At 71.4% G+C, this 45,189-nt stretch carries 43 protein-coding genes and 1 riboswitch; of the genes, 16 read left to right on the top strand and 27 right to left on the bottom strand.

Going from position 1 to position 45,189, the window contains the following annotated elements:
• Positions 1–314: 314 nt before the first annotated feature.
• The 16 genes from ACIRVH_RS20030 to rsmH all read right to left on the bottom strand — a co-directional run bounded on the left by ACIRVH_RS20030 (position 315) and on the right by rsmH (position 18,135).
• A complete protein-coding gene (locus tag ACIRVH_RS20030; RefSeq protein ID WP_403954899.1) occupies positions 315–1,469 on the bottom strand; it encodes a DivIVA domain-containing protein in 1,155 nt (384 codons plus the stop codon).
• Between the two features lie 55 nt (positions 1,470–1,524).
• Entirely contained in the window at positions 1,525–1,812 is a 288-nt protein-coding gene (locus tag ACIRVH_RS20025; RefSeq protein WP_094220204.1) for a YggT family protein, read from the bottom strand.
• Positions 1,813–1,863: 51 nt separating this feature from the next.
• Positions 1,864–2,505, bottom strand: coding sequence for a cell division protein SepF (locus ACIRVH_RS20020; protein WP_023551436.1), 642 nt, complete (start codon positions 2,503–2,505; stop codon positions 1,864–1,866).
• A gap of 128 nt (positions 2,506–2,633) precedes the next feature.
• On the bottom strand, positions 2,634–3,353 hold the full coding sequence (locus tag ACIRVH_RS20015) for a YggS family pyridoxal phosphate-dependent enzyme (protein ID WP_403954896.1): 720 nt from the start codon (positions 3,351–3,353) through the stop codon (positions 2,634–2,636).
• Positions 3,354–3,359: 6 nt separating this feature from the next.
• A complete protein-coding gene (gene pgeF, locus ACIRVH_RS20010; RefSeq protein ID WP_403954894.1) occupies positions 3,360–4,088 on the bottom strand; it encodes a peptidoglycan editing factor PgeF in 729 nt (242 codons plus the stop codon).
• Positions 4,085–5,287: a cell division protein FtsZ gene (gene ftsZ / locus ACIRVH_RS20005; protein ID WP_403954891.1), complete on the bottom strand. Its 1,203-nt coding sequence runs from the start codon at positions 5,285–5,287 to the stop codon at positions 4,085–4,087. Before ftsZ ends, pgeF begins: the two co-directional genes overlap by 4 nt.
• 278 nt (positions 5,288–5,565) lie before the next feature.
• Complete coding sequence (locus tag ACIRVH_RS20000) at positions 5,566–6,360, bottom strand: cell division protein FtsQ/DivIB (protein WP_403954888.1); 795 nt, start codon at positions 6,358–6,360, stop codon at positions 5,566–5,568.
• A 26-nt stretch (positions 6,361–6,386) separates the two neighbouring features.
• Complete coding sequence (murG, locus tag ACIRVH_RS19995) at positions 6,387–7,475, bottom strand: undecaprenyldiphospho-muramoylpentapeptide beta-N-acetylglucosaminyltransferase (RefSeq protein ID WP_403954885.1); 1,089 nt, start codon at positions 7,473–7,475, stop codon at positions 6,387–6,389.
• Between the two features lie 6 nt (positions 7,476–7,481).
• Complete coding sequence (ftsW, locus tag ACIRVH_RS19990; protein ID WP_403954882.1) at positions 7,482–8,843, bottom strand: putative lipid II flippase FtsW; 1,362 nt, start codon at positions 8,841–8,843, stop codon at positions 7,482–7,484.
• A 97-nt stretch (positions 8,844–8,940) separates the two neighbouring features.
• Positions 8,941–10,389, bottom strand: coding sequence for a UDP-N-acetylmuramoyl-L-alanine--D-glutamate ligase (gene murD, locus ACIRVH_RS19985; protein ID WP_403954879.1), 1,449 nt, complete (start codon positions 10,387–10,389; stop codon positions 8,941–8,943).
• Positions 10,371–11,444 (bottom strand): phospho-N-acetylmuramoyl-pentapeptide-transferase, encoded by a 1,074-nt coding sequence (gene mraY / locus ACIRVH_RS19980; RefSeq protein ID WP_403954877.1) that lies wholly within the window; start codon positions 11,442–11,444, stop codon positions 10,371–10,373. The genes murD and mraY overlap by 19 nt, the downstream gene beginning before the upstream one ends.
• Positions 11,441–12,847 carry a UDP-N-acetylmuramoyl-tripeptide--D-alanyl-D-alanine ligase gene (murF, locus tag ACIRVH_RS19975; protein WP_403954874.1) on the bottom strand — a complete coding sequence of 469 codons (1,407 nt, stop codon included), beginning with the start codon at positions 12,845–12,847 and terminating at the stop codon, positions 11,441–11,443. The genes mraY and murF overlap by 4 nt, the downstream gene beginning before the upstream one ends.
• Before the next feature lie 4 nt (positions 12,848–12,851).
• A complete protein-coding gene (locus ACIRVH_RS19970; protein WP_403954871.1) occupies positions 12,852–14,507 on the bottom strand; it encodes a UDP-N-acetylmuramoyl-L-alanyl-D-glutamate--2,6-diaminopimelate ligase in 1,656 nt (551 codons plus the stop codon).
• 44 nt (positions 14,508–14,551) lie between these two features.
• Entirely contained in the window at positions 14,552–16,516 is a 1,965-nt protein-coding gene (locus ACIRVH_RS19965; protein WP_403954868.1) for a penicillin-binding transpeptidase domain-containing protein, read from the bottom strand.
• Between the two features lie 5 nt (positions 16,517–16,521).
• A complete protein-coding gene (locus ACIRVH_RS19960; RefSeq protein ID WP_403954865.1) occupies positions 16,522–17,115 on the bottom strand; it encodes a septum formation initiator family protein in 594 nt (197 codons plus the stop codon).
• A 63-nt stretch (positions 17,116–17,178) separates the two neighbouring features.
• Entirely contained in the window at positions 17,179–18,135 is a 957-nt protein-coding gene (gene rsmH, locus ACIRVH_RS19955) for a 16S rRNA (cytosine(1402)-N(4))-methyltransferase RsmH (RefSeq protein ID WP_145875236.1), read from the bottom strand.
• A gap of 355 nt (positions 18,136–18,490) precedes the next feature.
• On the opposite strand from rsmH, the gene ACIRVH_RS19950 reads away from it, so the two are divergent.
• From ACIRVH_RS19950 to ACIRVH_RS19935, 4 genes are all read left to right on the top strand, one after another.
• A complete protein-coding gene (locus ACIRVH_RS19950; protein WP_403954861.1) occupies positions 18,491–19,099 on the top strand; it encodes a beta-class carbonic anhydrase in 609 nt (202 codons plus the stop codon).
• A gap of 266 nt (positions 19,100–19,365) precedes the next feature.
• Entirely contained in the window at positions 19,366–20,406 is a 1,041-nt protein-coding gene (locus ACIRVH_RS19945) for an AAA family ATPase (RefSeq protein WP_386574287.1), read from the top strand.
• Positions 20,406–21,764 (top strand): DUF58 domain-containing protein, encoded by a 1,359-nt coding sequence (locus tag ACIRVH_RS19940; protein WP_403954859.1) that lies wholly within the window; start codon positions 20,406–20,408, stop codon positions 21,762–21,764. The genes ACIRVH_RS19945 and ACIRVH_RS19940 overlap by 1 nt, the downstream gene beginning before the upstream one ends.
• On the top strand, positions 21,764–24,151 hold the full coding sequence (locus ACIRVH_RS19935; RefSeq protein ID WP_403954856.1) for a DUF3488 and DUF4129 domain-containing transglutaminase family protein: 2,388 nt from the start codon (positions 21,764–21,766) through the stop codon (positions 24,149–24,151). The genes ACIRVH_RS19940 and ACIRVH_RS19935 overlap by 1 nt, the downstream gene beginning before the upstream one ends.
• Positions 24,152–24,253: 102 nt before the next feature.
• On the opposite strand, the gene ACIRVH_RS19930 is transcribed toward ACIRVH_RS19935, so the two are convergent.
• From ACIRVH_RS19930 to ACIRVH_RS19920, 3 genes are all read right to left on the bottom strand, one after another.
• Positions 24,254–24,640 (bottom strand): DUF3040 domain-containing protein, encoded by a 387-nt coding sequence (locus ACIRVH_RS19930; protein ID WP_386574290.1) that lies wholly within the window; start codon positions 24,638–24,640, stop codon positions 24,254–24,256.
• A 277-nt stretch (positions 24,641–24,917) separates the two neighbouring features.
• Positions 24,918–25,748 (bottom strand): methyltransferase, encoded by an 831-nt coding sequence (locus ACIRVH_RS19925; RefSeq protein WP_403954853.1) that lies wholly within the window; start codon positions 25,746–25,748, stop codon positions 24,918–24,920.
• 124 nt (positions 25,749–25,872) lie between these two features.
• Complete coding sequence (locus ACIRVH_RS19920; RefSeq protein ID WP_403954850.1) at positions 25,873–26,436, bottom strand: SAV_6107 family HEPN domain-containing protein; 564 nt, start codon at positions 26,434–26,436, stop codon at positions 25,873–25,875.
• Between the two features lie 167 nt (positions 26,437–26,603).
• Here ACIRVH_RS19920 and ACIRVH_RS19915 point away from each other — a divergent pair, with 167 nt between their 5' ends.
• From ACIRVH_RS19915 to ACIRVH_RS19895, 5 genes are all read left to right on the top strand, one after another.
• The gene (locus tag ACIRVH_RS19915) at positions 26,604–27,425 is read left to right on the top strand and encodes an ATP-binding cassette domain-containing protein (RefSeq protein ID WP_403954847.1); all 822 of its coding nucleotides are present in this window, start codon (positions 26,604–26,606) and stop codon (positions 27,423–27,425) included.
• Positions 27,397–29,481, top strand: a complete 2,085-nt coding sequence (locus ACIRVH_RS19910) for a YhgE/Pip family protein (RefSeq protein WP_403954844.1) — start codon at positions 27,397–27,399, stop codon at positions 29,479–29,481. The genes ACIRVH_RS19915 and ACIRVH_RS19910 overlap by 29 nt, the downstream gene beginning before the upstream one ends.
• Before the next feature lie 47 nt (positions 29,482–29,528).
• The gene (locus ACIRVH_RS19905) at positions 29,529–30,158 is read left to right on the top strand and encodes a TetR/AcrR family transcriptional regulator (RefSeq protein WP_403954841.1); all 630 of its coding nucleotides are present in this window, start codon (positions 29,529–29,531) and stop codon (positions 30,156–30,158) included.
• 363 nt (positions 30,159–30,521) lie between these two features.
• The gene (locus ACIRVH_RS19900; RefSeq protein WP_403954838.1) at positions 30,522–31,136 is read left to right on the top strand and encodes a DUF4126 domain-containing protein; all 615 of its coding nucleotides are present in this window, start codon (positions 30,522–30,524) and stop codon (positions 31,134–31,136) included.
• A 46-nt stretch (positions 31,137–31,182) separates the two neighbouring features.
• Complete coding sequence (locus ACIRVH_RS19895; RefSeq protein ID WP_403954835.1) at positions 31,183–32,697, top strand: phytoene desaturase family protein; 1,515 nt, start codon at positions 31,183–31,185, stop codon at positions 32,695–32,697.
• 13 nt (positions 32,698–32,710) lie between these two features.
• Here the strand turns inward: ACIRVH_RS19895 and ACIRVH_RS19890 are convergent, their stop codons facing one another.
• The 6 genes from ACIRVH_RS19890 to ACIRVH_RS19865 all read right to left on the bottom strand — a co-directional run bounded on the left by ACIRVH_RS19890 (position 32,711) and on the right by ACIRVH_RS19865 (position 37,530).
• Positions 32,711–33,640, bottom strand: coding sequence for a hypothetical protein (locus tag ACIRVH_RS19890; protein ID WP_403954832.1), 930 nt, complete (start codon positions 33,638–33,640; stop codon positions 32,711–32,713).
• Between the two features lie 56 nt (positions 33,641–33,696).
• A complete protein-coding gene (metF, locus tag ACIRVH_RS19885) occupies positions 33,697–34,620 on the bottom strand; it encodes a methylenetetrahydrofolate reductase [NAD(P)H] (protein WP_403954829.1) in 924 nt (307 codons plus the stop codon).
• Between the two features lie 126 nt (positions 34,621–34,746).
• Entirely contained in the window at positions 34,747–35,394 is a 648-nt protein-coding gene (gene thiE / locus ACIRVH_RS19880) for a thiamine phosphate synthase (protein WP_403954825.1), read from the bottom strand.
• 89 nt (positions 35,395–35,483) lie between these two features.
• Complete coding sequence (locus ACIRVH_RS19875; RefSeq protein WP_094220178.1) at positions 35,484–35,849, bottom strand: Rv2175c family DNA-binding protein; 366 nt, start codon at positions 35,847–35,849, stop codon at positions 35,484–35,486.
• A 65-nt stretch (positions 35,850–35,914) separates the two neighbouring features.
• On the bottom strand, positions 35,915–37,147 hold the full coding sequence (locus tag ACIRVH_RS19870) for an NAD(P)/FAD-dependent oxidoreductase (RefSeq protein ID WP_403954822.1): 1,233 nt from the start codon (positions 37,145–37,147) through the stop codon (positions 35,915–35,917).
• Positions 37,148–37,179: 32 nt separating this feature from the next.
• A complete protein-coding gene (locus tag ACIRVH_RS19865) occupies positions 37,180–37,530 on the bottom strand; it encodes a hypothetical protein (protein ID WP_403954819.1) in 351 nt (116 codons plus the stop codon).
• A 53-nt stretch (positions 37,531–37,583) separates the two neighbouring features.
• Positions 37,584–37,695: riboswitch (TPP riboswitch) on the top strand.
• On the opposite strand from ACIRVH_RS19865, the gene thiO reads away from it, so the two are divergent.
• The 6 genes from thiO to ACIRVH_RS19835 all read left to right on the top strand — a co-directional run bounded on the left by thiO (position 37,693) and on the right by ACIRVH_RS19835 (position 43,436).
• Positions 37,693–38,853, top strand: coding sequence for a glycine oxidase ThiO (gene thiO / locus ACIRVH_RS19860; RefSeq protein ID WP_403954816.1), 1,161 nt, complete (start codon positions 37,693–37,695; stop codon positions 38,851–38,853). It overlaps the preceding riboswitch by 3 nt.
• A complete protein-coding gene (gene thiS, locus ACIRVH_RS19855; RefSeq protein WP_403954814.1) occupies positions 38,850–39,062 on the top strand; it encodes a sulfur carrier protein ThiS in 213 nt (70 codons plus the stop codon). The genes thiO and thiS overlap by 4 nt, the downstream gene beginning before the upstream one ends.
• A gap of 3 nt (positions 39,063–39,065) precedes the next feature.
• A complete protein-coding gene (locus tag ACIRVH_RS19850) occupies positions 39,066–39,860 on the top strand; it encodes a thiazole synthase (RefSeq protein ID WP_403954811.1) in 795 nt (264 codons plus the stop codon).
• 105 nt (positions 39,861–39,965) lie between these two features.
• Complete coding sequence (gene pknB, locus ACIRVH_RS19845) at positions 39,966–41,897, top strand: Stk1 family PASTA domain-containing Ser/Thr kinase (protein WP_403954809.1); 1,932 nt, start codon at positions 39,966–39,968, stop codon at positions 41,895–41,897.
• Between the two features lie 34 nt (positions 41,898–41,931).
• Positions 41,932–42,837, top strand: coding sequence for a deoxyribonuclease IV (locus tag ACIRVH_RS19840; RefSeq protein ID WP_403954806.1), 906 nt, complete (start codon positions 41,932–41,934; stop codon positions 42,835–42,837).
• Positions 42,838–42,911: 74 nt separating this feature from the next.
• Positions 42,912–43,436 (top strand): DUF4396 domain-containing protein, encoded by a 525-nt coding sequence (locus ACIRVH_RS19835; protein ID WP_403954955.1) that lies wholly within the window; start codon positions 42,912–42,914, stop codon positions 43,434–43,436.
• Between the two features lie 18 nt (positions 43,437–43,454).
• On the opposite strand, the gene ACIRVH_RS19830 is transcribed toward ACIRVH_RS19835, so the two are convergent.
• Complete coding sequence (locus ACIRVH_RS19830) at positions 43,455–44,087, bottom strand: sulfite oxidase-like oxidoreductase (protein WP_403954804.1); 633 nt, start codon at positions 44,085–44,087, stop codon at positions 43,455–43,457.
• A gap of 176 nt (positions 44,088–44,263) precedes the next feature.
• Here ACIRVH_RS19830 and bfr point away from each other — a divergent pair, with 176 nt between their 5' ends.
• Complete coding sequence (gene bfr / locus ACIRVH_RS19825) at positions 44,264–44,743, top strand: bacterioferritin (protein ID WP_403954802.1); 480 nt, start codon at positions 44,264–44,266, stop codon at positions 44,741–44,743.
• On the opposite strand, the gene ACIRVH_RS19820 is transcribed toward bfr, so the two are convergent.
• Positions 44,740–44,982 carry a bacterioferritin-associated ferredoxin gene (locus ACIRVH_RS19820; protein WP_403954800.1) on the bottom strand — a complete coding sequence of 81 codons (243 nt, stop codon included), beginning with the start codon at positions 44,980–44,982 and terminating at the stop codon, positions 44,740–44,742. The two genes, bfr and ACIRVH_RS19820, sit on opposite strands and share 4 nt — an antisense overlap.
• Between the last annotated feature and the right edge of the window lie 207 nt (positions 44,983–45,189).

Genomic DNA, 45,189 nt, shown 5'->3' with positions numbered 1-45,189 from the left:
GCTTCCTGGCTCCCTGCGGCTTCCGGTCTCCTCGGACCTCGAAGTCCATCGCACCCCTTGAACTGGGATGTTGCGACGACCGCTAGAACTCAAGGCGAGGAGGTCGGGCCCTTCTTCATGGGTTCCGGTGGGTGCGGTCACCGTGCGCTCACACAGTGCAGCCGCATCGCGCACACGGCGGAGCCGCATATCGATGCAGCCCGCTCCCCTGGGGTAGCAACACGCGTAAAAAGGGCGGGGCCCCGGACCGAAGTCCGGGGCCCCGCCCTGTTGAACGCTGCCGACGCCGTTGTCGTACTAGTGGCCGCGGGCCGTCAGTTGTCGTCCTCGTCGATCAGGAACCCGCGCATCGGCGACGGTGCCTGGCCCATCGGGCCGGGACCCTGCGGACGGACCGGAGCCATGGGCTGGGTCATCGCGGGGGTCATCTGCTGCTGGCCGCCGTAGGACGGGGCGGGCGGCGCCGGAGGGCCACCCATCGGCTGGTTGCCGCCGTAGGACGGGGCGCCCGCGCCGGCCGGTGCCATGGAGGGCGCCGGGGACGGCGGGAGGGACGCGGTGGCCGGGGTGCGCGGCGGAGCCAGGGAGTCGTCGGCCTGCGTCTCCAGCTGGCGCAGCTGCGACTCCAGGTACGACTTCAGACGCGTGCGGTACTCGCGCTCGAAGCCGCGCAGGTCCTCGACCTTGCGCTCCAGCGTGGCGCGCGCGGACTCCAGGGAGCCCATGGCGACGCGGTGCTTCTCCTGCGCGTCCCGCTCCAGCGCGTCCGCCTTGGCACGGGCGTCACGCTCCAGACCCTCGGCTCGGCTGCGGGCCTCGCCGACGATCTTGTTGGCCTCGGAGCGGGCCTCGGCGATCGCCTGGTCGGCGGTCTGCTGGGCCAGCGAGAGGACACGGGCGGCGCTGTCGCCACCGGGGCCCTGACCGGGGCCGCCCATCGGACCGCCCATGGGGCCGCCCATCGGGCCACCCATCTGCTGCGGCATGGGCGGCTGGCCACCCATGGGGCCCTGACCCATCGGACCCTGGCCCATCGGACCCTGGCCCATCGGACCCTGGCCCATCGGGCCGGGACCCTGCGGGCCGCCCTGACCGCCGGGACCGGCTGGCAGCTGCGGGGCGCCGCTGGGCAGCTGGGGCGGGCCACCCATGGGGCCACCCATCTGCTGCTGCGGCGGGCCCGATATGCCGGCGGGCACCGGAGCGCCGGGACCTCGCATACCCTGCTGAGGCATCCCGGGCTGCTGGTCCTGCGGCTCCGGAGGCTTGCGCATGTTCTGCTGGTTCTGGGCAGCAGCGCGCGTGGCCGCGGCCAGCTTGGCGCGCAGGTCCTCGTTCTCGCGGAGCAGACGGGTCAGCTCGGCTTCGACCTCGTCGAGGAAGGCATCGACCTCGTCCTCGTCATAGCCTTCTCGGAGGCGGACGGTCGTGAACTGCTTGTTCCGCACGTCCTCGGGGGTCAACGGCATCTCTTCACCTCAACGTAGTCATCGGCAGTCGGCAAGACCGTATCGTCCACCCTCATCACAGGAAGCTCTGCACAACGGAGATGAGGATATAGACGATGATCATCAGTACGAAGAAGGACAGGTCGAGCGCCACGCCCCCGAGACGCAGCGGCGGGATGAACCGCCGCAGAAGCTTCAACGGTGGATCGGTGACAGTGTAGGTGGCCTCAAGGACGACCACCATCGCCTTGCCGGGTTGCCACGAGCGGGCGAACTGGAAGACATAGTCCATGACCAGCCGGAAGATGAGCACAACGAGGAACACCATCAGCGCGATGTAGATCACCTGCGCGAACACGCTCATGGCCTGGACTTCCCTCTCCCCTGTTTCCGTGCTTCTTTCCGGTGGTGCGTCTCAGCTCTGGTTGAAGAACCCGCCCTCTGCGATGCGGGCCTTGTCCTCCGCCGTGACATCGACGTTAGCAGGAGACAACAGGAACACCTTCTGCGTCACCCGCTCGATGCTGCCGTGAAGACCAAACACCAAACCGGCCGCAAAGTCGACAAGTCGCTTCGCGTCTGTGTCGTCCATCTCAGTCAGATTCATGATCACCGGGGTGCCCTCACGGAAGTGTTCCCCGATGGTACGGGCCTCGTTGTACGTCCGCGGGTGAAGCGTGGTGATCCGGTAAGGCTCTCGTTCCGACACAACCTTGGGCATGATCACCGGTGCGTTCTTCTCCAGGGACTGACGTTCTTGTGTGATGGATGCCACGGGCGCGATGCGCGCCGGACGTCCGGATTCCGCGGCGAGCGAAGTCGAACGGGCCACCGGTTCACGCGGCGCGGGCGGTTGCACGATTCGCACCTCTTCGTCCCTTTGGGACTGATGTGCACTGTGCGACTGGTGTGACGATTCATGCCGTCGGTGGTCCCGCTCGGGCTCCGGGTCCAGCTCGGGCTCGAAGTCGTCGTCGGGGTCGAATCCGCGGCCGTCGTACCCATCGTCCTCCACGAGGCCGAGGTAGACCGCCATCTTGCGCATCGCGCCGGCCATGCTCTGAGTCCTCCGCTCTGTGGTGGATCGACTGACTACTGCCAAGTGCCCGCGATCCACGAGGTCGTTGTGCCCGCCTTCACAGGCATTGACCATATTTTCTGCTGTGGTCCGACTTCTTGGCGACGTTACCCGAGCCTGGGGCGGACTCCGAGTACCGCGGTGCCGACGCGCACATGTGTCGCCCCGGCGGCCACGGCCTGTTCGAGGTCCGCACTCATCCCTGCCGACACCATGGTTGCAGCAGGATGGGCTCGGCGCAGGTCAGTCGACAAATCCATGAGCCGCTCGAATGCCGCCTGTTCGCGTCCCGCGTACTCCCCGGTGAGCGGAGCGACGGTCATCAGTCCGTCGAGCCGCAGTCCGGGCGAACCAGTCACAAGGTCGGCCAACTCTTCGATTCCGCCGGGCGCCACGCCACCGCGCTCGCCCCGCAGACTCTCGCCGGCGTCGAGCGCGACCTGGATGAGACATCCCACCTCGCGCCCCACCCGCACGGCCTCGTTCGACAGCGCCGTGACGAGCCGGGCTCGGTCGACGGACTGCACGACATCGGCGTAACCGACCACGGAACGCACCTTGTTGGTCTGCAACTGGCCGACAAAATGCCAATTAAGGGGCAGATCCGCACAAGCTGCGGCCTTCGGCGCCGCGTCCTGGTCCCGGTTCTCGGCGACATGACGCACACCGAGTTCCGACAGAATCCGCACATCGCTCGCCGGGTAGGTCTTGGTGACCACGATCAGGGTCACCTCTTCCCGCTCACGCCCGGCCGCCGCGCACGCGGCGGCGATGCGCTGCTCCACTTTCGCCAGATTTGCGGCGAGTTCGGTCTTACGGTCCGTCATGCCCCATCAGTCCAGCCAGACATAGCCCGCGAGCCGCCCGGTCGTGCGGTCACGGCGGTACGAGAAGTGATCGCCCGACTCCAACGTGCACACCGGCGACTGCGCCCGGTCGCACACCCCGAGCCGGTCGAGCTGTGCGTGCACTCCGGCGCCCACGTCGACCGCGGGTGTGCCCCAGCTCGTCTCGGCGTGCGCCCTCGGCTCGACGGCGGTCACTTCGGCGCGCATCTGCTCCGGCACCTCGTAGCACCGGCCGCAGACGGCCGGTCCGGTGCGGGCGACGATCCGGCCCGGCTCGGCGCCGAGTTCGGCCATGGCCCGTACGGCAGCGGAAACGATCCCCTTGATCATGCCGGGCCGCCCGGCGTGGGCCGCGGCCACGACCCCGGCGACGGGGTCGGCCAGCAGCACCGGCACGCAGTCGGCGGTGAGGACGGCCAGGGCGAGTCCCCGGCGGACGGTGACGATCGCGTCGACCTCCGGCACGGGCCGTTCACCCCAGGGCGCGTCCACGACGGCCACGTCGGCGCCGTGCACCTGGTTCATCCAGACGACCTGCCCGGCGTCCAGCCCGAGCGCCTTCGCGGCCAGCTCCCGGTTCTCCCGTACCGCCGCGGGGTCGTCCCCGACCGCGCCGCCGAGGTTGAGCTCCTCATACGGAGCGGCGCTCACCCCGCCCCACCGGTCGGTGAAGGCGAAGTGCGCGCCGCTCACGCTCTCGCGCTGTCCTATCACTTCAGGAAGTCCGGGACGTCCAGTTCCTCGGCCGCGCTGTCCGCGTAGCTCCGCGACGACGGGACCGGCGGGGCGGCCGGGACGTCGGCCACCGGCTCCGGCGCCGGCTCCGGCTCCTCCTTCGGGGTCACGCTGCCCAGCGAGCCGAAGGACGGGCGGCTCTCAGGCTGCCGTACCGGAGTGGGCTCCTCGCGGCGGGCCGGGGCCGAGGAGGAGGCCGAGCCGAGAACGTTGTCCCGGCGGGCCGGCGGCTGGCCGCCGTCGAAGCCGGCAGCGATCACGGTGACCCGCACCTCGTCGCCGAGGGCGTCGTCGATGACCGCGCCGAAGATGATGTTGGCCTCGGGGTGGGCGGCCTCGCTGACCAGCTGGGCGGCCTCGTTGATCTCGAACAGGCCGAGGTCGGAGCCGCCGGAGATGGAGAGCAGGACGCCCCGGGCGCCGTCGATGGAGGCCTCGAGGAGCGGCGAGGAGATCGCCATCTCGGCGGCGGCCACCGCGCGGTCGTCGCCGCGGGCCGAGCCGATGCCCATCAGGGCCGAACCGGCCTCGGACATGACCGACTTGACGTCGGCGAAGTCGAGGTTGATCAGACCGGGGGTGGTGATGAGGTCGGTGATGCCCTGAACACCGGAGAGCAGGACCTGGTCGGCGGACTTGAAGGCGTCCAGGACCGAGACCTGGCGGTCCGAGATGGACAGCAGCCGGTCGTTCGGGATGACGATGAGGGTGTCGACCTCTTCGCGCAGCTCGGCGATGCCGTCCTCGGCCTGGTTCGCGCGGCGCCGTCCCTCGAAGGTGAACGGGCGCGTGACCACGCCGATGGTGAGGGCGCCCAGCGAGCGCGCGATGTTGGCCACGACGGGCGCGCCGCCGGTGCCGGTGCCGCCGCCTTCACCGGCCGTCACGAAGACCATGTCGGCCCCCTTGAGGACCTCCTCGATCTCCTCGCGGTGGTCCTCGGCGGCCTTGCGGCCGACGGCCGGGTTGGCTCCGGCGCCGAGTCCGCGGGTGAGTTCGCGGCCGACGTCGAGCTTGACATCGGCGTCGCTCATCAACAGCGCCTGTGCGTCGGTGTTGATGGCGATGAACTCGACACCCTTGAGACCGACCTCGATCATCCGGTTGATGGCATTGACACCACCGCCGCCGACACCGATGACCTTGATGACTGCGAGGTAGTTCTGCGGTGCTGCCACGTCGAAGGCCTCTCGCCTCGAATTACGTTGTCGCCACCGGGCGGTTCCCCGCACCGGGACGACGGATGCCGAATGGGACGGTCCGAACGCCGACCCGAACCCTAACCCTGAAGTTTAGGGTTACCAGTGTGTCTGTTCCCTGGAGTCTTCTGAACAGGACACTAAGTCGACAAGTGGCGCCCGTTCAACGAACACGCCGAACCTCCCGTTTTTCTTTTCACCCTATGTGATCAGCCATAGCAGTGCCCAACCAGGGTGCTGGCCTGCGCTGATGTGCGTCAACTCCCCGATGACGCAGGGGCGGTGGGGACGCTGACGTCGAAGTGCCGCGCACCGGGAGCTGCTTTCATGAGAGCTGTGAGGGCCCGTGCCTTGGCGCGGCCGCTCTCGCCGCTACCCCATGCCACGGTGCGGCCGTCGCCCAACTCCAGCGAGATGTCGTCGTAGGAGCGGACTTGGACGGTCCGCGCGTCCCGGGCGACCGCGGCCGGCAGGTCACCGGCGACCCGGACCGCCTCGCGCACCAGCCGGTCGGTGCCGAAACGCCGGAAACTGGCGGAACCGGAACCCTTGCGGGATGCGGTCAATTCCAGCGCCGGAACGCCTTTCGGCGCCTGCGAAACCGTGGCGAAACGGACACCTTCATCGTCGACCTCGATGAAGTTCCCGGCTTTCCGGACAAGTAGCACCGGGGTGCGCTCGACCACTTTCAGACCGATTCCATGGGGCCAGGAACGGACGACATCAACGGTGTCAATTCGGGGCAATTTCCGGCGAAGTCGGGCCGCGATGGCGTCCGTGTCGACGGAAATCAGTGGGTCCCCGACCGGCACCGAGGCGGCCTCGCGCACGTCGGCGGGGGTCAGGACGCGGGTGCCCGAGACCGAGACGCGCTGCACGCGCAGCCACGAGGAGCCGTACAACACCCAAGTGGAACCCGCCCCGAGGAGCACCAGGGCGACCGCCAGAATGACGATCGTACGAAGGCGGGGTTTCCTCAACCGCCGCGCGAGCGGCGGGCCGGACGACTCCTGCTGGCGTTCACCGCGCTCGGCGGTCGTCGGTCCGGCCACGCTCACTGCCCCTTCGTCATACAGTCCTATCGGCGCGAGGCGATCGCCTCGTACACCATGCCGACGAGCAGCTCGTCGGCGTCCCGGCGACCGAACTCGCCTGCCGCGCGTGACATCTCGTACAGCCGGTGCGGGTCGGCGAGCACGGGCAGGACGTTCTGCTGCACCCACTCGGGGGTCAGCTCCGCGTCGTCGACGAGGAGTCCGCCGCCGGCCTTCACCACCGGCTGGGCGTTCAGTCGCTGTTCGCCGTTACCGATGGGCAGCGGGACGTAGGCGGCCGGGAGCCCGACGGCAGAGAGTTCGGCGACGGTCATCGCGCCCGCGCGGCAGAGCATCAGGTCGGCCGCGGCGTACGCGAGGTCCATCCGGTCCAGGTAACTTACCGGGATGTAGGGGGGCATTCCCGGCATCTGCTGCACCTGCGGCAGTTCGTTCTTCGGACCGACCGCGTGCAGGATCTGGATGCCGGCCTGCTGCAGCCAGGGAGCGACCTGCTGGACGACCTCGTTGAGGCGCCGGGCGCCCTGGGAACCGCCCGAGACGAGCAGCGTGGGGAGGTTCGGGTCGAGGCCGAACCGGGCGCGCGCCTCAGGGCGGGCGGCGGCGCGGTCCAGGGTCGCGATCGAGCGGCGCAGCGGGATGCCGATGTACCGGGCGTCGCGCAGCTTGCTGTCCGGGGTGGAAACGGCGACCCGGGCCGCGTACCGCGAGCCGATCTTGTTGGCCAGGCCGGGCCGCGCGTTGGCCTCGTGGATCACGATGGGCACACCGAGGCGCTTGGCGGCCAGGTAGGCGGGCAGGGCGACATAGCCGCCGAAGCCGACCACGCAGTCGGCCTTGGTGCGCTCCAGGATCTGCTCGGCGGCCTTGATCGTGCCGCGCAGCCGGCCCGGGACGGTGATCAGCTCGGGCGTGGGCTTGCGGGGCAGCGGCACGGCAGGGATCAGCGCCAGCTCGTAGCCGCGCTCCGGGACGAGTCGGGTCTCAAGTCCGCGTTCCGTGCCCAGGGCCGTGATCCCCACAGTCGGATCCTGCCTGCGCAGGGCATCCGCGAGGGCGAGCGCGGGCTCGATGTGGCCGGCGGTCCCCCCACCAGCGAGTACGACATGCACCGAAATTCACCGCTCTCCGGACGAACGCGCCACCGAGGCACGCCGTCGCATCGTGTTCCATCTCCGAGGCCCCCGATCCATCCTGGCGCCTCCAGTCCGCTTTCTACCAAAGCGAGGTTGCCGCATTGCAAGCGCCGCCCGCGCAGCGGGCTCGTCGCGTGCGAAGGCGATCAGCAGCCCGATGGCGAACATGGTCGGCAGCAGGGCGGACCCTCCGTAGGAGAACAGCGGGAGGGGGACGCCGGCGATCGGCAGCAGACCGAGCACCGCACCGATGTTGATCACCGCCTGGGCGGTGATCCAGGTGGTCACGCCTCCCGCGGCGTACCTCACGAAGGGGTCCTCCGTGCATCCGGCCACGCGGATACCCGCATAGCCTAGAGCCGCGAACAGGGCGAGCACCGACAGCGTTCCCGCCAGGCCCAGTTCCTCACCGGTGACGGCGAAGATGAAGTCGGTGTGTGCTTCAGGTAGTTGGCCCCATTTTTCCACACTCGCGCCGAGACCGGATCCGAAGAGTCCGCCGGAGGCGAGGGCGTAGATCCCGTGCACTGCCTGCCAGCAGTCGGCGACCCCGGACTTCGGCTCGGTGGCGCCGATGCAGGCGAGCCGGGCCATCCGGTTGGGGCTGGTCTTGATCAGGACCACACCGATCAGACCGGCGATCGAGAGGACGCCGGCGAACAGCCGGGTCGGCGCCCCCGCGAGCCACAGCAGGCCGAACAGGATCGCTGTGAGAATGATCGCGGTGCCCATGTCGCCGCCGAGCATGATCAGCCCCAGCAGCAGGAAGGCGACCGGCACCAGGGGCACCAGCATGTGCTTCCACTGGGTCAGTAGCTTCCTCTCCTGCTTGCGGGCGATCAGGTCCGCGCCCCACAGCACCAGGGCGAGCTTGCCGAACTCGCTGGGCTGGATCTGGAAGGAGCCGCCGAGGGAGATCCAGTTCTGGTTGCCGTTGACCGCCATCCCTATCCCCGGCACCTGCACCAGGACCATCAGGAAGACGGCACCGGCGAGGATCGGGTAGGCGAGTGCGCGGTGCAGCTTCACCGGCATACGGGAGGCGGCGAACAGCAGCGCACTGCCGATGAGCGCGGCGAGGAACTGCTTGCGGAAGAAGTACGACCCCGGCAGCGACAGCTGCAGCGCGGTGATCTGGGACGCCGAGTAGACCATCACCAGGCCCAGCACGGTGATCAGCAGGCTGCCGCCGAGGATCAGGTAGTAGGCGGTCAGCGGGCGGTCCCAGGCCTTGCGCGCGCGCATGTAGAGCCGCAGGAGGGGGTTCTCGCCCGACGGCCGGGGTGCCGCGGGCCTTCTGGCGGCGCGCTGAACCGGAGGACGGCCTGTACGGCTACTGGACATCACCAGCTCCTCGCACCCGCCGACCAAACCCGAGCCACATCCGCCTCACGCGTCCCTCCAAGGGTCCCGAAGCACCCCAGGTGGCCGAGACCCGCCGTCAGGCGCCTGCGCCGAGTTCGCGGACCGCCTCCGCGAACCGGTCACCGCGCTGGTTGTAGTTGGTGAACATGTCCATGGAGGCACAGGCCGGCGCCAGCAGCACCGTGTCGCCGGGCTGCGCGAGCCGCTTCGCCTCCGTCACCGCCTGGAGCATCGCCCCAGTGTCGGTCCGTTCGAGGTCGACGACGGGTACTTCCGGGGCGTGTCGCGCGAGGGCCTCGCGGATCAGGGCACGATCGGCACCGATCAGGACGGCACCGCGAAGTCGCTTTGCCGACTTGGCGACCAGCTCGTCGAAGGTCGCACCCTTCGCCAGACCGCCCGCAATCCATACGATCGACTCATATGCCGCCAACGAGGCTTCCGCGGCATGGGTGTTGGTCGCCTTGGAGTCGTCCACGTACGCCACCTGGTCGATGTCGGCGACGTGCGCGATGCGGTGGGCGTCCGGCCGGAAGGCCCTCAGGCCGTCGCGTACGGCCTTGGCGGGCACCCCGAAGGCGCGCGCGAGGCCCGCGGCGGCAAGGGCGTTGGCGATGTTGTGCGGGGCCGGCGGGTTGACGTCGGAGACCTCGGCCAGCTCCTGCGCGTTCTTGTGGCGGTTCTCCACGAAGGCGCGGTCGATCAGGATGCCGTCCACGACACCGAGTTGGGAGGGGCCCGGGGTGCCGAGCGTGAAACCGATGGCGCGGCAGCCCTCCTCCACGTCCGCCTCGCGCACCAGGTCCTCGGTGAGCTTGTCGGCCACGTTGTAGACGCAGGCGACCCGATTGCCTTCGTAGATGCGGCCCTTGTCGGCGGCGTAGGCCTCCATGGAGCCGTGCCAGTCGAGGTGGTCCGGGGCGAGGTTCAGGACGACCGCGGAGTGGGCGCGCAGCGAGGGCGCCCAGTGGAGCTGGTAGCTGGACAGCTCGACGGCCAGGACGTCGTACCGCTCCTCGCCGAGGACCGCGTCCAGCAGGGAGACGCCGATGTTGCCGACGGCGGCCGTGCGCAGGCCCGCGGCCTCCAGGATCGACGCCAGCATCTGGACGGTGGTGGTCTTGCCGTTCGTGCCGGTCACGGCCAGCCAGGGGGCCGCTTCGGGGCCCCGCAGGCGCCAGGCCAGCTCCACGTCGCCCCAGACGGGCACGCCCGCCTGCTCGGCCGCGAGGAACAGCGGCTTGTCCGGCTTCCAGCCGGGCGCGGTGACGATCAGCTCGGTGCCCTCCGGCAGGGTGGCCCCGTCGCCGAGGCGCACGGTGATGCCGAGCGCCTCCAGCTCCGCGGCCTGCTCACGCGCGCGTGCGTCGTCGCCGTCGTTGACGACGGTGACGATCGCCCCGCGCGCGTGCAGCACTTTCGCCGCCGGGACGCCGGAGACGCCGAGCCCGGCGACGGTGACGTGCTTGCCCTGGAAGTCAGAAGGCTCAGAAGGCACCGAGGAGGTCACTTTTCCGCTGCCCATCCCGCGTAGAAGAGGCCAAGTCCGACAATCACACAGATTCCCTGGATGATCCAGAAGCGGACCACGACCAGGACTTCGGACCAGCCCTTGAGTTCGAAGTGGTGCTGGAGTGGCGCCATCCGGAAGACGCGCTTGCCGGTGAGCCGGAAGGAGCCGACCTGGATGACGACCGACATGGTGATGAGGACGAACAGGCCACCCATGATGGCCACCAGCAGCTCCGTGCGGGAGAGGATGGCCAGGCCCGTCAGGACACCACCGAGGGCGAGCGAACCGGTGTCGCCCATGAAGATCTTCGCCGGCGAGGTGTTCCACCACAGGAAGCCCAGGCAGGCTCCCATCAGGGCGGAGGCGACCACGGCGAGGTCCAGCGGGTCGCGCACCTCGTAGCAGGCGGCCGGGTTGGTCAGGGTGCCCGCGTTGGCGCAGGACTCCTGGAACTGCCAGACACCGATGAACGTGTACGCGCCGAAGACGAGGACGGAGGCGCCGGTGGCGAGGCCGTCCAGACCGTCGGTGAGGTTCACGCCGTTCGACATCGCCAGGATCATGAACAGCGCCCAGACGACGAACAGCACCGGGCCGATGGACCAGCCGAAGTCCGTGATGAACGACAGCTTGGTGGAGGCCGGGGTGTTGCCCCGGGCATCGGCGAACATCAGCGACAGCACCGCGAAGCCGATGCCGACGATCAGCTGGCCGGCCATCTTGGCCTTGGCCCGCAGACCCAGCGAGCGCCGCTTGACGATCTTGATGTAGTCGTCCAGGAAGCCGACCAGACCCATGCCGAACATCAGGCCGAGCACCAGCAGGCCGGAGTAGGTGGGCGGGTAGCCGGTGATGAGCTTGCTCAGGAAGTACGCGGCGATCGTCGCCAGGATGAAGGCGATACCACCCATGGTGGGCGTACCGCGCTTGCTGGCGTGCTCGCGCGGGCCGTCGTCACGGATGTACTGGCCGTACCCCTTGCGGGCCAGCAGCTTGATCAGCAGCGGTGTCCCGATCAGGGTCAGGAAGAGGCCGATGACTCCCGAGAACAGGATCTGCTTCATCATCGGGCGGCAACCTCACCCTCGGCACCGGTCTCGACGAGCGCCTGGGCGACGCTTTCGAGCCCCACCGAACGGGACGCCTTCACGAGTACGACGTCCCCTGGGCGCAACTCGCTGCGCAACAGGTCGACCGCCGCCTGTGCGTCGGACACGTGCACCGACTCCTCACCCCACGAACCCTCGTTATATGCGCCCAGTTGCAGCCAGGAGGCCTCAATCCCCCCGACCGCGACGAGCTTGCTGACGTTGAGCCGGACGGCGAGCCGTCCGACGGCGTCGTGCTCGGCGAGCGCCTCGTCCCCCAGCTCGGCCATCTTGCCGAGCACCGCCCACGTGCGGCGCCCCTTGCCCATGGCCGCGAGCGCCCTGAGGGCGGCCCGCATGGACTCGGGGTTGGCGTTGTAGGCGTCGTTGACGATGGTCACGCCGTCCGGGCGCTCGGTGACCTCCATCCGCCAGCGGGAGAGGGAGCCCGCCTCGGAGAGCGCGGTGGCGATCTCTTCCGCGGACAGGCCCAGCTCATGGGCGACGGCGGCCGCGGCGAGCGCGTTCGACACGTGGTGCTCACCGTACAGGCGCATGGTCACATCGCTTGCACCGGAGGGTGTGTGAAGCCTGAAGGCGGGCTGTCCGCTGTCCGTGAGTCGCACGTTCTCGGCACGTACGTCCGCTTCGGCCGACTCTCCGAAAAGGACCACCTTCGCCTTGGTACGGGAGGCCATGGCACGTACCAACGGGTCGTCGGCGTTGAGGATCGCGGCTCCGTCCTCGGGCAGCGCCTCCACCAACTCGCCCTTGGCCTGCGCGATCTGCTCACGGCCGCCGAACTCGCCGATGTGGGCGGTGCCGACGTTGAGCACCAGGCCGATCCTCGGCGGGGTGAGGTCGGTGAGGTAGCGGATGTGGCCGATGCCGCGTGCGCCCATCTCCAGGACGAGGAACCTGGTGTCCTCGGTGGCGGACAGGGCGGTCAGCGGCAGCCCGATCTCGTTGTTGAGCGAGCCGGGCGTGAACACGGTCGGCGCCTTGCTCTGGAGCACCTGGGCGATGAGGTCCTTGGTGCTGGTCTTGCCGGCCGAGCCGGTCAGGGCGACGAGGGTCGCGCCGAGCCGTTGTACGACGTGGCGGGCGAGGGCGCCGAGGGCGGTCTGGACGTCGTCCACGACGATCGCGGGCACGCCGACGGGACGCGACGCCAGGACGGCGACCGCGCCCGCCTCCACGACGGCCTGCGCGAAGTCGTGGCCGTCCACGCGCTCGCCGACGAACGCGGCGAACAGGGTGCCGGGCACCACTTCACGGGAGTCCCGGACGACCGGTCCGGTGACCTGGACGGACGGATCCGGTATGTCGTGCGTCTGCCCGCCGACGACTGCTGCGATCTCGGCGAGGGAGAGGGCGATCACAAGTTCATCCCTGGGTCTTCTGGATAGCTTCGCGAAGCACCTGGCGGTCGTCGAAGGGACGGACCACACCGGCGATGTCCTGGCCCTGCTCGTGGCCCTTGCCCGCGACCAGCACGGTGTCGCCCGGCTGCGCGCGGCCCACGGCGGCCTCGATCGCGGCGGCCCGGTCCTCGAACAGGAGCACCTCGCCGCGCTCGTGCGCGGGCACGGAGGCCGCGCCCTGGAGCATGGTCGCGAGGATCGCGAGCGGGTCCTCGGAGCGGGGGTTGTCGGAGGTCAGCACGGCCGTGTCGGAGAGCCGGGCCGCGGCGGCGCCCATCGGGGCGCGCTTGGTCTGGTCGCGGTCGCCGCCGCAGCCGAGGACGACGTGCAGCCGGCCCTTGGTGACCTTGCGCAGCGCCTTGAGCACCGACTCGACGGCGTCGGTCTTGTGCGCGTAGTCGACGACCGCGAGGTAGGGCTGTCCGGCGTCCACCCGCTCCAGGCGGCCGGGGACGCCCGGTACGGCGGCGACGCCGTCGGCCGCGACCTGCGGGTCGAGGCCGGCCACGGCGAGGGCGACGACGGCGGCGAGGGTGTTCGCCACGTTGAAGGGGCCCGGCAGCGGCGACTTGGCGTGGACGCGCTCGCCCTGGGGGCCCACGACGGTGAACGTCGAGTCCATCGGGCCGACCTGGACGTCCTCGGCGCGCCAGTCGGCGTCGGGGTGGCCCTCGGCGGAGAAGGTGACGACCGGGACGGTCGCCTCCTTCGCGAGCCGGCGGCCGTACTCGTCGTCCGCGTTGATCACACCGAGTTTGCTGCGTTTCGGCGTGAACAGCTGCGCTTTGGCCCGGAAGTAGTCCTCCATGTCGGAGTGGAACTCCATGTGTTCCGGGCTGAGGTTGTTGAACACGGCGATGTCGAAGACGCAGCCGTCGACCCGGCCGAGGACCAGGGCGTGGCTGGAGACCTCCATGGCGACCGCCTCGACGCCACGTTCGCGCATGACGGCGAACAGGGCCTGAAGGTCGGTGGCTTCCGGGGTGGTGCGCTCGGACTTGATGCGCTCCTCGCCGATGCGCATCTCGACGGTGCCGATGAGTCCGGTGTCGCGGGTGGTCTTCAGACCGCCCTCGACCAGGTAGGCGGTGGTGGTCTTGCCGGAGGTGCCGGTGATGCCGATCTGGAGCAGGTCACGGCCGGGGTGGCCGTAGATCGTCGCCGCCAGTTCGCCCATCCGCCCGCGCGGGTCGTCCACGACCAGGACCGGCAGTCCGGTCGCCGCGGCGCGCTCGGCGCCCGTCGGGTCGGTCAGCACGGCGACCGCGCCGAGGCCGGCGGCCTGGGTCACGAAGTCGGCGCCGTGCAGGCGGGCGCCCGGAAGGGCGGCGTACACGTCGCCGGGGCGGACGGCGCGCGAGTCGTGGGTGATCCCCGTGACCTCGGCGGCGCTGTCCGGAGCGGCGGCACCCAGCTGATCGGCCAGTTCCGCGAGGGGTGTGGCGGAGGCCTGAACCGGTCGCGGCGGTCCCGGATATGTCACGGAAGCGCCCTTCTGGGTGGTTTGGGACTGATCAGCGTGTGGCACGGCGGTGAGCGTACCGGGCGCACCCGCTCCGGAGCGAAGTGAGGGCTCTGTCGCGCCTTGGTTCCCGGAATCGGGGGTGATCGTTCTCACGGGCTCGTTCCTGGTGGTGTTCCGGTGGTGCGGGGTGGGGCTGATCAGGGCTTGTAGGAGACGGGCAGGTTCGCCGGCTTCGCCCCGGTCGGCGGGACCTGGAGGGTCTTCAGGGCGAACTCCATCACCTGCTTGTAGATGGGTCCGCAGATCTGGCCGCCGAAGTAGTTGCCGGACGTGGCGTTCTGGATCGCGCAGTAGACGGTGATCCGCGGGTTGTCCGCGGGTGCGAATCCGGCGAACGACGAGGTGTAGCCGCGGTAGCGGCCGGTGGCCGGATCGACACGGTTGGCAGTACCCGTCTTGCCCGCGACCCGGTAGCCGGGAATGCGGGCCTTGGCGCCGGTGCCCTGCTCGTCGTCCACGACGGACTCCAGCATCTGGGCGAGCGTCCTGGCCGTCTTCTCGCTGACCACGCGCGATTTCTTGGGCTGCGCGGCGGGGGTGAAGCGACCGTCGGCGCCCTCGGTGCCGCGCACCAGGGTCGGCTCGACGCGGACACCTCCGTTGGCGATCGTCGAGTACACGGAGGCGGCCTGCATGGCACTCAGCGAGAAGCCCTGGCCGAAAGGAATCGTGTACTGCTGCGACGTCGACCACTTGCCGGCAGGCGCGAGGATGCCCCGGGTCTCGCCGGGGAAGCCGAGCCCGGTGGCGCCGCCGATGCCGAACTTGCGCAGGTACGAGTAGAGGACCTTGTTGGCCTCCGGCTGGGTCTTGCCGAGCTGGCCGGTGGCGAGGATGGTGCCGATGTTGCTGGACCTGGCGAGCACGCCGTTGAGCGTGAGGTACCAGGTGGTGTGGTCCATGTCGTCCTGGAAGAGGCGGTCGCCGCGGTGCAGCCGGTTCGGTACGACGACATGGGTGAGCGGGGTGGCCGCGTTCTGCTCCAGCACCGCCGCCATCGACATCACCTTGGCGGTGGAGCCGGGCTCGTAGGCGTCCTGGACGGCCGCGTTGCCCATGGCCGCCCCGTCGGCCTTCGACAGGTCGTTCGGGTCGAAGCCGGGCGAGTTGGCCATGGCCAGGATCTCGCCGGTGCGGGTGTCCTGGACGATGACGTAGCCGCGGTCCGCCTTGGACTTCTTGACCTGCTCGGTGATGGCGTTCTGGGCGGCCCACTGGATGTCGCGGTCGATGGTGAGCTCGACGTCGGCGCCGGGCACGGCGGGCGTCTCCGTCGAGCCCGCGGTGGGCACCTCGCGGCCGCCGGACTGGGCGTAGCGGATCTGGCCGGCCTTGCCGGACAGCTGCTTGTTCAGCTCCTGCTCGATGCCGCCGCCGCCCCGGCCCTCGGCGTTGACCCAGCCCAGTATCCCGGCGGCGAGCTCGCGGTTGGGGTACACCCGCTGGCTGCTGGGGTCGGCGAAGACACCGGCGAGCACGTTGGCCGCGTTGTTGTCGGTCTTGGCCTTCTGGGCGAGCGCGCTCCTCAGGTCCTTGATCTGCTTCCAGACCTGCGGGGTCTGCCGGGTGGCGAGCCGGGTGTAGCGCGACAGCTTGTTCGCGGGCCTGAGCTTCTTGACGATCGTGGCCTGGTCCTGGCCGAGGATCGGCGCGAGCAGTGCGGCGGCCTGTTCGGGCCCGTCGTCGATCTTGAGCTGCTTGACGGTGAACATCGTCGGGTCGGCCGTGATGTCGTACGCGTCCTCGCTGATGGCGAGGGCCACGCCGTTGCGGTCGGTGATCTGGCCGCGCTCGGCGGCCAGGGTGTGCACGACGTACCGGTTCAGTTCGGCCTTGGCGGCGTACGCGCCGGCGTCGACGGCCTGGACCTGGAGCAGCCGTACGACGAAGGCGAGCAGCACCAGGGTGAGCGCGAGGCCGACCATGCGCAGCCGAGGGCGGGGGCTGCCGAGCCGGAGGGCGGGCGGGGGCATGGGCCGGGCCCCGCTCGGCCGGCGGGCCGGACGGGCACCGGGCCCGGGCTGCCGTCGTACGGCGCCCCGCGGCCGGGGCGGCTTCGCGGGGCCGGGCACGCGGCGGCGTGGCGCTTCCCTGTCGGACACTTCCGTCACCTGCCGGGGGTCGGGGTGGGCGCGGACTGGAGGGTGGCGGGCGGCGGCACCGCCCCGTTCGGTGCGGCCGCCGGGGCCGGAGCCGAGGGGGCGGGGGTCGCGGGCGGCCGTGTCGGCGCGACCGAGGGGAACGACGGGGTCGCGGCGGTGGAGGGCGACGCGGAGACGCCGGGGACCGTGCGGAGGACCTCCGGGGGGACCGGCTGCGTGAAGGAGGCGGGCTCGGGGCTGGCCGCGTTCGGTACGCCCTTGACTTTGCCGTCGGAGCCGAGGAAGGCCGGGTCGCCGCCGGGGACCATGCCGAGTTCACGGGCCCGGCGCTGGAGGGCGTCGGGGGACGAGTAGGCGTCGATGTCCCGCTGCAGGGCCTGTTCCTCGTCGGTGAGGCCCTTCGTCTGCTTCTGCAGGTCGTCGAGTTTGAACGAGCCTTCGCTGAGGGCGGAGTTCAGCACCAGCAGCCCGATCAGGCCGCCGCCCAGCAGCAGGACGACGAGGAGGACGAACGGGGTGCGGGCCGCGCGGGCGCGGCCGGCCGGGAAGAGCCGGGCGAGCCGGGCGGCCCTCCCCTTCAGTTCGGGTTTCCTACTCACTGGGCCTCCGGTGGCTCCGGCGCGCCGACGGGTGAGTTCGGAAACCCAACCGACCCGATTCGCTCACTCGGCGTCCTCCCTGATGCGCTCGGCACCCCGCAGCCGGGCCGGGGCGGCCCTGCGGTTCTCGGCGACCTCTTCCTCGGTGGGAAGTTCGGCACCGCGCGTGAGCAGCTTGAGTCGCGGTTGGTAGCGCTCGGGCACGACCGGCAGCCCGGGCGGCGCGGTGGACGCGGCGCCGGCCGCGAACACCTGCTTCACCAGCCGGTCCTCGAGCGAGTGGTACGACAGCACGGCAATGCGTCCGCCGACGCCGAGGGCCTTCACCGCGCCCGGGATCGCCCGCTCCAGGACGGACAGTTCGCCGTTGACCTCGATGCGCAGCGCCTGGAAGGTGCGCTTGGCCGGATTGCCTCCGGTGCGCTTGGCGGCCTGCGGCAGCGCGTCCCGGATCAGCTCGACGAGCCGCGCGCTGTTGCTGAACGGCTCCTTCTCGCGTTCGCGGACGATCGCGGAGACGATCCGCTTGGCCTGCTTCTCCTCGCCGTACGCGCGCAGGATCCGCACCAGCTCGCCCGCCGGATAGGTGTTGAGGACCTCGGCGGCGCTGATGCCGGTCGTCTGGTCCATGCGCATGTCGAGGGGGGCGTCCTGGGCGTAGGCGAAGCCGCGGTCGGCCTCGTCCAGCTGCATGGAGGAGACGCCGAGGTCGAACAGGACGCCCTGCACGCGCGGGATGCGCAGCCGGTCCAGCACGTCGGGCAGCTCGTCGTAGACGGCGTGCACCAGGGTGGCCCGGTCACCGAAGGGCGCGAGCCGCTCGCCGGACAGCCGCAGCGCCTCCTTGTCCCGGTCGAGGGCGACGAGCCGCACCTCGGGGAACTGTGTCAGCAGGGCCTCGCTGTGGCCGCCGAGGCCGAGGGTGCAGTCGACGACCACCGCTCCCGGCCGCTCCAGGGCGGGCGCCAGCAGATCCAGGCACCGCTGGAGCATCACCGGGACGTGTCGACTCTGGCTCAAGGGGGCCTCTCAGTTCCGACGGGCCGTACGCACCGCCGGGTCCCCGCCCGCTCCGTGAAGGGGAGGCCTGCCGGCGCCGGAAGCGTCAGCCGACCGGGAGCGGGAGGAGGCCGAGCCGTACGTACGCGCCGCGCACGTGGGGAGACGGTCCGGGTGTGGGCCGGGGTCTCCGGGGATTTCACCAGCAGGGAGAGCCGCCCCTCCCGCTTCGCGTCACTTTAGTCCACCGTGTCTCGCGGTCAATCAACCGGCCTGCGCGTCGCGTACCGCACCTCGGGCGGAGTGGCAATTCGAAAAGATTCACCCGTCCGGCCCACGTTTGCCCTCCGTGTGGGTTAGCTCACAACAAGCCACGATGACGTTCTTTGTCCGCTCTCACAGCAGGCTGGGACCGGGGGTGACCAGTAACGTCATGAGTATGACGACTTCCGCAGCAGTTCCCACTGGATCCGAAGGCGCCATAACGAGCGGCACCGTGACGGACCGCCTCGTGGAGGCCAACGAGCACTACGCCGAGGCCTTCACCGACCCCGGCATGGACGCCCGTCCGGTCCTGCACGTCGCCGTGGTTGCCTGTATGGACGCCCGGCTCGACCTGCACGCCGCGCTCGGCCTGCAGCTCGGCGACTGCCACACGATCCGCAACGCGGGCGGCGTGGTCACCGACGACGTGATCCGCTCCCTGACCATCAGCCAGCGCAAGCTCGGCACGCGCAGCATCGTCCTGATCCACCACACCGGCTGCGGTCTGGAGTCCCTCACCGAGGACTTCCGTACCGAGCTGGAGATGGAGGTCGGTCAGCGCCCGGCGTGGGCGGTGGAGTCCTTCCGGGACGTCGACCAGGACGTGCGCCAGTCGATGCAGCGGGTGCGGACCTCGCCGTTCCTGCTGCACGCCGACGACGTGCGCGGCTTCGTCTTCGACGTGCGCACCGGGCTGCTGCGCGAGGTCGACCCGGCCTGACCAAGGCCGCCGGCCCACCCCGAACACCCCCGCGCCGCGAAAGCTTTCCGCCGCACGGCATCGAAAACGGTGGTCGAAAAGGCCGTAAGACCGACATCGTGCGGGCAGTTGTCCACAGGCGAGTGACACGAATCGGTAACGGCAGCAAGAATGCGGGGTGTGGGCGTCGCGTGGAACCTTTTCCGCGCGGTGTCCGTGTTTTCGGGGTGGGCCGGTTTCGCATCGCAGAGCGTCGGCCCGAGTAAGAACGGGCCGAGGAGGGCCGGGTGACGACCTATGACGATCGAGCGAGCCTCACTGATCTGACCGCCACTGTGGAGCGTGTCCGCAGTTCGGTGGAGGGTGTGATCGAGGGCAAGCCCGAGGTCGTACGGCTTTCGCTGACCGTACTGCTCGCCGAGGGACATCTGTTGATCGAGGATGTCCCCGGAGTGGGCAAGACCATGCTCGCCAAGGCACTGGCGCGGTCCATCGACTGCTCGGTGCGGCGTATCCAGTTCACGCCCGACCTGCTGCCCTCGGACATCACCGGTGTGTCCATCTGGGACCAGCAGCGCCGGGACTTCGAGTTCAAGCCGGGCGCCATCTTCGCGCAGATCGTGATCGGCGACGAGATCAACCGCGCCTCGCCCAAGACCCAGTCCGCGCTGCTGGAGTCCATGGAGGAGCGCCAGGTCACCATCGACGGGCAGAGCTACGAACTGCCCAGCCCCTTCATGGTGGTGGCCACGCAGAACCCGGTGGAGATGGAGGGCACCTATCCGCTGCCCGAGGCGCAGCGCGACCGCTTCATGGCCCGGGTCTCCGTCGGCTACCCGAGCGTCGAGGCCGAGCTGCAGATGCTGGACGTGCACGGCGGGGTCTCCCCGCTGGAGGACCTCCAGCCGGTGGCACACGCGCACGAGATCGTGAAGCTGATCGAGGCGGTGCGCGGGGTGCACGTCTCCGAGGCGGTGCGGCGGTACGCGGTGGAGCTGGTCGCGGCCACCCGCACGCACCCCGATCTCAGACTGGGCGCCTCCCCGCGCGCGACGCTGCATCTGCTGCGCGCTGCGAAGGCGTCCGCCGCCCTCAGCGGCCGGGAGTACGCGCTGCCGGACGACGTCCAGGCGCTCGCCGTCGCCGTCCTCGCCCACCGGCTGCTGCCCACCGCTCAGGCCCAGCTCAACCGCCGTACCGCCGAGCAGGTGGTGCTGGAGATCCTGCAGCACACCCCGGTGCCCGCTGCGCCGCAGCAGCAGAGCGGCTTCGGCGGTCTCGGCCGGGGCGTCCCGGCCTATCCGCAGCAGCCTCCGCGGAGTCTGTGATGAGCGCCGGGGGGACGGGGCAGGCGGAGCCCGACCGCGGGGAGGCGGGCGGGGTCCGTACGGCCCTGGCGGGGCTCACCACCCGGGGACGTTCCTTCCTGGCCGCCGGGATCGCCGCCGCGATCTGCGCGTATGTGCTGGGCCAGATGGATCTGCTGCGGGTCGGCCTGCTGCTTGCCGTGCTGCCCCTGCTCTGCGCGACCGTGCTCTACCGCACGCGCTACCGGGTGGCCGGCAGCCGCCGGCTCTCCCCCGCGCGCGTGCCCGCGGGCAGCGAGGCCCGGGTGCACCTGCGGGTGGACAACGTCTCCCGGCTGTCCACGGGCCTGCTGATGCTCCAGGACCGGGTGCCCTACGTGCTCGGACCCCGGCCGCGCTTCGTGCTGGACCGGGTGGAGCCGGGCGGCCGCCGCGAGGTGTCCTACCGGGTCCGCTCGGACCTGCGCGGCCGCTATCCGCTGGGTCCGCTGCAGCTGCGGCTGACCGACCCGTTCGGGATGTGCGAACTCACCCGCGCCTTCTCGACGTACGACACGCTGACCGTCATACCGCGCGTGGAGCCGCTGGCGCCGGTCCGGTTCAGCGGTGAGGCCAAGGGGTACGGCGACGGGCGGCAGCGCTCGCTGGCCCTCGCGGGCGAGGACGACGTGATCCCGCGCGAGTACCGCTACGGCGACGACCTGCGCCGGGTGCACTGGCGCTCCACCGCGCGCTACGGCGAGCTGATGGTGCGCCGCGAGGAGCAGCCGCGCCGCTCACGCTGCACGGTCCTGCTGGACACCCGGGGCATCGGCTACGAGGGCGCGGGCCCCGACTCGGCCTTCGAGTGGGCCGTCTCGGGCACCGCGTCGGTCCTGGTGCACATGCTCGAACGGGGCTTCACGGTGCGCCTGCTGGCGGAGAACGGCAGCTCGGTGCCCGGCGAGGGCGCCGACGGGTTCGCGGGCGCCGGCCAGGACTCCGCAGACGCGGCCGGGCTGATGATGGACACCCTCGCGGTGATCGACCACTCCGACGGCACGGGCCTGTCCCGGGCGTACGACATGCTGCGCGGTGGGAACGAGGGGCTGCTGGTCGCCTTCCTGGGCGACCTCGACGAGGAGCAGGCCGCGGTGGTCGCGAAGATGCGCCAACGCAGCGGCGGTGCGATCGCGTTCGTGCTGGACCCGGACACCTGGGTGCGGGAGACCACGGACGTGCCGGGCCCGGGCGACCGGCAGTCCGAGCGGCTGCGCATGCTGCGCGAGGCGGGCTGGACGGCGCTGAGCGTGCCGCGCGGCGCCTCGCTGAACGATCTGTGGCGGCAGGCGGACCGGGAATGCTCGGGCCTGACCGCGGTGAGCGGGGAGGCACTGTGATGAGCGGGCGGGCACGACTTGCCCTCTGTGCCGCCGCGGCGACGCTGATGGCCGCGTGCGCACTGCTGCCCCTGGTCGACCAGCCCACATGGCTGTTCCAGACGGTGCTGATGGTCGCCGTGCAGACCGGAGTGGGCGCGGCGGCCCGGCGGGTGCCGCTGGCGCGGCCGCTGACCGTCGCGGCGCAGGTCCTGGTCACGCTGATGCTGCTGACCCTGATCTTCGCCCGGCAGCAGGCGCTCGGCGGGCTGGTCCCGGGTCCGGAGGCCTTCCGGCACTTCGGCGACCTGCTCCAGCAGGGCTCCGACGACGTCAGCCGGTACGCGATACCGGCACCGCTGACCGACGGCATCAAGCTGATGCTGATCGGCGGTGTCCTGGTGATCGGCCTGCTGGTGGACACCCTCGCGGTGACCTTCCGCAGCGCGGCCCCGGCCGGACTGCCGCTGCTCGCGCTGTACTCGGTGGCCGCGGGACTGTCCGGCGGCGGCACCGACTGGCTGTGGTTCCTGGTCGCGGCGGCCGGCTATCTGATGCTGCTGCTCGCCGAGGGCCGGGAGCGGCTGGCCCAGTGGGGCCGGGTCTTCGGCGCCGCGGCCCGCGCCCCGGGCGACCCGGAGGCCGGCGCGGTGGCCCCGGTGCGCACCGGACGCCGGATCGGCGCCGTCGCCCTCGGTGTCGCCCTGGCGGTGCCGCTGGCCCTGCCCGCGATGCAGGGCGGCCTGCTGGACGGCACCGGAGCGGGCGTCGGCCCGGGCAACGGAAACGGCGGCACGATCTCCGCGGTCAACCCCTTGGTGTCGCTGCGCGACAGCCTGAACGTGGAGAACGACCGCCAGGTGCTGTCCCTGAAGACCAGTGCCGGTGACCTCTCGGACATGTACCTGCGGATCGTCTCGCTGGACGACTTCGACGGCACCACCTGGAAGCCGTCCCAGCGGCACATCGTCGGCGTGCCCGAAGTCTTCCCCACGCCCGTCGGCCTGGGCGCGGACGTCAAGCGCACGACCGTGAAGACGACGATCACGGCGGCGGACTGGTACGCGCAGGACTGGCTGCCGATGCCGTACCCGCCGAGCGGCGTGCGGGTCAGCGGCAACTGGCGGTACGAGCCCGTCGGCATGACGCTCGTCGGTGACCACGGGCAGAACACGCGCAGCGAGACCTACCAGGTGAACAGCCTGGACGTGCAGCCGACCGCCGAGCAGCTGTCCGCAGCCTCGCAGCCGCCGGCGGCGCTGAGGCGCGAGTACACCAAGGTGCCGTCCAGGCTGCCGAAGGTGGTGGCCAGGACCGCCAAGGAGATCACCGCGGGCTCGGCGAGCCACTACGAGGAGGCGGTCAAGCTCCAGGACTACTTCTCGGTGTCCGGCGGCTTCCAGTACGACACCCAGGTGGAGGTCGGCCGCGGCCCCGACGCGATCGCGACCTTCCTGAAGAAGAAGCAGGGCTTCTGCGTCCACTTCTCCTTCACGATGGCGGCGATGGCCCGCACGCTCGGCATCCCCGCCCGGGTCGCGGTGGGCTTCGCGCCCGGCACCCCGCAGGCGGACGGCACGGTCTCGGTGAGCCTGAAGGACGCGCACGCCTGGCCCGAGCTGTACTTCGAGGGCGTGGGCTGGACCCGCTTCGAGCCGACCCCGACCCGGGGCACCGTGCCGTCGTACACCCTGTCGAAGACGCCCGGCACCTCCGAGCCGGACGAGGCCCTGCCGTCCCACGGGGCGTCGACGGCGCCTTCGGTGTCGGCCTCGCCGACCGAGGACTGCACGGCCCAGTTGCGCAAGCTCGAGGCGTGCGGCAGCCCGTCCGCTGCGGTGGCACCGGTCAGCGGTGGCGGCGGTTCGTGGCGTTGGCTGTGGTACGTGCTGATCGGGCTCGGCGGCCTGGTGGTGCTGGCGATCCCGCTGGCGCCCATGCTGTGGCGGGCGAGGGTGCGGTTCGTACGGCTCGGCGCACACGCGCGGACCGAGGAGGGTGCGGCGGCACACACGCTGGCGGCCTGGCAGGAGCTGGTCGACAGCGCCTGGGACGTGGGCATCCTGCCGGACGAGTCGCAGACCCCGCGCAAGGCCGCGGCCCGCATCGTGCGGCTGGGAGATCTCGACCCGTCGGCCGGGGCCGCCGTGCACCGGGTGGCGGACGCACTGGAGCAGGTGCTGTACGCACCCCGGCCGCGCCCGGTGGCGGGCCTGGCCTCGGACGTGCGCCGGGTGATCGCCGGCCTGCACGGCGGCGTGAGCGGGCGGACGCGGCTGCGGGCACGGTTCGCGCCGCGGTCGGCGGTGCGGGTGCTGTGGGCGGTGTCGGCCCGGTGGGCGACGCTCAGGGCGCGTGCGGTGGCGGCCCGGCCGACGCTGCGCAGGCCTTCGGGGCAGCAGGGCTGAGACCGGAGAACGCGTGAGGGGTGACCACCGGCTGGTGGTCACCCCTCACGGATGTCTGTTCTGGTGTGCGCGACCCTGTGGCGGGCGCGAGCCGGCGAGCGGCTAGTGGCCCTGCTGCTCGTCCCGGCGGCGCTGCCAGCGCTGCTCGATCCGGTCCATCATGGAACGCTTCTGCCGTACCTGACGGCGCGGAGCGGCCGCCGGCTGCTCACCCGGCTTGGGTGCCTTCCGCCAGCCTGTGACGGCGAGCACGGCACAGCCCAGCATGACGAGGAAACCCACCACACTGACCCAGATCTGCTGTGCGACCATTCCGGCCATGAGGAGCGCGATACCCACGAGGAAGCCTGCAACCGCCTGGTAGACCCGCCGCCGGGTGTACGTCCGCAGCCCACTTCCCTCAAGCGCCGACGCGAACTTGGGATCTTCGGCGTACAGCGCTCGCTCCATCTGCTCGAGCATGCGCTGCTCGTGCTCCGAGAGCGGCACGGAGTCCTCCTCATCGTGCAGTCGCCGGGGCGACCCGGGGGGTCCCTTCAGGATAGGCAGGGAATCGCCCCCGTGAAACCCGCCCCTCTACGCCAATAGGCCAACCGGAATCCGCCATGGCCGTCCCGGCTCGCTGAGGCTTCCATTCCCCGGCGGCCGAGCCGTCATGCCGGACGGTATACCTCGATCATACGGCGCAAACCGCTCGATCGGGGGGCTTGTGGCGTACTCCATCTGCTGCCAAGTACCTGATCAGCGCCGGGTGCCGGAAGGCCGCTCAGGCCTCAGCGGCCCCCCGCGTCTCACCGAGCACATGGAGCTGGGTGGCAACGGAGTGGAAGGCGGGCAACTCGGCCGCCGCGGCCTCCAGCTTGAGCAGGGCGTCGAGGGCGCCGGGCTCGGTGTCCACGAGGACGCCGGGCACCAGGTCGGCGAAGACCCGCACGCCGTGCACCGCACCGACCCTCAGGCCCGCGCCCTCGACCAGCGCGGTGAGCTGCTCCGCGGTGAAGCGGCGCGGCATCGGGTCGCCGGCGCCCCAGCGGCCCTCCGGGTTCTCCAGGGCCTGCTTGGCCTCCTTGAAGTGACCGGCGAGGGCCCGGGCGAGGACGGCACCGCCGAGACCGGCGGCCAGCACGCTGAGGACGCCGCCCTCGGGGCGCAGCGCGGCGACCGCGTTGCGCAGGCCCTCGGCGGGGTCGTCGACGTACTCCAGGACGCCGTGGCACAGCACGGAGTCGTAGCCACCGCGCTCGACCACCTCGAACAGGCCGAGGGCATCGCCCTGGACGCCCTTGACCCGGTCGGCGACACCGGCCTCGGCGGCGCGGCGCTCCAGCGCGAACAGCGCGTTCGGGCTGGGGTCGACGACGGTGACACGGTGACCGAGGCGGGCGAGGGGCACGGCGAAGTTGCCGCTGCCGCCTCCGGCGTCGAGCACGTCCAGCGAGTCCCGCCCCGTGGCCTTGATCCGGCGGTCGAGGGCGTCCTGGAGGACCTCCCAGACCACGGCGGTACGGAGAGAGGCGCGGGGTCGGGAGGAGCCGGAGCGCAGCGACGTCGTTTCAGGATGGTGGTGGGAGACGGGCGGGCGCATCGGGTCCGACACGGCAGTTGACTCCTCGGCAGGGCGGACGGCTTCAGGCGAACTCCACCCTATTGCCTCCGGCGCCGTACCTGGTCACCGCAGAGGTGCACTGCCGCGTCCGTCCCGCCCGGTGGACCGTGGCCGGTCAGCCCGCGTCCGGGAGACCGCCGTGCGGGCCCGGGCCGCCGCGCTCGTCGGTGTCCTGCCGGGGCTGGGGCAGGACGGGCTGGAGCACCAGCATCCGCTCGACGATGCGGAGGAACATCGCCACGTCGCGTATCAGGTCGTCGGCGTCCCGCTGTCCGGCCGCTCCCTGGATGCCCGCCTCGGCGCGGGCCCGGCGGGCGGCGCCGGAGGCGAAGAGCGCGCTCCACTCGGTCAGTTCGGGGGCGATCTCGGGGAGCACCTCCCAGGCGCTGCGGATGCGGGCCCGGCGACGCGGGGCGGTCTCGGGGCGGCCCCGGGCGGCGAGCACGGCGGCGGCGGTGCGCAGTGCGGCGAGGTGGGCCGTCGCATAGCGCTCGTTGGGGGTTTCCAGGACGGCGGCTTCTTCGAGGCCGGCCCGGGCCAGCGTCAGCAGGTCGAGGGCGGCGGGCGGGGCCGTGGCCCGGCGGAGCACGGGGTGCACATCGCCCGCCGGGCCGGTCAGTGAGGGGGCAGGGCCGGTGGCGCGGCGCCGGTGGGCGGCGGCTGCGGACGAGTTGGCCATGACGAACCTCCTGTCGTCTGGGTGACGGCACAGGTGCCGTATGTGCCCATCGTGAGGTATGGCACTGACAATCCGTTCTGACCTGGGCTTTTGCTTCGATCGCAGGTTCGGGCGTATTTTTGCACTGACCAGTCAGTTCAAAAGAACGCAACCAGGCAGGGGGGCTTGTGGACGGCGTGGACGTCACAGCCGAGGGCCTAGGGCTCAAGGGGCCGCGGGGGTGGGCCTTCCGGGACATCACCTTCGACGCGAAGCCCGGCTCGCTGATCGCGATCGAGGGACCGTCCGGCTCCGGCCGTACGTGCCTGCTGCTCGCGCTCACGGGACGGATGAGGGCCACCGCGGGCAAGGCCACCGTGGGCGGGTCCGGAATCCCCCGGCACCTGGCGGCCGTGCGCCGCGTCGCCGCCGTGGCCAACGTGGCCGGTGTCACCGACCTGGAACCGGCCCTGACCGTCGGGGAACACCTGCGGGAACGGGCCCTGCTGCAGCGCAGGTTCGGCGACTCGCCGCGCCTGCTGCTGCGCCGCCGGGCGGACCGGGCCCGCGAGTCGCAGCAGCGCGTCGACGCGGCCCTGGCCGCCGCCGGACTCGATCTCGACGCGCTCCCCAAGGGCCCGCGCACGGCCGTACGCGATCTGGAGCGGCTGGAGGAGCTGCGCCTGTCCATCGCGCTGGCCCTGCTCGGCGGGCCCGGGCTGCTCGGCGTGGACGACGTCGAGACGAAGCTCTCGGACGCCGAGCGCGCCGAGGTCTGGGACGTGCTGCGGTCCCTCGCGCGCGCGGGCACGACGGTCGTGGCGGTGTGCCGCACCGCCCCCGAGGGCTGCGTCGTCGTCCCCACCCTGCGCAGCGAGGACAAGAACGCCCCGCACAGCGCGGACGACAGCGACCGAAGCGCGGCGAAGAGCGACGACAACAGCGAGAAGAACGCGAAGAACGACACGAAGGAGGAGGCCGATGCGCTCGCCCAGGCTGGCCGCGCTTGAGCTGAGGCGCTTCGGACGCGGGAAGCTGCCGCGCGCCGCCCTGGTCGCGCTGCTCGTGCTGCCCCTGCTTTACGGCGCCCTGTACCTGTGGTCGTTCTGGGACCCGTACGGCCGTCTGGACCGCATCCCGGTGGCCCTGGTGAACGACGACAAGGGCGCCACGGCGGGCGGTAAGAAGATCACGGCCGGCGACGACATCGTGGCCGGGCTGCGCGACAGCAAGACCTTCGCGTGGCACGAGGTGAGCGACGCCGAGGCCCGCAGGGGCGTCGAGGACGGCACCTACTACCTGTCGCTGACGATGCCGGCCGACTTCAGCGACCGGATCGCCTCCAGCTCGGGCGACTCCCCGGAGACGGGCGCGCTCCGGGTGCGCACGAACGACGCGAACAACTACATCGTCGGCCAGATCTCCCGGACGGTCTTCAACGAGGTCCGCAGGGCCGCGTCCACCAAGGCGTCCCGGACCTTCCTGGACAAGATCTTCATCTCCTTCTCCGGCATCCACGACAAGACCGTGACGGCGGCCGAGGGCGCCGACCGGCTCAAGGGCGGTCTCGGGAAGGCGGAGAAGGGCTCCAAGGACCTCGCGGACGGCCTGAGGGACGCCAAGAGCGGCAGCGGCAAGCTCTCCAAGGGCCTGACGAAGCTCACCCAGGGTTCGAGCGACCTGGAGGACGGCTCGCAGCGGGTCGCGGACGGCACCCGGACCCTCGCCGACAACGTCAACGGCGTCTACCGCAAGGCCGGCCCGTTCCTGAAGGACAACGAGAAGACCATCGGGGACACCGCTCAACTGGTCGCCGACTCGGCCGCGGCGGTCCGCCACAACCTCGACGACCTGGTGAAGCTCGCGCCGGCAGCCGCACGGACGGCCCACGCGTCCGCGGCCGTCCTGGACGAGGTCTACCAGGCGCGCTGCGTGAGCGCGGCGATCCCCGACCCCATCTGCCCCGACCTGAAGAAGGCCAGGCAGGCGGCCGCCGACGTGGCCACGGTCGCCGACGACCTCAACACCCTGATCGCCGACCAGAACGGCGACCTGAAGACGCTGCGGACCAACCTCACGAAGCTCCAGACGCAGGCCCAGGCCCTGGCCGAGCGCGCGCCACACCTCTACGAGGACGTGAACGACGCCGTCACGAAGATCAACAAGCTGAACGACGGCGCGGCCGAGGTCGCCGCGGGCGCCAAGAAGCTCCACGCCGGACTGGGCACCGCCGGCACCGGCGCGACGAAGCTCGACCAGGGCATCGGAACGGCCGAGTCGGGCGCCCAGACCCTGAGTGGCGGCATGTACAAGCTGGTCGACGGCTCCGGAAAGCTCGCCGGCGGTCTGCACGACGGCGCGAAGAAGATCCCCGACTACGACAAGCAGGACCGCGACGAGCACACCGGCGTGATGGCCGACCCGGTCCAGCTCGCCACCCACGACCTGCACAAGGCGCCCAACTACGGCACCGGCTTCGCCCCTTACTTCATCCCGCTGTCCCTGTGGGTGGGCGCGATGGTGGCGTACATGCTGATCCCGCCGCTCAACCGGCGTGCCCTGGCGGCCGGTTCGCCGGGCTGGCGGATCGCGCTGGCCGGCTGGCTGCCGGTGGCCGCGGTGGGCGTGCTGCAGACGGTGGCCCTGATGTCCGTGCTGCACTGGGCGATCGGCCTGCAGATGACGCGGGCGGCCGGCACGGTCGGCTTCCTGTTCCTGGTGGCGGCGTGCTTCGCCGCGATCGTGCAGTGGCTCAACGCCCGCTTCGGCGCGGCCGGCCGGATCCTCGTGCTGGCCCTGCTGATGCTCCAGCTGACCTCGGCGGGCGGCACCTACCCGGTGCAGACCAGCCCGGGCTTCTTCAACGCCCTCCACCCCTTCCTGCCGATGAGCTACATCGTGGCGGCCCTGCGCCGGCTGATCACCGGCGGCGGGCTCGGCCCGGTGTGGCTGGCGTGCGGGGTGCTGACGGCGTTCACCGCGGGCGCCCTGGCCCTGACCGCGCTCGCGGCCCGGCGCCGCCAGGTGTGGACGCTGGACCGGCTGCACCCGGAGCTGAGCCTGTGATCCCCAAGACGCCCCTGCACGCGCGCGTACCTGTGACAATCAGGGCCATGGAAAGCAGCAGCGCCACGTCCGGCGGCAGCACGCGCCGCGAGGCAACCCGGCAGAAGCTCTACGAGGCGGCCGTCACACTCATCGCCGAGCAGGGCTTCTCCGCCACCACGGTGGACGAGATCGCCGAGCGGGCCGGAGTCGCGAAGGGCACGGTCTACTACAACTTCGCGAGCAAGTCGGTCCTCTTCGAGGAGCTGCTGCGGCACGGGGTGGGCCTTCTCACCGCCTCGCTGCGGGAGGCGGCCGAGCGGACCGCGGCCGAGGGCGGCAGCAAGGTGGACGCGCTGGACGCGATGGTCCGCGCGGGACTGGTCTTCATCGACCGCTACCCGGCCTTCACCCAGCTCTACGTGGCCGAGCTGTGGCGCACCAACCGCGCCTGGCAGTCCACCTTGATGGTGGTGCGGCAGGAGGCCGTCGCCGTCGTCGAGGGGGTGCTGCGCGAGGGCGTGGCGGCCGGCGAGTTCAGCGACGAGATCGACGTCCAGCTGACGGCGGCCGCGCTGGTCGGCATGGTCCTGGTGGCCGCCCTGGACTGGAAGTCCTTCCAGCCGGAGCGCTCCCTGGACGACGTGCACGCGGCCCTGTCCCGGCTGCTCCAGGGGCGCGTGAGCGGGAAGGGCTGAGCACACCCCGAGCACGAGGAAGGCGCCGGTCCGCTTGCCGGACCGGCGCCTTCCCACTCCCCCGTACTTCCCGTACTCCCCCGTACGGATTCCCCCTTCGGTCCCCCGCGGTGGTCTGCCCCGGGCCCCCGTGCCTCGCTTCCGCCGACGGATCGGCGGAAGGAGCGGCCAGGGCGCGGGCGCCGCTCCGCCGCCCCGTGTCGGCGGTGCCGGTCCGCGCCCCCTTGCCGTGTCTCCACTCTCCCGTTCACACGGGTTCGGCCCCATCCGCGCGCGTACTCATCTCGGCGCCTAGGTACGGATACTCACGCGTGTGTGCACGGGCCTACGACGCCGGCCCGCCGGCTGGCTACGATCGCCTCCGTGTCCGTACTCCCCTTGGTGTTCACCAGCGGCTGGGCCAGCGGCATCAACGCCTACGCGGTGGTGCTGCTGCTCGGCATCTTCGGCGTGACGGGGGTGAGCGACGACGTCCCGCAGGCGTTGCAGCGCCCCGAGGTGCTGATCGTGGCCGGCGTGCTGTTCCTGTGCGAGGCGGTCGCCGACAAGATCCCGTACGTCGACTCGGCGTGGGACTCCGTGCACACGGTCGTCCGGCCGCTGGCGGGCGCCTGGGTCGGGGCGCTGCTCGCCGGGCACAGCGGTTCGCTGTCGGACGTGGCGGCAGGGCTGATCGGCGGTTCGACCGCGCTGGCCAGTCACACCGTGAAGGCCGGGACGCGGATGGCGGTCAACACCTCGCCGGAGCCGTTCAGCAACTTCGTGCTGAGTCTCGCCGAGGACCTCGGGGTGGCCGGCCTCGTCACGTTCGCGATATTCCATCCGGAGGCCGCGGCGGCCGTCGCGGCGGTGCTGCTCGTCTCCGGGCTCGTGGTGCTGGTGTTCCTGGTCTCGCGGATCCGGCGCTTCCTGCGGCGCCGGGCCCAGCGGCGGGAGGAACGACGGCTGGCCCAGCAGGTGCCCGGACCGCCCGGCTGACCGCCCGCGGGCCGCGTTGTCGGTGGCGGTCGATAAAGTCGCAGGCATGGCACGGATTGCGGTGATCGGCGCCGGGATGGGCGCGATGGCGGCCGCTGCCCGGCTGGCCGTCGCGGGCCACCGGGTGGCGGTGTACGAGCGTACGGACACGTACGGCGGCGCGGTGCGCCGCTTCGAGCGGGACGGGTTCGCCTTCGACACCGGCCCCGGGCTGCTGACGCTCCCGGCCGTGTACCGCGATCTGTTCGTCAAGACCGGCAAGGAGCCGCTGGAGGACGTCGTCGAGCTGGTCCAGGTCGACCCGGCCGCGCGGCACGTCTTCGCCGACGGCACACAGGTGTCCCTGCCGAACGCCTCGCGCGCGGGTGTCGTCGCGGCTCTGGACGAGGCGCTGGGCGCGGGGGCCGGGCAGCGCTGGGGCGACTTCCTGGTGCGGGCCCGTGAGGCCTGGGACCGCACGCGCCGGCCGCTCCTGGAGGAGCCCCTGTGGCCCAACTGGCAGGTGCTGGCCGAGCAGGAGCCCTATCCGGCCGTCCCGCACAAGCGGCTGCTGCGCACACGCCGGGCGGGCACACCGGCCGAGATCGGGGCCTGGGAGCTGCGCGACGAGCGCCTGGCGGCCCTCCTGGAGAGTCACGTCCTCGGCTACGGCCTCGATCCCCGGACCGCTCCGGCGAGCGCGGCCGTGCTGCCGTACATGGAGCACGCCTTCGGCACCTGGTACGTGCGCGGGGGCATCCGGGAGTTGGCGCGCGCCGTGTACGAGCGGTGCCTGCAGCGGAGAGTCGAGTTCGGCTTCGGCGCCGAGGTGACCGGGATCCTGGAGAAGGACGGACGGGCGGCGGGGGTGGAGCTGGCCGACGGTTCGGTGGCCGAGGCGGACCATGTGGTGGCGGGCGTGGACCCGCTGCGGCTGCGGGCCCTGACGGAGCATGCGCTCGACGCGGACGGGGACGTGCGGGCCGACGATCCGGTCCTGCCCCGGCCCGCACGGTTCACGGCCCTGCTGGCCCTGCGGGGCGAGCGCGAACCCGGAGCCGTCCACCGCACGGTCGTCCACGCACCGGACGCCGAGACCGAGCTGGACTTCCTGGCCTCGCCCGGCGGCGACCGGCCGGTGTGTCCCACGGTGACCGTGCTGCGCCCGGACGACCCCGCGCTCAGACCGGACGACGCGCACGAGTCCGTGGTGGTGTCCGCCGTGGTGTCGGCCGAGGCCGCCTGGGAGGACGAGGGCACGGTCCGGCGCTACACGGACTTCGTGCTCGAAGCCGCCGAGCGCGCGGTGCCCGGGCTGCGGGAGCGCCTGCTGTGGCACGAGGTGCGCACACCCGTGCACCTGGAGGAGGAGACGGGCGCCCGGTTCGGGGCCGTGCCCGCTCCCGCACTCGCCGCCGGCCGGGGCCGTTTCCTGTACCCGGCGAACACCACGCGTCTGCCCGGGCTGTACCGAGTGGGCGGCTGGTCGCACCCCGGCGGCGGTCTCCCGCACGCCGGCATGTCGGGTGCGCTGGTGGCCGGGCTGATCGTGGAGGGTCCGGAGTTCCGCGGCTCGCAGTGAGCCGCGGCAGGCCTCAGAAGCGGTACTGCTCGTCGTACCCGGAGCCGGGCTGGGGCTGCTGCCCGTGGCCCTGGTACGGGTACGGCTGCTCCTGCGGGAGTTCGCCGCCGTAGGTCTCGTCGTTGCGCTGCTGCGGGACCCAGACTCCGCTGGCCGGGGTCTCGCCGTAGCCGCCCGTGGCGTACGGGTCCTGGCCGTAGCCCTGCTGGCCGTACTGCTGCTGGTCGTAACCGGTGCCGTACGAGGTGCCGCCGTAGGACTGGGCGCCGATGTACGGGTCGGAGTAGTTGGCGTAGCCCTGCTGCTGGCCGGCGGTGTCGTAGCCGTAGCCCTGCTGGGCGTAGCCCGAGTAGTCGTAGGCGTAGTTCTGCTCGGCAGCCTGGGGCTGGGCGGCGCCCGCCGCGTAGGCGGTGTCGCCGTAGACGCCGTAGGAGCCCGTGTCGTCCGGCATGGGCTGGGGCTCGTAGACGGTGGTGGTCTCGGCGGCCGTGGGGTCGGTCGAGCGGCCCGGGGTGAAGACGTCGTCGCGGTCGTAGTCGTCGTCGCCGTAGGCCAGCTGGTCACGGCGGTAGTCGGCGTCCCGGTCGTCGCCCTCGGCGGCCTCCAGATCGGAGACCTCGAGGCTCGGGTCGTGGCGGTCCGCCCTGCCGCGGCGGCGCTTGCTGCTCCCGCCCTCGGCCTCGGCCTCGGGACGCTTGACCGCCCAGCCGGCGGCGAAGCCGCGGCGGAAGGACAGCGTGACGTAGGTCTGGCCGAGCGCGAAGGCGATCGCACCCACACCGATCACGATGACGGACGGCATGAGCACGCCGACCACGACACCGAGGAAGCCGACGAAGGCGAGCAGCCGCCAGCGCAGCCGTGCCTTGTACTGAAGCAGCACCTCGCCGAGCAACCACAGTGCGACGATGCCGAACGCGATGTAGAGGACCGTCCAGCCCATGTACGCCCCTCTCCCAGTGACCGCTACGCAGTGTGTCGTATCGCGGTGCGGCCGGTCTAGGCCTGCGGGGGGTGGTGCAGGCCCAGGTTCTCGTAGATTTCCAGGGTCGCCGTGGAGTTGTTCAGGGTGATGAAGTGCAGTCCGGGCACTCCCTCGTCCAGCAGCCTGGCACAGAACTCCGTGGCGAACTCGATACCGATGGAGCGTACCGCCGCCGGATCGTCCTTCGCTGTGAGGATCCGCTCTTTCAGGGCGTCCGGGAACTGCGCGGTGCTGAGCCTGGGCAGCCGCTCCAGCATCTTCACGCTGGTGACCGGCAGGACCTCGGGGATGACCGGGGTGTCGCAGCCCGCCGCTTCGACCCGGTCGCGCAGCCGCAGGTACGACTCCGGCTGGAAGAACATCTGCGTGATGGCGTAGTCGGCGCCCGCACGGCACTTGTCGACGAAGTGCGCGACATCGGTGTCCCAGTCGGCGGACCGCGGGTGCATCTCCGGGAACGCGGCGACGCCCACGCAGAAGTCGCCCGACTCCTTGATGAGCCGGACGAGTTCGGCCGCGTACGTCAGGCCGCTCGGGTGCGCGACCCAGTCGCCCATGGGGTCGCCGGGCGGGTCGCCGCGGACGGCGAGCATGTTGCGGATGCCGGCGTCGGCGTACTGGCCGATGATGTTGCGCAGCTCGGCGATGGAGTGGTCGACCGCGGTGAGGTGGGCGACCGGGGTGAGCGTCGTGTCCACGACGATCTGCTGGGTCTCCTTGACCGTCGTCGTGCGCGTGGAGCCGCCGGCGCCGTAGGTGACCGAGACGAAGTCCGGGGCCACCGCCTCGACCCTCCGCAGCGCGTTCCACAGGTTCCGCTCGCCCTTGGGGGTCTTCGGCGCATAGAACTCGAACGAGTACGTCTTCTTGCCGGTGGCGAGGATGTCACGCACGGTGCGTGCACGATCAGTCCTGGTGGATGCGGTTCCGAGGGCCATACCGGCAGGTTAGCCAGGGGTGGGCGGTCCCCCAACCGGGCACCGGAAATTTGCCCGAATTGCCGGATTCCTGTCCACTCCTTGGACAAAAACGTGGACAGAGCGTGGACAGACCCGGGTCCGGACCTATGCCTGGCGCAGTCGCTTCGCGAACTCCGCCGCGGCCGCTCCGGGGTCGTCGGCCTCGGTGATCGCGCGGACCACGACCACCCGGCGGGCCCCCGCGTCCAGCACCTCGTCCAGGTTGCCGAGGTCGATGCCGCCGATCGCGAACCAGGGGCGGTCGGTGCCCAGGGCGGCGGTGTACCGGACCAGGTCGAGGCCCGGGGCGTACCGGCCGGGCTTGGTGGGGGTGGGCCAGCACGGGCCGGTGCAGAAGTAGTCCACGCCCTCCTGGACGGCGGCCGCGGCGGCCTCGGACTCGGCGTGCGTGGAGCGGCCGATCAGGACGTCGTCGCCGAGGATCGCGCGGGCCGCGGGGACCGGAAGGTCGCCCTGGCCGAGGTGGAGCACGTCGGCGGAGGCGGCGTGGGCGACGTCGGCCCGGTCGTTGACCGCGAGCAGCTTGCCGTGGCGGGCGCAGGCGTCGGCGAGGACCGCCAGGTGCTCCAGTTCCTCGGCGGCCTCCATGCCCTTGTCGCGCAACTGCACGATGTCGACACCGCCGGCCAGGACCGCGTCCAGGAACTCGGCGAGGTCGCCCTGCCTGCGGCGGGCGTCCGTGCAGAGGTAGAGGCGGGCCTCGGCGAGGCCGCTGCGGGCGGTGTCGGACATGCGTGGGTCCCCCGTCGTCGGTGTCCATGGGCGGGCGAGCGGGTGGCGTACGGGCCGGAGCCCCTACGCCACCCGTGGTGCGGGTCGGTTCAGACGGCGAGCGCCTGGGCGCGGCGCTTCACCTCCGTGCCGCGATTCTCGCTCAGGGCCTGCGCGGGGGTGCCGGGCAGGGTCGGGTCGGGGGTGAAGAGCCACTCGATCATCTCTTCATCGGTGAAGCCGTCGTCCCGCAGGAGCGTCAGGGTCCCGGACAGGCCCTTGACGACCTTGTCCCCGTCGATGAAGGCGGCGGGGACGTGCAGCGCCCGGTTCTCACCTCGGCGTACGGCGATGAGCTGGCCCTCCTTGACCAGCTGCCGCACACGTGTCACCTCGACGTCGAGCATCTCGGCGATGTCGGGGAGGGTGAGCCAGGCGGGGACGAGAGCATCGATCTTTGCGTCAATCTCGGTCACGGGAACAAGCCTGCCATCCCCCACCGACAGTCGGAAGTCAGGCCGGTCCACCTGGGAGGACGTGCCTAGTCGGCGGTGGCGTCCTTCAGGGGCCGCGCCGGGTCGGTCAGCGCCTCGGGATCCATGCGCCGGCCCGCCTCGATCAGTCGGCGGCCCTGGGCCAGATCACGCGGTCGGCCCACGGCCAGCAGGGCCACCAGCCGGTCCTCGCGCAGCCAGCAGACGGTCCAGGCCGGGCCCGCCGGGTCGCCGCGCCACACCATGCGGTCGGCCGCGGGGTGGTGGCCGGCGTACTGGACGAAGCGGCCGAACTGCTCGGACCAGAAGTACGGCACCGGGTCGTAGACCGCGGGGGTCTCGCCCAGGACGTTCGCTGCGACCGTGCGCGGGCCCTGCAGGGCGTTGTCCCAGTGGTGGACCAGCAGCCGGGTGCCGTACCGGGCCGAGGGGAAGGAGGCACAGTCGCCGACCGCGTACACGTCCTCGACGGAGGTGCGCAGGTGGGCGTCGGCCACGACCTCGCCGTGCGCGCCCAGCTCGATGCCGGAGCCGGCCAGCCAGGCGGTGGCGGGGCGCGCGCCGATGCCGACCACGACGGCGTCCGCGGGCAGCCGCGTGCCGTCGGTGAGCACCACCGCGCCCGGCTCGACGCGCTCCACGCGCGCGTGGGTGCGCAGCTCGGTGCCGCTGTCGGCGTACCAGGCGGCCATCGGGGCGGCCACCTCGGGCGGGAGCGCGCCCGCGAGCGGCCGGTCGGCGGCCTCGACGACGGTCACCGCGCAGCCCGCCTCGCGGGCCGCCGTGGCGAACTCGGCGCCGATCCAGCCGGCGCCGACGACCACGATGGCGTGCTGCCGGGCGAGCACCGGCCGCAGCCGCTCGGCGTCGTCGAGGGTGCGCAGCAGGTGCACACCGGGCACGCCCTCGGTGCCCGGCAGCGTGATCGGTTCGGCGCCGGTGGCGAGGACCAGCACGTCGTACGGGACGGGCCCGGCCTCGGTGTCCAGCTCGTGGTCGCCGGGGCGCACGCCCAGCACCTCGCAGCCGAGCCGCAGTTCGACGCCGAGCGACTCGAAGTCGACGTCGAAGGCGGAGCCCTCGGCCTTGCCGAGCAGCACGGCCTTGGACAGCGGCGGCCGGTCGTACGGCTGGTGGGGCTCCGCGCCGATCAGCGTGACGGTGCCCGTGAAGCCGTGCTCGCGCAGGGCGACCGCGGTCTGCACCCCGGCCATACCCGCGCCCGCGACGACCACGCGCCGCCCCTGTGACGTGCCCTGCTGTGGTGTCTGCTCGCTCACCCGATCACCATAGACAATTGACAATTCGTCAGTCAGCGGGCGTGCTCGGTGACCTGTTCCACAACGCTGGTCCCGGCGCCCTGCCGGGACTCCCACTCCCAGGTCTCCTCCAGCCGCACCCGCCCGCCCGGCAGCTCCACGACGGTGGACACGCAGTGCCCCGAGGAGGTCGTCCCGTCGTGCCCCAGCTGCACGTACCGGAAGTCCAGCCGGTCGCCCCGCCGGGTGCCGACCAAGTGGCCGCGCACGACGTCGCCACCCGTGTACTCCGCCCAGATCTCGCCGTCCTTCTCGTGGTACGCGAACCGGGTGCGGGTACCCACCTGACCTGGGGCCTGGTCCGCCACGGGGGCCAGGATCAGTCCGTCGAGCGAGCGGGCCATGGACCGGGGCTCCCTTACGAGTGACGAGCGCTGCGGGCTAGGGTGGCCACCGTACAAGCACTCGCGGGAGCCCGGACGCACCGGGCTGAGAGGGAGGCTGGCGGCCTCCGACCGTACGAACCTGATCCGGGTCATGCCGGCGAAGGGAGGGGCTGGACGCCCATGTCGTCACGTACGTCCGACGTCCTCGTCATCGGGGGCGGAATCATCGGCCTGGTCACGGCCTGGCGGGCCGCGCAGCGCGGGCTCGTCACGGCCGTGGTGGACCCCGAGCCCGGCGGCGGCGCCGCGCGGGTCGCGGCGGGGATGCTGGCCGCGGTCACCGAACTGCACTACGGCGAGGAGACACTGCTCGCCCTGAACCTGGAGTCCGCCCGCCGCTACCCGGACTTCGCGGCCGAGCTGACCGAGCTGACCGGCCACGACCTCGGCTACCGCCGCTGCGGCACGCTCGCCGTCGCGCTCGACGCCGACGACCGCGCCCACCTGCGCGAACTGCACACGCTCCAGCAGCGTTCCGGCCTGGAGTCGGAGTGGCTGTCCGGGCGGGAGTGCCGGCGTCTGGAGCCGATGCTCGCGCCCGGGGTGCGCGGCGGGCTGCGGGTCGACGGCGACCACCAGATCGACCCGAGGCGGCTGGCCTCCGCCCTGCTGACCGCGTGCGAGCGGGCCGGAGTGGTCTTCCACCGGTCCTGGGCCGAGCGGCTCGACGTCGCACGGGACCGGGCCACCGGGGTCACCACGGAGGACGGCACCGCGCTGAGCGCGGACCAGGTCGTCCTCGCCGGCGGCAGCCTGAGCGGACGGCTCGCGGGCGTCCCGGACGACGTACTGCCCCCCGTGCGACCGGTGAAGGGCCAGGTGCTGCGGCTGACCGTGCCGCGCCGGTACGCCCCCTTCCTGAACCGCACCGTGCGGGCGATGGTGCGCGGCAGCCATGTCTACCTGGTGCCCCGGGAGAACGGCGAGCTGGTCGTCGGCGCCACCAGCGAGGAGCTGGGCTGGGACACGACCGTCACCGCCGGGGGCGTGTACGAGCTGCTGCGCGACGCCCATGAGCTGGTGCCGGGGATCACCGAGCTGCCCCTCACCGAGACCCGGGCGGGGCTGCGTCCCGGTTCCCCGGACAACGCGCCGCTGCTCGGCCCGTCCGGGCTCGACGGGCTGCTGCTGGCCACCGGGCACTACCGCAACGGGGTACTGCTCACGCCGGTCACCGGGGACGTGATGGCGGAGCTGCTGGTCGGCGGTGAGCTGCCCGAGGAGGCTCGTCCGTTCACGCCGAAGCGCTTCGGCGCCGCACTCATGGAGCAGCCCGCATGAACCTCTCCGTCACCATCTCCGTGAACGGGGCGCGCCACGAGGTCGCCCCGGGCACCGCGCTGGACGCCCTCGTGAAGACCCTCACCGTGGCGCCCTCCGGGGTGGCCGCCGCCGTCAACGAAACCGTCGTCCCGCGCGCGCAGTGGCCGACCACGGCCCTCGCCGAGGGCGACCGTGTCGAAGTCCTCACCGCCGTCCAAGGAGGCTGACCCATGGCCGACGATCCCTTCGTCCTCGGCGGTGTGCCCCTCGGCTCCCGGCTGATCATGGGCACCGGCGGCGCACCGAGCCTGGACGTGCTGGAGCGGGCGCTGGTCGCCTCCGGCACGGAGCTGACCACGGTGGCCATGCGGCGGGTCGACCCCTCGGTGCACGGCTCGGTGCTGTCGGTGCTGGAGAAGCTGGGCATCAAGGTGCTGCCGAACACGGCGGGCTGTTTCACCGCCGGGGAGGCCGTGCTGACCGCCCGGCTGGCCCGGGAGGCGCTGGGCACCGACCTGATCAAGCTGGAGGTCATCGCCGACGAGCGGACGCTGCTGCCGGACCCGGTGGAGCTGCTGGAGGCGGCGGAGACGCTGGTCGACGACGGGTTCACGGTGCTGCCGTACACCAATGACGACCCCGTGCTCGCGCGGAAGCTGGAGGACGTGGGCTGTGCGGCGGTGATGCCGCTGGGCTCGCCGATCGGCTCCGGGCTCGGGATCCGCAACCCGCACAACTTCCAGCTGATCGTGGAGCACGCGCGCGTGCCGGTGATCCTGGACGCGGGGGCCGGTACGGCATCGGACGTGGCGCTGGCGATGGAGCTGGGGTGCGCGGGTGTGATGCTCGCCTCGGCCGTCACCCGGGCGCAGGAGCCGGAGACGATGGCCTCCGCCATGAAGCACGCGGTGGAGGCGGGGCGGCTGGCCCGGCTGGCCGGGCGGATCCCGCGCAGGCACTTCGCGGAGGCCTCCTCCCCGGCCGAGGGCCGCGCGCACCTGGATCCGGAGCGCCCCGCTTTCTGAGGCAGGCCCTGGCCGGGTGCCGCGAGGGTCACAGCTCTGCTGCAGTCCGTCCCCGGAACGGCCGAGCGCGCGGGACTGTCGGTCACCCCTCGTACACTCGCCTGCGTGGATACGACCCTTCAGGACCCCCTCGTCGGGCAGGTGCTCGACGGACGCTATCGCGTCGATGCGCGGATCGCGGTCGGTGGGATGGCCACGGTCTACCGGGCCCTGGACACCCGCCTGGACCGCGTTCTCGCGCTCAAGGTGATGCACCCGACCCTGGCGGCCGACGGGTCGTTCGTGGAGCGGTTCATCCGGGAGGCCAAGTCGGTCGCCCGGCTGGCCCACCCCAATGTGGTGCAGGTCTTCGACCAGGGGACCGACGGGTCGTACGTGTACCTGGCGATGGAGTACGTCGCCGGGTGCACCCTGCGGGACGTGCTGCGCGAGCGGGGCGCGCTGCAGCCGCGGGCCGCGCTGGACATCCTGGAGCCCGTGCTGGCCGCGCTCGGCGCCGCGCACCGGGCCGGGTTCGTGCACCGGGACATGAAGCCCGAGAACGTGTTGATAGGGGACGACGGCCGGGTCAAGGTCGCCGACTTCGGGCTCGTGCGGTCCGTGGACACCGTGACCAGCACGACGGGTGCCGTGCTCGGGACCGTGTCGTACCTCGCGCCCGAGCAGATAGAACAGGGCACCGCCGATCCGCGCGTCGACGTGTACGCGTGCGGTGTCGTCCTCTACGAGATGCTGACCGGCGGCCGGCCGCACTCCGGGGACTCCCCCGCGCAGGTGTTGTACAAGCACATCCACGAGGACGTGCCGCAGCCCTCGGCGCTGGTGCCGGGGCTGCCGCACGAGCTGGACGAGCTGGTGGCCTCGGCCACCGCGCGCACCCCGGACGTCCGGCCGCAGGACGCGGCGGCGCTGCTCGGCCAGGTGCTGCGGGCGCGGGCCGGTCTGAGCGCCGAGCAGCTGGACGCGCGGCCGCCGCAGGCGCTGTCCGCGGAGCACGACAACGCCGAGGACCGTACGAGCGTGATCCCGCGGTCGCTGACCGTGCCCCGGCTGCTGCCCGTCAACGAGGACGAGGACCCGGCGGCGGCCGTCCAGCACACCAGCCGGCTGGACAGCCCGCCCGTCTCGCCCCGGCGGCGGCCCGGGCGGCCCCGCCGCGGGCTCATCACGCTCGTCGCCGCGGTCCTGCTGGTCTTCGGCGTCGGTGCCGGCGTCTGGTACATCAACTCGGGGCAGTTCACCAAGGTCCCGCAGCTGCTGGCCAAGACCGAGGCGCAGGCCAAGGCCAAGCTGAAGGCGGCCGGGCTGGACGTCAAGGGGGTCAGGCGCGAGTACAGCGAGACGGTCGAGCGCGGCTCGGTCATCGGCACCGACCCGGCCGCCGGGGCCCGTATCCGCAGCAACGACTCCGTGACGCTCGTCGTCTCCCGGGGCCCCGAGATCGTGAAGGTGCCGGACCTGAACGGCGTCCCGCTGGGCAAGGCGCAGTCCGAGCTGAAGGCGGCCGGGCTCGAGCCGGGCATGGTCAACCGGGCGTTCAGCGACAGCGTCCCCAGGGGCGCGGTGATCAGCACCGACCCGGAGGCGGGCATCAAGCGGCACGCGGGCTCGGCGATCGCGCTCCTGGTCAGCAAGGGCAACCCGGTCGACGTGCCGGACGTCACCGGTGACGACCTGGACGACGCCAAGCGGGAGCTGGAGGACGCCGGTCTGAAGGTGATCGTCTCCACCGAGCAGGTCTACTCCGAGTACGACAAGGGTCAGGTGGCCCAGCAGGACCCGGAAGCCGGCGGCAAGCAGGCCGCCGAGGGCGACACGGTGACGCTGAAGCTGTCCAAGGGCCCGGAGATGATCGAGGTGCCGGACGTCGTCGGGGACAGCGTGAACGATGCGACGAAGGCGCTGGAGAACGCCGGCTTCCAGGTCGAGAAGGACCGGGGCCTGCTCGGACTCTTCGGCGACACCGTGAGCAAGCAGTCGGTGGACGGCGGCGAGAGGGCGCCCAAGGGGTCGACGATCACGATCACCATCCGGTGACCGGGGGCGGCGCGCCGCGTGACACCCTGAACGGGTGAGCATCGAGCCGTCCCGCCCCCTCTCCGGCAGCCCCGGAACCAGTCCCTCCCGCAACCCCGTCGGCGGTCATGTCCCCGTGGCCGGGGGTCTGCACTCCGTAGGGCTGTCGTACGCCCGTGACCTCAGGGCCGAGACCGTGCAGGTCTTCGTCGCCAACCCGCGCGGGTGGGCCACACCGGCCGGGAACCCCCGGCAGGACGAGGCGTTCCGCCAGGCGTGCGCCGAGGAGTCGATCCCGGCGTACGTGCACGCCCCTTACCTGATCAACTTCGGCTCGCACACCGAGGCGACCGCGGAGAAGTCGGTGGAGTCGCTGCGGCACTCGCTGCGGCGCGGGCGGGAGATCGGTGCGCTCGGCGTCGTCGTGCACACCGGCAGCGCGACCGGCGGGCGCGAGCGGGCGGTGGCGCTGCGGCAGGTGCGCGAGCACCTGCTGCCGCTGCTGGACGAGCTGACGCACGACGACGATCCGTTCCTCCTGCTGGAGTCGACCGCCGGACAGGGCGCCTCGCTGTGCTCGCGGACCTGGGACTTCGGGCCGTACTTCGAGGCACTGGACGCCCATCCGAAGCTGGGCGTGTGTCTGGACACCTGCCACATCTTCGCCGCCGGGCACGACCTGACCGGGCCGACCGGCATGCACCGGACCCTGGACCTGCTGGTCGACACCGTCGGCGAGGGGCGGCTGAAGCTGATCCACGCCAACGACTCCAAGGACGTGGTCGGCGCACACAAGGACCGCCACGAGAACATCGGCTCCGGCCACATCGGTGAGGACCCGTTCCGGGCGCTGATGACCCACCCGGCGACCGAGGGCGTGCCGCTGATCATCGAGACACCCGGCGGCAAGGAGGGGCACGCGGCGGATGTGGAGCGCCTGAAGAAACTGCGCGACGGATAACCCCTTGGGAATACCCCTGGGGGGTATACGGTTCTTGCTCGGTGCAGGAACCGTTACCTGACATGGGGGTCGTCATGCAGCACGAGGCGCACGCAGCACAGCAGCAGCACGAGGCACACGCGCACCACCGGCACGAAGCGCACACGCACCACCACGCGTCCGCCGCCACCTGGTCCGTGGCCGCCCGGGCCACCCTGCACTGCCTCACCGGCTGCGCCCTCGGCGAGGTGCTGGGCATGGTCGTCGGTACGGCGTTCGGGTGGGGGAACCTGCCGACCATGGTGCTGGCGATCGTGCTGGCCTTCTTCTTCGGCTACTCGCTCACGCTGCGCGGAGTACTGCGCGCCGGTGTCGACTTCCGTACGGCCCTGCGGGTGGCGCTGGCCGCGGACACCCTGTCCATCGTGGTGATGGAGCTGATCGACAACGGGGTGATCCTGGTCTGGCCGTCCGCGATGGACGCGACGCTGGGCGACGCGCTGTTCTGGATCTCGCTGGTGATCTCGCTCGTGATCGCCTTCGTGGTGACCACGCCGGTCAACAAGTGGACGATCGGCCGCGGCAAGGGCCACGCGGTGGTGCACCAGTACCACCACTGACCGGCGCGCCAGGAGAAGTCAGAGCTCGGGGCCGTCCCCGGGCTCTTCCTGGTAGGAGTAGCGCTGCTCCTTCCAGGGGTCGCCGACGTTGTGGTAGCCGCGCTCCTCCCAGAAGCCGCGGCGGTCGGCGGTCATGTACTCCACGCCCCGCACCCACTTGGGGCCCTTCCAGGCGTACAGGTGGGGGACGATCAGGCGGACCGGGAAGCCGTGCTCGGCGGTGAGGAGCTCGCCGTCCTTGTGGGTGGCGAAGATCGTGCGGTCGGAGGCGAAGTCCGCCAGGCGCAGGTTCGAGCTGAATCCGTACTCCGCCCAGACCATCACATGGGTGACGTCCGGCGCCGGCGGGGCGAGGTCGAGGATCGCGCCGGCCGGGATGCCGCCCCACTCGGCGCCGACCATGCTGAACTTCGTCACGCAGTGCAGATCGGCGACCACGGTGGTGTACGGCAGGGCCGTGAACTCCTCGTGGTTCCAGGTGTGCTTGTCACCGTCGGCGGTGGTGCCGAAGACCCGGAACTCCCAGCGCTCGGGCCGGAACTTCGGCACGGGCCCGTAGTGCGTGACCGGCCAGCCACGCTGGAGTCGCTGCCCCGGCGGAAGCTCGGACCCTGCCGTTGCTCCAGATTCGCGCCCCACCGGATGACCCATGTCTCCATCCTGACAGACCTCGGGCAGTGCCCTTGACCACCGTTCCGCAAATCGGACAACTGACATCAAGTCGGCGCGTACTTACTAAGTACGCACTTACTGGACGATCTTCCCCACCGATGCAATCATGCGGCCGCATACGCCACCCGTCCCACCGTGCGGAAGGAGCCGCTGCAATGCAGGGCGACCCCGAGGTCATCGAGTTCCTCAACGAGCAGCTCACCGGCGAGCTGACCGCGATCAACCAGTACTTCCTGCACGCGAAGATGCAGGACAACTTCGGCTGGACGAAGCTCGCCAAGTACACGCGGCACGAGTCGTTCGACGAGATGAAGCACGCCGAGGTGCTGACCGACCGGATCCTGTTCCTGGAGGGGCTGCCCAACTACCAGCGGCTGTTCCATGTGCGGGTGGGCCAGACCGTCAAGGAGATGTTCGAGGCCGACCGGCAGATCGAGGTGGAGGCGATCGACCGGCTCAAGCGGGGCATCAAGATGATGCGCGAGAAGGGCGACATCACGTCGGCGAACATCTTCGAGGACATCCTCGCCGACGAGGAGCACCACATCGACTACCTCGACACCCAGCTGGAGCTGCTGGAGAAGCTCGGGGAGGCGCTGTACATCGCCCAGCTGATCGAGCAGCCGGAGAGCTAGGCGGCCTCGTCCAGACCGGCGGGGCCGGACAGCTCCGCCAGGACCGACTGGCCCTGGTCGGCCAGGTCACGGCGCGGGCAGGAGCCGCGGCCGAGGATCGCCTGGATGCGCCGCACGCACGAGCCGCAGTCCGTGCCCGCCTTGGAGGCGGAGGCGATCTGCCGGGGGGTGCAGGCGCCGTCCTCCGCGTGCTTCTTGACCTGGTCCTCGGTGATGCCGAAGCAACTGCAGACGTACACGCGGATTCACCTCCCGACGGGATTGATAAGTTTCGCCGTCCCGCTTGATCGGTGAGGCTTACCTAACCTTACCCGCCACGCCGGACCCGCAAAAGTGCAGTGGGGGGGGGGGGCGGGGGGGGGGGGGCCCCCCCCCCCCGCGCCCCCCTTAGTGCATAAAGGGGGGGGGGCACAAAGGGCCCCCGGCCCCCCCCCGGCCGGGCCGGG

This window comes from Streptomyces sp. NPDC101165 (genome assembly GCF_044768135.1).
GTDB lineage: Bacteria > Actinomycetota > Actinomycetes > Streptomycetales > Streptomycetaceae > Streptomyces.
The sequence above is the reverse complement of the archived record's forward strand: the minus strand, read 5'-3'. Positions and strand labels throughout refer to the sequence as shown.

Bases quoted from the DNA above. Each gene is read 5' to 3' on its own strand.
- ACIRVH_RS20025 (WP_094220204.1), bottom strand. From the start codon at position 1,812: ATGAGCGTGTTCGCGCAGGTGATCTACATCGCGCTGATGGTGTTCCTC.
- thiE (WP_403954825.1), bottom strand. From the start codon at position 35,394: ATGTCCGACACCGCCCGCAGCGGCCTCGCCGAGGCCCGCCTCTACCTC.
- murD (WP_403954879.1), bottom strand. From the start codon at position 10,389: ATGGGCAGCGGAAAAGTGACCTCCTCGGTGCCTTCTGAGCCTTCTGAC.
- thiS (WP_403954814.1), top strand. From the start codon at position 38,850: ATGAACCTCTCCGTCACCATCTCCGTGAACGGGGCGCGCCACGAGGTC.
- ACIRVH_RS19910 (WP_403954844.1), top strand. From the start codon at position 27,397: ATGCGCTCGCCCAGGCTGGCCGCGCTTGAGCTGAGGCGCTTCGGACGC.
- ACIRVH_RS19920 (WP_403954850.1), bottom strand. From the start codon at position 26,436: ATGGCCAACTCGTCCGCAGCCGCCGCCCACCGGCGCCGCGCCACCGGC.
- ACIRVH_RS19895 (WP_403954835.1), top strand. From the start codon at position 31,183: ATGGCACGGATTGCGGTGATCGGCGCCGGGATGGGCGCGATGGCGGCC.
- ACIRVH_RS20015 (WP_403954896.1), bottom strand. From the start codon at position 3,353: ATGACGGACCGTAAGACCGAACTCGCCGCAAATCTGGCGAAAGTGGAG.
- ACIRVH_RS19950 (WP_403954861.1), top strand. From the start codon at position 18,491: ATGACGTTCTTTGTCCGCTCTCACAGCAGGCTGGGACCGGGGGTGACC.
- ACIRVH_RS19940 (WP_403954859.1), top strand. From the start codon at position 20,406: ATGAGCGCCGGGGGGACGGGGCAGGCGGAGCCCGACCGCGGGGAGGCG.
- metF (WP_403954829.1), bottom strand. From the start codon at position 34,620: ATGGCCCTCGGAACCGCATCCACCAGGACTGATCGTGCACGCACCGTG.
- ACIRVH_RS19890 (WP_403954832.1), bottom strand. From the start codon at position 33,640: ATGGGCTGGACGGTCCTCTACATCGCGTTCGGCATCGTCGCACTGTGG.
- ACIRVH_RS19935 (WP_403954856.1), top strand. From the start codon at position 21,764: ATGAGCGGGCGGGCACGACTTGCCCTCTGTGCCGCCGCGGCGACGCTG.
- ACIRVH_RS19835 (WP_403954955.1), top strand. From the start codon at position 42,912: ATGCAGCACGAGGCGCACGCAGCACAGCAGCAGCACGAGGCACACGCG.
- ACIRVH_RS20030 (WP_403954899.1), bottom strand. From the start codon at position 1,469: ATGCCGTTGACCCCCGAGGACGTGCGGAACAAGCAGTTCACGACCGTC.
- ACIRVH_RS19850 (WP_403954811.1), top strand. From the start codon at position 39,066: ATGGCCGACGATCCCTTCGTCCTCGGCGGTGTGCCCCTCGGCTCCCGG.
- mraY (WP_403954877.1), bottom strand. From the start codon at position 11,444: ATGATGAAGCAGATCCTGTTCTCGGGAGTCATCGGCCTCTTCCTGACC.
- ACIRVH_RS19830 (WP_403954804.1), bottom strand. From the start codon at position 44,087: ATGGGTCATCCGGTGGGGCGCGAATCTGGAGCAACGGCAGGGTCCGAG.
- thiO (WP_403954816.1), top strand. From the start codon at position 37,693: ATGTCGTCACGTACGTCCGACGTCCTCGTCATCGGGGGCGGAATCATC.
- ACIRVH_RS20020 (WP_023551436.1), bottom strand. From the start codon at position 2,505: ATGGCCGGCGCGATGCGCAAGATGGCGGTCTACCTCGGCCTCGTGGAG.
- ACIRVH_RS19865 (WP_403954819.1), bottom strand. From the start codon at position 37,530: ATGGCCCGCTCGCTCGACGGACTGATCCTGGCCCCCGTGGCGGACCAG.
- ftsW (WP_403954882.1), bottom strand. From the start codon at position 8,843: ATGTCCAGTAGCCGTACAGGCCGTCCTCCGGTTCAGCGCGCCGCCAGA.
- bfr (WP_403954802.1), top strand. From the start codon at position 44,264: ATGCAGGGCGACCCCGAGGTCATCGAGTTCCTCAACGAGCAGCTCACC.
- ACIRVH_RS19905 (WP_403954841.1), top strand. From the start codon at position 29,529: ATGGAAAGCAGCAGCGCCACGTCCGGCGGCAGCACGCGCCGCGAGGCA.